The following is a 56,974-nucleotide window of genomic DNA, read 5'->3' as shown; positions in this document are numbered from 1 at the left end:
CCAGTGGTCGGTGGCGGAGAACAGTCGGGTGATGTTGGCGTGGGGCACGAGGGTGCCCTTGGGCAGGCCGGTGGAGCCGGAGGTGTAGATGACGTAGGCGAGGTGCTCGGGGGTGACGCCGCTCTCGGGGGCGGTGTCCGGTTCGGCGGCCAGGAGCGGGGCGTCGGCCTGGAGGTCGACGGCGTGCAGGCCGGGGGCGTCCCACAGGGCACGGGTGGCGGTGGTGCCGACGACGTGCTCCAGGCGGGCGTCCTGGACGATGTGGCGCAGCCGCTCGGGCGGGTTGTCGGGGTCGAGCGGCAGGTAGGCGCCGCCGGCCTTGAGGATGCCGAGCAGAGCGACGACGAGGTCGGCGGAGCGGGGCAGGCACAGTCCGACGAGGGTGTCGGGGCCCACGCCGAGGGCGCGCAGCCGGTGCGCGAGCCGGTTGGCTCGGGTGTCGAGCTCGCGGTAGGTGAGGGACGTGCCCTCGTGCACGAGGGCGACCGCCTCGGGGGTGCGGGCGGCGTGCCCGGCGAAGACCTCGTGGATGCAAGCCGGCTCGCCCGGAGCCTGTCGGAGGGCGGCGCGGGGCGGGAGCGGCGAGCCGATGCCGGCCCGCTCGTCGGCCGACAGCATCGGCAGCCGGCTGAGCGGCAGTTCGGGGCTCGCGGTGGCGGCGTCGAGGAGGCGGGCGAAGTGCCGGCCGAACTGCCGGGCGGTGGCGGCCTCGAACAGGTCGGCCCGGTACTCCAGCCGGCAGCTCAGCGCGCCGCCGGTGCGTACGACGTCGAAGGTCAGGTCGAACTTGGCGGTTCCGGCCGGTCCTTCGAGCAGCGTGACCTTCGGGCCGGGCAGGCCCTCGGTCATGCCGTCCTCGTCGTGCAGGCCGAACATGACCCGGAAGGGGGGCGCGTCCTCGCCGGTGCGTCCGGGGGCGATCCGGTCGACGACGCGTTCGAAGGGCAGGTCCTGGTGGTCCTGGGCGTCGAGCACGGTGTCCCGTACGCGCTCCAGGTGGACCCGGAAGGCGGGGTCGTCGGACAGGTCCGCGCGGATCACCAGCGTGTTGACGAACAGGCCGACGGTGTCCTGGAACTCCTTGCGGCCCCGGCCCGCCACCGGCGTTCCGACGAGCACGTCGTCGGTGCCCGTGTAGCGGCCCAGCACGATCTGGAAGGCCGCCAGCATCAGCGTGTAGGGGGTGCTGTGGGTGTCCCGGCACAGGCGCTCCATCCGGGCGAGCACCGGGGCGGGCACCTCGAAGGAGTGCAGCGCCGCCGCGCCGCGGTCCGCCCCGGCCCCGGGCCGGCCGTCCCGGGGCAGCGGCGCGTCGGGCAGTTCGCCGCCCAACTGCTGCTCCCAGTAGGCGAGCTGGCGCTGGGCGGCGGCTCCCCCGAGCCATTCCTCCTGCCACTCGGAGAAGTCGGCGTACTGGTACTCGGGGGCTTCGAGGGCCTCGGTCGGGGCCGCGGCCGGCTGCGGAGGCTCGGCAGCGTCGGGGGCGTCGCCGTACCGGGCGTACGTGCCGAGGAGCTCGCGGGCGAGGATCCCGACGGACCAGCCGTCGGCGACGATGTGGTGCAGGGCGAGCGCGAGGACGGCGCCCTCGGGGGTGTGCAGCAGGGCCACCCGGAAGAGCGGTCCGGACTCCAGGTCGAAGGGCCGGTGGTGTTCGGCGGCCATCCACTCCTCGACGTCCCGGGGTCCGTGCGCCGCGGCGGAGGACCAGGCGAGCACGGCCTCGGTGTCGATGTGCTGCCACAGCTCGCCGTCCCGCAGGACGAACCGGGTGCGCAGCGCCTCGTGCCGGTCGATCAGGCCCTGGGCGCACGTGCGGAGCGCGGCCTCGTCCACCGGCCCTTCGAGACCGTAGAAGACGGGCATGTGGTAGGTCGGCCTGCCCTCCTCCACCTGCTGGAGGAAGTACATCCGCTGCTGCGCTCCCGACGCGCGGAACGCGCTGAACGACGGCTCCGCAGGGCGTTCGGTCGGATCGTGACTGGCCAAGACAACTCCCTCGGCGCCGCACCGGTGGCTGGTACGCGGCGCATGCTCCGCTTGCTTGCCCGCTCAGCCTAGGAACGGCAGCGATTCGGGTGAAGTCGCCTGTTTCCGGTCCCCGATTCACGTGACCGCAGCTGTGGACGACCTGCGCACGTACCGGTGGAAGGCCGTGTTCTGACGCCGTTCGGGGCTCCTGGGGCGGGACACTGCTGCCGCGGACCGAACCGAGATCGCCACAGGAGGCACCATGCCCTTCATCACCGTCGGCCAGGAGAACACCACCGACATCGACCTGTACTACGAGGACCACGGCAGCGGGCAGCCCGTCCTCCTCATCCACGGCTATCCGCTGGACGGACACTCCTGGGAGAAGCAGCTGCCCGCCCTGCTGGACGCCGGCCACCGCGTCATCACCTACGACCGGCGCGGCTTCGGGCAGTCCTCCCAGCCCACCACCGGCTACGACTACGACACCTTCACCGACGACCTCCACACGCTGATGGAGACCCTCGACCTCACCGACACGATCCTCGTCGGCTTCTCGATGGGCACCGGCGAGGTCGGCCGCTACCTCGGCACCCGCGGTTCCGGACGCGTGGCCAAGGCCGCCTTCCTCGCCGGCCTGGAGCCCTACCTGCTCAAGACCGACGACAACCCCACCGGCGTCGACGGCAGCGTCTTCGAGGACATCCTCGCCGCCGTCACGAAGGACCGCTACGCCTACTTCACCGACTTCTACCAGGCCTTCTACAACCTCGACGAGAACCTCGGCACGCGCATCAGCGAGGAGACCGTCCGGGCGAGCTGGGCCACCGCCGCCGGCGCCTCCGCGTACGCCTCCCGCGCCGCCGTCCCCACCTGGACCACCGACTTCCGGGCCGACATCCCCAAGATCGACGTTCCCACCCTGATCCTCCACGGCACCGCGGACCGCATCCTCCCGATCGAGGCCACCGCGGAACCCTTCCACAAGGCCCTCCCGCACGCCGACTACGTCGCCGTCGAGGGCGCCCCGCACGGCCTCCTGTGGACCCACGCCGAAGAGGTCAACAGCGCCCTCCTCGCCTTCATCGGGAAGTAGCGCCCGGCACGGCCGTCCGCCCCGCCCCGGGCTCCGCGCACTCCGTGGCCGCCGCCGCGGAGCCCGGGGTGGCGGCCCACGGCCGAGCATGATGCAAGAAATTTGCTTTAAGCTGGCCGCATGAGCCGAAAAGCGATGGTCCGCCCGGGAGGCCGCAGCGCGCGGGTCCAGGAGGCGGTCCACACCGCCGTGCGCGAGCTCCAGGCCGAACTGGGGCGTCCGGAGCTGACGATCCCGATGGTCGCGGCGCGGGCCGGCGTCACCCCGTCGACGGTCTACCGCCGCTGGGGCGACCTACAGGAACTGCTCTCGGACGTCGCCGTCGAGCACCTGCGCCCCGACGCTCCGCCGGAGGACCACGGAGACCTGCTGGCGGACCTGCGGGGCTGGGCCGAGCAGTTCCAGGAGGAGATGGCCTCGCCCACGGGCCGCGCGTACATCCGTGACGCGCTGCTCGGGGACCCCGACGGCGACAACGCGGGGCAGTGTTCGGCCTACGCTGCGGAGCAGATCGCCATCGTGCTCGCCCGCGCCGCGGAGCGCGGCGAGGAGGCCCCGGACGTCGATACGGTGCTCGACCGGGTCGTGGCGCCGATGATGTACCGCATCCTGTTCCGCCCCACCGGGCTCACCGGTGCGTACGCGCACCGGCTCGCGGAAGAGGCCGTACGGGGCTCCGGCGCACCCCGCTGACCGGCCCGGCACGCACGCCCGCGCGGGTCAGCTGCGCGCCGGTGCGGCGGCGACGGGTTCGAGCCGGTAGCCGTCCCCCTCGGCGACCACGCGACCGGCGGTCGGCGCGGGGAAGTGCGTACCGAGCACCAGGGCTCCGGTGTCGGCGAGGCGCGCGAGCAGCGCGCGGCGGGTGACCTCGGCCTGCACGGGGTCGATGTCGACGCAGCTGCCGATCTCCGGGCGGGCCAGCTGCACGGGGTGGTGGACGGCGTCCCCGGTGACCAGGGCCGTCGCGCCCGCGCTGCTCACCTCGACGGCGATCTGCCCGGGGGTGTGCCCCGGCGCGGGCAGCAGGCGCAGCCCGCGGGCCACCTCGATCCCCCCGGCCGGTACGTCGACCAGGTCGAGCAGCCCCGCCTCCTCGACGGGCACGACGGAGTCGCGGAACATAGCGCGCCGCGCCTCGTCCATGTCGTAGGCGGCCCAGAACGCGTACTCCGCCCTCGACGTCAGGTAGCGGGCGCCCGGGAAGGTCGGTACCCATGCGCCGTCCACCTCGCGGGTGTTCCATCCCACGTGGTCGGTGTGCAGATGGGTGAGGATCACCAGGTCGACGTTCTCGGGGGTGAATCCGATGTCCGCGAGGCGTGCGAGGTAGTCGGTACGGAGCTGGTGCCACGCCGGGTTGGCCCTGGTCTTGCCGTTGCCGATCCCGGTGTCGACGAGGACCCGCAGACCGTCCACGACCAGCGCGAAGCTGTGGCTGTCGAGGTGCAGGACGCCGTCCGGGCCGGCGAAGTCGGGCCGCAGCCAGTCGTGTTCGGCGACCACGTCCGGGGTGGCGGCCGGCAGCAGCCACGGTCCGGTCGCGGGCGGCAGGGGCACCTCGTCGACGCGGTGGACCGCGATCTCCCCGACGGACCAGTGGGCGGCTCCGGACGGGTCCCGTTCGGTGAACTGTGCGGTGCGCATGCGCGTGTTCCTTCGTCCATGGAGGGCCGACCGACAACAAAAGCGATTCATTCGCTTTAAGCGACCGTAGGCCCTACCCTGAGCTAACGCAAGCCGTTAGCTTTAAGGCAGCGGTGATCGTTCCGTCGTTCCCCTCGAAGGAAGGCAGCACATGTCCGCCCCGGACCTCACTCCTCCCGAAGCCGCCCGCTGGGCCGCACGGTCAGGGCTTCCACTGGCGAAGGACCGCCATGCGGAAGTGGCGGCCACGGCCGACCACATCCACGCCGTCGTATCGCTCCTGCGGGAACTGGACTTCGGCGAGACACCGCCCTCCGCGACGTACCGTGCGGGAGGGGAGCAGCACGATGGAGCCGTATGAGCTGACCGTGGCCGAAGCGGCCGAGGCCGTGCGCAGCCGACGGGTCTCGCCGGTCGAACTGGTGGAGTCGGCGCTGGCGCGCATCGCACGGGTCGAGCCGCACCTGAACGCCTTCACCGCCGTGACGGCCGACCGTGCGCGCGACGCGGCCCGCCGGGCGGAGACCGAGATCGCCCGTGGCACGCGCCGGGGGCCCCTCCACGGGATGCCCGTCGGCCTGAAGGACCTCATCGACGTGGCGGGGACGGCGACCACGGCGAGCTCCCGGGCGCGGACGGGGCACCGGGCGGACGCCGACAGCACCGTCGCGGCGCGGCTCGCCTCGGCCGGAGCGGCCCTGGTGGGCAAGACCCACACGCACGAGTTCGCCTACGGCCTGACCACCCCTCAGACGGCCAACGCCTGGGATCCGGACCGGGTGGCCGGCGGGTCCAGCGGCGGTTCCGCCGTCGCCGTCGCGGCAGGGGCGGCCGCCTTCGCCCTGGGCACCGACACCGGTGGATCGATCCGGGTGCCCGCCGCCCTGAACGGGGTCGTCGGGCTGAAACCGACGTACGGGCTGGTGCCGCGCCACGGCGTGACCTCGCTGTCCTGGTCGCTCGACCACGTGGGCCCCCTCACCCGCACCGTGGAGGACGCCGGGCTGGTCCTGGCCGCCCTGGTCGGACACGACCCGCGCGACCCGGCGTCCGTCGCGGCTCCGGCCGAAGACCACCGGCCGGGACGAGGCACGGATCCGGCGGATCTGACGGGGCTACGGGTCGGAGTGCCGGGCAACTACTACTTCGACCGGGTGGACCCGGAGGTCGAGGCCGCCGTCCGGCGGGCGATCGGACGGCTCGAGGAGCTCGGCGCCCGGCTCGTCGACGTCGAGATCCCGATGACGCGCTACGTCCGCGCGGCCCATTGGGGCCTGATGGTGCCCGAGGCCTCCGCCTACCACGAGCGGACCCTGCGGGCGGTGCCCGACCTGTACGGGGCCGACGTGCGGGTCCTCCTGGAGGCGGGCGAGCTCATGACCGCGGGCGACTACCTGCGGGCCCAGCGCGCCCGCACGCTCATGGGGCGGGCCTGGCGGGGCATGCTGGAGGCGGTCGACCTGATCGCCGCGCCGACCGTGCCGATCACCGCCGTCGAGTCCGGCCGGACCGAGGTGACCTGGGGCGACGGCAGCGTGGAAAGCGTCGCCGACGCGTACGTACGGCTGTCGGCCCCGGCCAACCTCACCGGCGTTCCCGCGCTGAGCGTGCCCGTGGGCCTGGACTCGGCGGGCCTGCCGATCGGCATGCAGCTCATGGGGAGGCCCTTCGGAGAAGCCGCGGTGCTGCGCGCGGGACACGCCTTCGAGAAGACCGGCACCGCGCGCGGTCTGGCCCCGGAGCGGGCGGCGTAGCGGGACGGCCGAGGGTGCGCGGGAGCATCGTCGGGCGGTGAACCGGCCGTGACGGAGGCGGAGTTGAGCCAGTCCCGGCCGCTGCGGCCGGTACGTCTGGTGGGGGTGGGGGCCGCTATGTAATGTCACATCGCATGATGCTCTTACGGCGTGCGGCGTCGGCCGCTGCCCTTCTCGCCACCGTCCTTCCCCTGGCCGTCGCCTCGCCCGCGCACGCGGCCGACGGCGCCTCCGCGTGCCGCGCCTCCGCGTCCGTACCGCTGGACGCCGAACAGGCGCGGCTCTCGGACGCCCGCACCACGGCCCTCGTGGAGCGCGGCGGGTTGGGGGACTTCGTGCGGCGGTTCCCCGCCGCGCTGTGCGCGACCCGCGGCCCCGCCGAGGCCGACCGGCTGGTCACCGACTGGGGCGAGGCCCTGTGGCAGGCCTCCGTACGGCGGGCCCAGGGGCAGCGGCCCGGCGGAGACCTCGCCGCCGGGGACGACCGGCCGCTGTACTGGGCACGGCTCGGCATGACCGCCGCGCTCGCCCGCTGGCAGCCGGAGTTCACCGCCGACCGGGCCGCGCTCCGCGCCCGTTTCGAGGACGCCTGCCGGGGCCTGACGAACAACGCCTTCCGCACCGCGCCGGGCGTACGGCGCGTCTTCATCAGCGGGTTCGACCCCTTCGGGCTCGACGCCGAGATGCGCCGCGCCAACCCGTCGGGATCGGCCGCCCTCCAGCTCAACGGACGGCGCGTGACCCTCGCCGACGGCAGCCCCGCCGAGATCCGCGCCGTCGTCCTCCCCGTGCGGTACGCCGACTTCGACGCCGGCATCGTGGAGCGGGCGTTCGCCCCGCGCATGGCCGGCGGCCCCGCCTCCGCCGACGTCATCACCACCGTCAGCCAGGGCTACCCCGGCATCTTCACCCTGGAGGACTGGGCGGGCCGGGCGCGGTCCGCCGACCCGTACCCCGACAACGTGCGCGCCCTGTCCGGGGGCACCCGCGAGCACCCGGTGACCGCCCCCGGCCTCGGCCCGGGCCCGGAGTTCATCCGCACCACGCTCCCCGCGGGCGCCGTCACCGGCGCCGTGCAGAGCCCGTACCCGGTCCTCCTCAACAGCGACGTGACCGAAATCCCGGCGGGCGGCACCGCTCCCGTCGACCGGACCGACGGCCCGACCCCCGGCTCGCGGGCCGTGGCGGGCGGCGGGGGCGGCTACCTGTCCAACGAAGTGGCCTACCGCTCCAACCGGCTGCGCGCCGAACTCGCCCCGCACCTGCCCGGGGGCCATCTCCACACCCCGGTGCTCACCGGCCTGCCGGCCGACCCCCAGCAGCTGACCGGCCCCGAGTTCGAACGCAACGAGAGCGCGATCGCCGCAGAAGTCCGCGCGGTCCTCGAACACGCCGCCGCGCGGCGGTAGCGGCAGCCCCGCCTGCGGTGCGTCCTGCTGCCATGGGGCAGGATGGCAGCCCGTTCCGGATGCGCACACGCGCCCGAACGCGGCTTCACGCACGACAAACTGACAGGTGACAAGGTGACGACACACCCACGCCCCATACGACGGCCGGCAGCGCCCGTCGCCACTCCCCCGGGCCGGCGCGGCGCACCGGAGGGGGTCCGTTGAACCGGGATCTCGTCCTGCACGACTGGCTGGTCGCCGGGATCGCACTGGCGGCGGGCGCCGCGGCCGGGCTGCTGCTGCGCACCCTCCTGCGCTGGCTGGGCCGGCACGCCGAGCGGACCCGGTGGCAGGGGGACGACATCATCGTCGACGCGCTGCGCACCATCGCGCCCGGGGCCGCGCTGATCGCGGGCGCGGCCGTGGCCGCCACGACGCTACCGCTCACCGCGCGCGTCTCGGGGTTCGTGAACCAGTCGCTGACCGCGCTGCTCATCCTCATCGCCACGCTCAGCGCGGCGCGGGTCGTCGCGGGCCTCGTCCAGTCCGTGGCGGCATCGCGCACGGGGGTGGCCGCGTCGGCGTCCATCTTCGTCAACATCACGCGGATCGTGGTCCTCGTGATGGGCGTGCTCGTCGCCCTGGAGACCCTCGGCGTGTCCATCGCGCCGCTGGTCACCGCCCTCGGAGTGGGTGGTCTGGCGGTGGCCCTGGCCCTCCAGGACACCCTCGCCAACCTCTTCGCCGGCGTGCACATCCTCGCCTCGAAGACCGTGCAGCCCGGTGACTACATCCGGCTCACCAGCGGCGAGGAGGGCTACGTCGTCGACATCAACTGGCGCAACACCGTGGTCCGCAACCTGTCGAACAACCTGGTCATCATCCCCAACGGGCGCCTCGCGCGGACCAACATGACCAACTTCACCCAGCCGGAAGCGCAGTTCTCGATCCTGGTCCAGGTGGGCGTGGGCTACGAGAGCGATCTGGAGCACGTCGAGCGGGTCACCCTCGACGTGGTCGGCACGGTGATGGCGCACGTGGACGGCGCGGACCCCGCGCACGAGGGGGCCGTCCGCTTCCACACGTTCGCGGACTCCCGGATCAACTTCACGGTGATCCTGGGCGTCGGCGAGTTCAGCGACCAGTACCGGATCAAGCACGAGTTCATCAAGCGCCTGCACGAGCGGTTCCGGACCGAGGGCATCTCGATCCCCGCTCCGACGCGTACGGTCGAGCTCCACCGGGACGAACCGCGTGCGCCGTTGTCACCGCACGCACCGGTCCCGCACCAGCGCGAGTCGTCGGCGCTGCTCCCGGACGGCGGCCGGTAGGCCCGCACCGCCGTACCCCCGCGTCGGCGTCAGCCCACGGGCCCCGGGGCCCGTGGGCAAAATCCGGGTGCGGTACGTCAAGACCTCGCCAGGGCAGGTGACTGCGCCCCTCGCCGTGGGCAGGCTGCCATCGGACATCTGGCTCTGGTTGAGATCGTCACCTCCGGACGAGAGGCATCACATGCCCGGGTACCGACTCCACGACCGTGCCGCGCTGTTCGGGGCCCTGGTGGTACCCCTCCTCGTGGCGCTCGCGCTCGTCCCCTTGCGCACCTGGCTCTCCCCGACGAACGAGGCCCTGGTCCTGGTCGTCGCCGTGGTCGCGATCGCCGCCTCGGGCACCCGGGCCGCCGCGGCCGTGGCCGCGCTCTCCGCGGCCGCCTGGTTCGGCCTGCTCCTCCTCGCCCGGCCCTACGAGCACGTCGCCCTCGCCGACCGGGACGAGATCCAAACGGCCGTCCTCCTGCTGGCCGTCGGGCTGATGGTCGCGCAACTGGCCGTACGCGCCCGCAGGCTGGAGGCGGTCGCGGTCACCGGTGCCGCACACCTGTCCAGCCTCCAGGGCACGGCCCGGCTGACCGAGCGGGGCGGCTCGCCGGAGGTGGTGGTCGAATACGTCCGCCAGGAGCTCATCGGCCTGCTGGGGCTGCGCGGTTGCCGCTTCGAGTACGGGACCCTGATCGGGCACCGACCGCGGTTGGAGCACGACGGCGGCCTGTGGCTGCGCCGCGGCGGCCGGGTCACCGGGTACGCCGACTGGCCGGACGGCGAGACCGAGCTGCGGGTCGTCGGCGGCGGGCACTACTACGGCCGCTTCCTCCTCACCCCCTTTCCCGGCCACCGCCTGCCGCCCGAGGACGCCCGCGCGGTGGCGCTCGCCCTGGCCGCGCTGGCGGGCGCCGCACTGGACACGGCCGGCGTGTCCCACCGCGGCTGAGCCCCGCTCACGGAGCGCCGCGGTGGACGCGGGCCAGGATCAGGACCGTGTCGTCGGTCGGCGGCTCGGGCAGCAGGCCGGCCAGGATGCGGTCCGCCATGTCCTCCAACGGCTCGCTGCCGTCGCCCAGTTCGGCGCGCAGGGCGTCCAGGCCCACCTCGATGTCCTGCCCCCGGGCCTCGATGAGGCCGTCCGTGTAGAGGGCGAGCGTCGCGTTCTCGGGCAGTTCGATCTCGGTGGTCCGGAACGGGGCGCCGCCGACGCCCAGCGGGACCCCGAGGACCTCGTCGACGGTCTGCACCGTGCCGTCCGGCCGGAGCACCAGGGGCGGCGGGTGGCCGGCGCTGGCGATGCGGGCGCGTCCACTGCGCGGGTCGTAGACGAGGTACAGGCAGGTCGCGAGCTCGATGCCGGCCTCCTGGGCGCACATGTCGAGTTCGGTGAGCAGGTCGGCGGGCTCGCTGTCGTGGCGGGCCAGGGCCTTGGTGGTGATGCGGAGATGGCCCATGGCGGCGGCCGCGGAGACGCCGTGCCCCATCACGTCGCCCACGACGAGGACGATCCGACCGTCGGACAGGTTGATCACGTCGTACCAGTCGCCGCCGACCTCGGTGATCCGGCTGCCGGGCACGTAGCGGTGGGCGACGTCCACGTACGGGGTGACCGCCAGCGCCGTGGGCAGCAGGGCCCGCTGCAAGGTGAGGGCGATGTCCTGGACCCGGCTGTAGAGGCGGGCGTTGTCCAGGCAGATCGCGGCGCGCGAGGCGAGTTCGCTGGCCAGGCTGACGTCCTCCTCGGTGAAGGGCGGACGGGCGGCGGACCGGCCGAACATGGCGATGCCCTGGACGGTGCCCCGGGCGATGAGCGGAGCGACGAGGATGCAGGCCACCCCGCTCTCGCCCATGATCTTCGTGCGTGACTCGGTGACGACGGTGCGGGCCAGGAACTCCTCGTCCACCACGGCCGAGATGGCGCGGCCGGTGCTCAGCATGTCGTGGATGACGGAGCCCGGCGGGTACCGCACCTTCTCCACCCCGCTCACGAGTTCGACGGCGGGAGCGGGCAGGGTCGTCCCGGAGGCGATGCGGCGGGTGAACAGCGGCCGCCCCGGATCAAAGTCCTCGGTCTCGTCCATCCACTCCACGATCTCGACGACGGAACCGTCGCAGAAGTCCGGCATCGACGCGTCGACGAGCTCCTGGGCGGTGAGGTTGACGTCCAGGGTGGTCCCGATCCGGGTGGAGGCCCCGTCGAGGAGGGCCAGCCGGCGACGGCTGGCGGTGGCTTCCAAGATGGCCCGTTCCCGGTCGGTCACGTCGATCATCAGCCCGCCCACGCCGGAGCGGGTGCCGACGGCCCGGCTCAGCGGGAAGAAGCTGACGGACCGGACCTGGTCGCGGTCCGGATGCCCGCGGGGGCGCACCCCGACCAGTGTCCCCACCACGGGTGCCCCGCCCTGGGCGACGGCCCGGAGCATGCGCTCGTACTCACCGCCGTCGGACATGATCATGATGTCGTCCATGCGCCGCCCCAGGTGGGCCTCGATCGGCAGACCGTCCATGTCGGCGAGCGCCTGGTTGAGGTGGATGTACCGCAGGTCCTCGTCGATCATGACCAGGCCGATGGGGCAGGTCTCGAAGAGGGCGTCGAGGAAGGCGAGGTTGGTCTTGACCCGGTCGAGCTCGTCGCTGCGGCTCGACAGGACCATCACCACCGAGGGACCGCCGGATCCGGTGACGGAGAAGGACCGGAAGCCGCAGTCGAAGACCGTCCCGTCGCGGTGCCGGGCCGTCAACCTGCCCCGCCAGTAGCCCTGCGTACGCCCTTGCTCCGTCAGCCGGGCGCACGATGCGGACGTGCCGCTGCGGGAGGCGTCGGCGAAGAGGAGCGCGCCGGGCCGGGTGAGGACGGCGCCGGGCTCGTAGCCGAAGAGGTCACGGGCGCCGGGCCCCCAGTAGCAGACGCGGTCGTGTTCGTCGATGCCGAGGACGGCCACGGGCACGCGCTCGAGCAGCGACCCCGGCTCGGACCAGATCGGGCCGTGAGTTTCCTCGCCCCCCGGCCGGGCCGATGGCACGAGACGCCCCCTTCCGCACGCCGTTCTCTCCACATCATCGTCCGGACACGACGTACGGGCACGCCGGGCGGCGCGCGACGGCCCGGGACGAGCGCCTCGCGGGTCACTCGCCGTCGTCCGCGCGGGCCCACAGGGGCGGAAACCCGCACGAGCGAGCGAAATCCCGCGATCTGCCTAGCACGTGCCGGCCGGAAGGGCCGATTCGCCTCTTGGATGATCCACTGTAACGACACGGGGTGGGCCGGCCCGATTCCGTGCCCCGGACCAGGTGTCGCCCCGGGGCCGCTCCTGGTTCACTGGTCGTGGCCACCACCCTGCGGACCGCTTGGCGGCTCTCGCGGTCACGGAGTGACCTGGTCCAGGGGACCCCTGCGCGCCGACAGCGGTGTTCGGCGCGCGGGGCTCCGCCGGCCGCACCCGTACATCGTGGCGCTGGGACGGTCCGCGTTTCGACACCGCGGCACCTGCCGGGCCCGCCGTGCTCCAGCATGATCGATGCTCTGCGCCGGAGCGGCGGCGCACACGCCCCGCTCCGCCTTCCTTCGATCACGGGAGTCCAGCCCTATGTCCGACATCAGCGTGCGTTCCGTGCGGGACGGCGATTTCGCCCAGTGGCGCGCCCTCTACCGCGGCTACGCCGACTTCTACGGTGTGGAGCAGACCGAGGAGGCGGCCGCCACGGTCTGGTCCTGGGTGACCGACCCCGGCCACGAGGTGGGCGCCCTGGTGGCCGAGGACACGGAGGGGCGGTTGCTGGGCCTCGCCCACTACCGTCCGTTCGCGCGCCCGCTCTCCGCGACGGTGGGCTGCTTCCTCGACGACCTGTTCGTGGCACCGCAGCACCGCGGTTCGGGCGCCGCCGACCTGCTGCTCGGCGCGCTGCGCGAGCTCGCGGCCGAGCGCGGCTGGAGCGTGGTCCGCTGGATCACCGCTGATGACAACCACCGGGCGCGGTCCAAGTACGACCAGGTCGCCCAGCGGACCATGTGGGTCACGTACGACATGACCCCTTGAGCCCCGATCGGTTCGGCGCCGAGGCGCGTGGGCCCGGGCATCGCCGGTGACTTCGATCGCGGTGCCCGATCGACTCGGTGGACACGGGCCCCTGAGAGGGGGCCGGCGGGCCCGAATCCTGCGGATCGGCGCGCTGCGGTCGCGCGTGCGGCCACTTGTACGAGCTCCTTGCCGGGGCGGCCGGCGAGCTCCCCTCGCAGAGGGTTCCGTCGAGGTGTTCGACAGCGTCAGCGGACCTGGTCGGTCGAAGTTCCGTCCGGGGCGAACGCATGCTGGAAGGTGAAGGCGTGCGGGCGGAGCCGTGGTCGCAGGTCGGTCCAGAGCGAGGGTCGCGGCCAGGGAGGTGGTTTCCACCGTGCGCCCTGGCCGTACCAGGTCGGTACGGCGAACTCGGGCGTGCCCCGGTCGACGTCTGCCGCCTCCGCATGAGCGTGGCTTGCGCACGGGGCGAGGATCCGTGGGGCGTGACCGACCCGTCCCTTCACGAGTGCTCAGCCCGGAGGAACTCCCGTGCGCCCGAGGGCGATCGCCGCGGGCCGCCGCGGTCAAGGCGCCGGCGCACCGGGGCGGAACCTTGCCGTGCCGCCCTTGATGTACACCATGAAGGGCGTGACGTCCGGATGCCCTTCGGCATCCATCGAACGCAGCGCTACGCCACGGTCCAGGATTTCCTTGGTCGCCCCCATCTTTTCTGCGGGAAAGCCCTCGCTCGCGGCCTCGTTCTGGACGTCGAACAGGTGGCGGACGGACTCCCAGCCGGCCAAGGGCTCGAACCGGCACAGGATCCACGGCCAGTCTCGCGTTTCCACGGAGAGGAACCCGATGGGCGCACCGCCCATGGTCATGGTCCAGTCCGCTTCGAGTGGTTCGGGCTCGCTTCTCATCAGTTCCGGACGCCCCCCACTCGCATCAGGACGGCCACGGTCACCTGACCAGCGGTTCGGCCAGGAGGACGACCCGATCGGCCGCGACGTCGTAGCCGAGTACGGGACTGCCGTAGCCGCCCTCCGCATCCATCAGGACGGTCTTGCCCACGCATCGCCCGATCTCCCGCAAGAAGCCGCAGAACACATCGAGTCGTTCCTGCCCCTGCAACTCCCTGAGGTCGACGTCGAAGTCGATGATCTCGTCGGCGTAGAAACGGAAGATCGCCAGGACGTCGGCGACCGGCCAGACCCGCAACTCCGGGCACTCGGCGTCCACCGGCCGCGACAGTACGCTCGCCGCCCGGGGCACCGGAAGCTCCGTATCGCCTTCGGAGTACCGGCACTTCCAGCCCCTCGCCTCGACGAGATCGAGGACCGCCTGCCAATCCTCGACCGAACAACCCGGGACGCGCACGTCCGGCAGCGCCCCCATCAGGTCCGGGTCGAAGAAGCAGCTCACGTCGTCCCACAGAAGATCGGCCACACCGCCATGTTGCCCGGCGCCCGGATCCGCCGCAGCCCCTTTTGCCTCGACCAGAGGGGCGAGGGCACCCCGGTCGCCGTCGTGGGCGGCGCGCGGTCAGGCGGGCAGGTCCATCAGGAGCAGGGGGGGCGTGGTGGGTCGTGGGGATCCTCCGGCGGGTTCGAGGGTGAGGCCGATCGCGCCGGCGTCGGCGGTGTCGCCCTCGACGAGGACGGTGCCGTCCCGGTGGATGAAACCGGCCGGGCGCATGGTGCCGTCGTGGTCCAGCCACAGCTGGTAGGTCGTGCCGGCGACGGGCGCGGGCAGTCCGCCGGCGGTGAACACGGCCTTGTTGCGCATCGCCGAGGAGACGACGGTGGCGGCGGCTCCGTTGCTGGCGCGGCCGTGGGCGGTCCGGGCGTCGGGAGCGGACAGGACCGTGCTGACGTCGTCGAGGCGCTGCTCGATCTGCCCGGCCTGCTGTTCGTAGTGGCGGCTCTCCTGGTTCTGCCAGGCGGCCAGGCCCGCGAACAGGGCCGCGGCGGCCACGCTCGCGGCCACGGCGAACAGGCCGGCCTTGCGGCGCAGCGCGCCGCCCAGCGGGGCCGGGGAGAGGGGGGTGGAGCGTCGGGGCGGGAGTTGGCGCACGCCTTCGACGGCTGCCAGGGTCCGCTGCTTCATGGCGGTGGGCGGCGGCTGGGCCACGGCGGCCGCCAGCCGGGCGGCGGTGGCCTGGAACCCGGCCACTTCCAGGCGGCACTCCTCGCACCGGGCGAGGTGGTCGGTGAACGGCTCGCGTTCGCCGGCGTCCAGGGCGTTCAGTGCGTACGCGGCGGTGAGGGCGTGGCTGTCGGACCGGTGCTGGTTCATGTGGTCACCCCCATGCAGTCACGGAGCCGGACCAGCCCGTCGCGCATGCGCGTCTTGACGGTGGGAAGCGGCGTGTGGAGGACTTCGGCGACCTCGCGGTAGGTCAGGCCCTGGTAGTAGGCCAGGGTCACCGCCTGGCGCTGGAGTTCGGTGAGGCCGCGCAGGCAGCGGCGGACCTGTTCGCTGTCCAGGCGGATCTCGACCTGTTCGGCGACCTCGTCGAACGCCGTCCGGTGCTCGCGGGCGGCCTGCGCGCGTTCCCGGTCGGCGGACGCCTGGGCGGAGCGGACCCGGTCGACGGCCCGCCGGTGGGCGATGGTCGCCGCCCACGTGGTGACGCTGGCGGAGTCGGGCCGGTAGCGGGCGGCCTGCCGCCACAGGTCGATCATGACCTCCTGGGCGACCTCCTCGGACTGGGCCCGGTCCCGTACGACTTTGATCACGATCCCGAAGACCAGCGGGGCGAGGGCGTCGTACAGGACGGAGAACGCCTCCTTGTCCCCGTGGGCGACCTGCCGCATGACCTCGGGGAGGTCGGTGCGGTCGGTGGGGCCACCGGTGGGGTCGGGGCCGAAGGGGCTCGGCTGGTTCACGGGGCGGGCTCCGGCCGGGGGGACCAGACGCAGGGGAGGCCGGGGGCGTCCGGCCGGGGGCGGGGTGTCCATCGCATGGTGGTCCTTGTCCGGAGAGCAGCGGCCGGACCGCCGCACGGGGCGGTGGGGGCCACAGGTCCAGGGGATGGGTCTGATGGTTCTTCGTAGCGGAGGCACGTGCGGATGGGAGGGCGTTCACGCTCCAGGACGAGGCCCGGTTCCCTCGTTCGAGGGAACCGTCGGGTCAGCCGTCCCGCCAGGTGATCACGGCGATGACCTGCTTGCCGCGCGGTGAGCGGCTGACGAAGAGGTCCGCGCCGAGCGCCCGGACGATCTGCAGGCCGCGCCCCCGGGTGGCGTCGGTCCCGTGGCCGTCGCCCCGCTGGGGCAGGGAGAGCGAGCCGTCGCTGACGCAGATGCCCGCCCGGCCCCGGTCCAGGCTGATCGTGAGCGCGTACGGGGGAATGGCGTGCCGGACCGCGTTGGTGGCGAGCTCGGACGCGATCAGCAGGATGTCGCAGGCGGTCTCCTGTGGGCAGCGCACGGGGTGTAGGGCCAGGGTGCGCGCGGCGCTGCGGCGGGCTTCGCCGGCGGCCTGCGGCCCTGAGGGCAGGGGGTGGTGCACGGTCCTCGGCCGCGCCGGGGATGTGGTTGCGGTGTCCATGACGGTTCCTCGCTGTGCGAGCGGCCCCGGTGGCTCCGTGCCGGTCCGGGGGCCGGGAACGGACGGGGTTCCGGGGCGGTGACCCCGGAACCCCTGTGCGCCGGTCGGCGCTACGGCGCTGGGGCGCTACCACTTGTTGTGGCAGTTCCAGTGGCCGGGCACCCAGTGCTGCGAGTGGCCCTTGCCCCACCAGCCGTCGTGCCAGTTGCCGTGGTGGTCGCGGTAGCCCTCGTGCCAGGTGCCGTGATGCCACTTGGACTCCCAGTGGCCCTTCACCCAGGTGCACCGGTCATGGCGGTCCCACCGGTTGTGGCCGTCCCACCGGCCGTGGCGGTCCTTTCGGTCCCACCGGTCGTGGCGGTCTTGGCGGTCCCACCGGTCGTGCCGGTCCTGGCGGTGGTCACGATCACGGTCACGGTCGCCGGTGAGCATCGAGCTCACCGTGCCGGACGCCGGCGGGGCGGCGTTCGCGGTGCCGGAGAGGCCCAGCAGCGAGCCGCCGGCCAGCAGTCCGGCGGACGCCGTCCCGACGAGCAGGCGCCGTGTGCGCAGCGAACCGGTCATCGCACTCACCTCCTTCCCTTCATCGGACAGTCGGTTCAACGGCCCCCTCAGCCTCAGGAGCCTCACCAGGGATTCGCCACGAACGGCGCGAGGGATTGGAAAAACCTCATCTACGGATAAAACCCCGCGACATGGAGAGAGCCACCACCCACCGACGAGTAGAGCATTTGCTAGGTGAAATCATGGGATCAACCGCATCTGCGGTCCAATCCGGCTGATACATTCCGCAAGCGCAATCCGCACACCCCATCCCGTCACGGCTGTCCACGACCTGGTTCGACGCCGTGCCGAGCACCTCGGTCAGACCGAAGTCCCGAGAACCACCACGGATGCGTCGGAGGCCGTGCGGCCATGGCCGCTTCCAGCCCAGATCCACCTCCGAAGGGGAAAACCTGATGCGAAAGATGCTTCTGCGGCGCCCGGCCGCGGGAAAGGCGCTGGTCGTGAGCGCCCTGCTGGCCCTGGCCGTACCGGGAATCGCGTACGCCAACACGGTCGGCGTGACCGTGAAGACCCCGGGCGCCACCGCGGGGCCCGGATCCGCCTTCTCCGAGATATCCACCCACGCCGCCTGTAGCAGCGGCCTGATCTCCGGCGGCGGGATCAACCAGGCCATCGGCACCGGCACCTCGTCGAACGGCAACAAGATCAACGGCACCTCGCCGAGCCCCGACGGCAGCACCGAGTACACCGGCTCCACCGGCGTGGTCGGGACCGACGTGGCCCACTGGCTCGGCATCGGCGGCAGTGGCGGCGCGGTGAACGCCTCCTTCTCCAGCACGCCGTACGCCCTGTGCTTCACCAGCAACCTGATCAACCACACCCAAGTGGTCATGAACAAGGTCGCCGGACCCACCACCAGCGGGACGGTGGGCCTGGTCACCGCGAGCTGCCCGGCCAACACCCGGCTGATCGGCGGCGGCGCCCGCATCACCCCGGCGAGCGTCGGCAGCCTCAAGCCCATCGCGAGCTTCCCCACCTTCAACGACTCCGCCCACGGCTTCGGCCAGAAGGCCGCGGCCGACGGCGAGAACAACCCCGACTCCTGGACCGCGGTCGGCTGGAACGGCGGCGGCAACAGCAACAACACCACGTACGCCTACGCGATCTGCAGCGGCAACAACATCGACGTCAGCGGTGCCACCGTCAAGGTCCGCCACGGCGAGGTGAGCGGCCCGACCGCGGCGACCAGCGGCCAGACGGTCACGGTCGGCTGCACCGGCAACGACGGAAAGCTGGTCAGCGGAGGCGCCGCGATCAGCGGCGGCAACGTCACGACCACCGACTTCACCGGCCCCGGATCGGTCGGCGACCACCTCAACGGCAGCTACCCGAGCAACTCCGGCGGCACCCCGGTCAGCGACGGAACCACCACGGCCGCCTACTGGACGGCCGTCACCCACACCGGCGGGGTCAGCTCGCCCGGCACCTACTCCGATGCCTGGGCGCTGTGCGCCGACGACGGCGTCTGAGTCACCGGCAGCTGTCCGCATCTCCCCAAGTACTCTCGTTTGGAACCTCGTTGAGCATTTTCAGAGCCAAGACAGCAGTGGCGGCCGGCGTGACCGGTCTGCTGGCAGCCGTACTGGCGGCCGCACCCGCGACCGCCGACCCGGCCGGGGCGCCCTCGCCCTGCGGTACGGGCGGCACGTTCACCACCTCGCCCCCCACCTGCACCTACACGGCGGTCGGTACGGACACCTTCACCGTCCCTGAGGGCGTGAGCGCGGTCACCGTCGACGTGTTCGGAGCCGAGGGCGGCAGCGCGGCCGGCTTCGTCACCCCCAATCCCCCGAACGAGGGGGCGTCCGGCGGACTCGGCGGCGAGACCCGCGCGGGCCTCGCCGTGAGCGCGGGCCAGAACCTGCAGATCACGGTGGGCGGCGCCGGTAGCTCCGGCAGTTCGCGACGCGGCGAGTACGCCCGGCCCGGCGGCACCGGCCACGGGGCCGGCGGCGGCGGTGCGCACGGCGGGGGCGGTTCCGGCGGCGGCGCCACCGATGTGCGCACCGGTGCCTTCGGACCGACCGACCGAATCCTCGTCGCCGGCGGCGGCGGGGGCGCGGGCAACGGCGGGCCCCTGCTGCGCGGCGGCAACGGCGGCGGCCCGGCCGGTGAACCGGGCGGCCAGGGCGGCGGCCCGGAGGGATCCGGTGCCGGAGGTGGGGGCGCGACCCAGACCGCGCACGGCACCGGCAGCCGCACCTCGCCCCTCGGCGGCCCCGGCATACCCGGAGGCGACGTCGACCCCAACACCGGGCTGCCCAACCCGGGCAGCGGCGGCGCCGGCGGCAACGGCGCACGCGGCGGCAACGGCGGCGGAGGCGGCGGTGGCTACTTCGGCGGAGGCGGCGGCTCCGGCGGCGGGAACCCCGACAACCTGTACGGGGCCGGCGGCGGGGGCGGCAGCGGCTTCGCGGCTCCCGCGGCCACCGACGCCGTCCTCCTGCCGGGGGTGAACCGCGGCAACGGCAAGGCGGTCGTCTCGTTCCGGTACGGGTCCTCGCTCACGGTGGCCACGGACACGGACGCACCGCTGTTCGGGCACCCGGTGACCCTCACCGCGACCGCCGCCCCGGCGCATCCGGCCGCGGGCACGCCGGGCGGGACGGTCACCTTCTTCGACGGGACCACCGCGCTGGCGACCGTACCGCTCGACGGCGGGCAGGCCCGGCTGCGCACCGCCGCGTTGCGGCCCGGCTCCCACGCGATCACCGCGACGTACGGCGGGGACGCGCGCCACGCCCCGAGCGCGACGGCCGGGCCGGCCCCCGTCAGCGTCGGCTTCAGCCTGCCGTGCATCACGACGGCACGCGTCGGCACCCTGACGGTGGGCGCCGGCCAGGCGCTCTGCATCGCCGCGGGCGGCAGCCAGACGGGCCCGGTCAAGGTGGCTCCCGGCGGGTCCCTGGCGATCACGGACGCCCGGGTCACCGGGCCCGTGTCCGCCGAGGGCGCCCTGGCCCTCGCCTTCTGCGGCTCGCGCCTCACCGGCCCCGTCTCCGTCACGGACAGCGTCGGCTACGTCCTGGCCGGCTCGGAGGACGGGCCGACCGCCTGCGCCGGCAACACCTTCCAGGGTCCGCTGACCTTCGAAGGCAACACCGGCGGCCTCCAGGCCTCCGCCAACGCGGTCACCGGACCCGTACGGATCGACGGCAACAGCGGCGACGGACCGCTGCCCGGCGCGGACGTCCCGGCGTTCCGGGCCAACCGGGTCACCGGACCGCTGCGTTGCGGGGGCAACGCACCGGAGCTGGTGCAGACGGGCACCGTCGTCCAGGGGCCCCGGTCCGGCCAGTGCCGCCCGGCTCCGTAGCCACGACCGCTCCGTAGCCACGGCCGGCGGTGACGCACCGGCACCCGGGACGGTCGGTCCCGGGTGCCTCGCCGTTCGCGGCCGGAGCGGCACCGCCTATGCTGCGGGCGTGCCGTCGTACTCCATGGGCGTTGCCGCCCAACTGCTGCGCGTGAGTCCCGAAACCGTCCGCCGGTGGGCGGAGTCGGGCCGGCTGCCGGCCGACCGCGCTCCGGACGGTTCCCGCGCCGTCGACGGCGTGGTCCTCGCCGCCTTCGCCAAGGAACGCGCCGCCGGGACGCACCCGTTGCCGCCCGGCACCACCCTGACCTCCGTACGGAACTCCTTCGCCGGGATCGTCACCGCCGTCCGGCTCGACGAGGTGGCGGCCCGGGTGGAGATCCAGTCGGGCCCGCACCACGTGGTGTCCGTGGTGACCAGGGAGTCGGTCGAGCAGCTCGGCATCACGGTCGGCTCGACCGTCACGGCGCGGGTGAAGTCCACCGAGGTCCACGTCGCACTGCCGTAGGGCACTGGCGTAGGCCCGGCCCGGCCCTCCCCCCGGGGCGGTCATCCGCAGAGCAGCGCCGCGTACAGGTCCAACTTGTGGTCGAGGCGCGACAGGTCACGGCCCGTCAGGACCTCCACCCGCTCGATCCGGTAGTGCACCGTGTTCACGTGCAGGTGGAGCGCCTCCGCCGTGCGGGCCCAGGAGCAGTTGTTGGCCAGGAAGACCTCCAGGGTCTCGCGCAGCATCCCGTCCCCGAACGCCCCCAGGGTCCGCGTCCCGTACACCGTCCTGACCTCCGGCGGGATCCCCGCCATCAGCTCCCCGAGGGTGTTCAACTGCTCGACCCCGCGCACCGGGACCGCCTCGTCCGCCGAGGTCAGCGCGAACCGGGCCTGGCTGAGCGAGGCGCGCAGCCCCTCCGGGCCCTCGGCCCGCGTGCCGAGGCCCAGCCGGAGCTCCGATTGCGGTCCCCCGCACTGCTGGAGCATCGGCCAGACCGCGCGGAGGGCGCCGGCCGCGTCGGTCGCGGAGGCCGGGTCCTCGTGCAGCACCGCCACCGAACGCCCCACGGCGTAGGTGGCGTCCGCCAGGTGGCGCAGGCCCTCCGCCAGGGCGTCGCCCGAGGTCGCCGCCAGGACCCGGTACGCCCCTCCCACGGGCAGCCCGGCCCCCGCGAGCGCCTCCTCCAGGGCTCCGGTGTCGGCCGGGGCGGGGCCGGCGGGCGTCCCTTCCAGTACGCCGATCAGCTCCTGCCCGGCCAGCCGCTCCGCGGCGAGCCGGCGGGTCTGCCCGCCGCGGCTCTGGGCGAGCACCTCGGCGATCTCGTGGAGCACCCGCGGGGGCGCCGCGTCCGGGTCGGGCACGTGCAGCTGCCAGGCGTCGTACGGGGAGCTCTCGGTCTCGATGCGCAGCCAGACCCCGCCGCGCGCGGAGGCGGCCGACGCCTGCCGGGCGGGCAGCTCGGGGGCGGAGGGCGTACGGGCCACCGTGCGGCCGCTGGCGGTGAGCAGGTAACAGGACACCCGGCCGAGGTGCGCGCAGGCCCGGTCCAGGAGCTCGTCCGGGCCGGCCCCCGCCTCCACGAGCCGGCTCAGCTCGCCGCGCACGTTCTCGGGGAGCGCGAAGAGCCGGGTCGGGCGGCGGCTCAGGTCTCCCCACTGGCGCAGGTACACGGCTTCGGTCACGGCCCGGAAGCTGGTGCGCGCGGGGACGGCCACGAGCGGCACCCGGTGGCTGCGGCAGGCGTCGACGACCTCGTCGGGGACCCGGCCGTGGGTCTCCTCCCCGGCCAGCAGAGCCGTGGCTCCGGCGTCGGCGAGCGCGCCGACGAAGCGGTCCGCCTTGGCCACGTCGCCCTCGGCCCACCACACCAACCCGCTCAGCACGAGCTCCCCCGGCCCCAGGAAGCGGCCGGGCTCCTCCAGGTCGGTGGCGGTGACGCCGGCGACCTCCTGGCCGAGAAGGGCTTCCTCGCCCCAGAGCAGGTTGAGACCGAGGCTGTCGAGCTGGAGCAGGTCGAGGACGTGCATGGCGGGGACTCCTTGCGGCGGGCGGACGCCCACATTCGCGAGGTGAATAGAGGCTGAGCCATCGTAAATGCAAGGTGAAGCACCCGATAGGCCTCTTGGTTGATCCTCCAGGAGGGAGGGTTTCGGGCTCGTCCGATTCCGTGGCCGGGACCAGTCGTTTCACCCCCGCTCCCGTTGCTTCACTGGCTAAAACCCCCTGTCAGGCCAGAAAGGCTGGTGGCGCGAATTGGATCTCAACACGGTGCTCGACGTGCGCGACGCCCGCCGCCGCGAACCCTGGCGTCCCGGCGACGCCTGGCTCGGCGGCGGCACGTACCTCTTCTCCGAGCCCCAGCCGCACATCCGCCGCCTGGTCGACCTCTCCCGCATGGGCTGGCCGCCGCTGTCCTGGCAGCCCGACGGCTCCCTCGACATCGCCGCGACCTGCACGATCACCGAGCTCTCGCGGTTCGCCCGGACCCTGCCGACCACGGCCGCCCCGCTCTTCGAGCAGTGCTGCCGGGCCTTCCTCGCCAGCTTCAAGATCTGGAACATGGCGACGGTCGGCGGGAACCTCTGCAACGGCCTGCCCGCCGGTCCGATGGTCTCCCTCACGGCCGGCCTCGACGGCACCGTCTTCCTCCAGGGCCAGGACGGCGCCACCCGCCGGTTGCCCGTCACCGAGTTCATCCTCGGCGCCGGCGTGACGGACCTGCGCGAGGGCGAGCTGCTGCGGTCCGTGCGCCTGCCCCCGAACGCGTTGGACTCCCGTACGGCCTTCCGCCAGGCGTCCCTGTACGGACTCGGGCGCTCCGGCGCGCTGGTCATCGGCGCCCGCGACCCGGCCGACGGCTCCCTCGCCGTGACGGTCTCCGCCGCCACCACCCGCCCCTTCCGCTTCTGGTTCGCGCTGCCGCCGACGGCCGCCGAACTGCGCGGGGCGATCGACGGCGCCGTCCGGCCGGACGAGTGGTACGACGACATCCACGGGCTGCCCGAATGGCGGCGCCACATGGCCCTGCGCCTGGCCGAGGAGATCCGCCGCGAGCTCACCACCGAGGACCACCGATGACGTACGAGATCGAGATCAACGAGCGGCGTTTCGACACCGAGCCGCGGGCCGGCCAGTGCCTGCGCACCTACCTGCGCGAACGCGGCTGGTTCGGCGTGAAGAAGGGGTGCGACCAGGGCGACTGCGGGGCCTGCACGGTCCACGTCGACGGGCAGCCGGTGCACAGCTGTCTCTACCCGGCCGTCCGTGCCGACGGACGCAGCGTCACCACCGTGGAGGGCCTCGCCCGCTGCGGCGGCGAGCTCCACCCGGCGCAGCAGCAGTTCTTGGACGCCCAGGGCTTCCAGTGCGGCTTCTGCACCGCCGGTTTCCTGATGACCACCGCCGCCCTCCAGGCCGAGGAGGGCACCGCCCACGACGACGGCAAGCTCCAGGACCTCCCGCGCGCCTTCAAGGGCAACATCTGCCGCTGTACGGGCTACCGCGCCATCGAGGACGCGGTGCGCGGGGTCAAGCACACCGAGGCCCCGGAGGCCGGGCAGGCCGTGGGCAAGTCCCTGGGCGCCCCCGCGGGGCCCCTCGTCGTCACCGGCACCGCCCGCTACACCTTCGACGTCGAGGTGCCCGGGCTGCTGCACATGAAGCTGCTGCGCTCCCCGCACCCGCACGCCCGGATCGTCGACATCGACACCCGGAACGCCCTCCGGGTCCCGGGCGTGCACGCGGTCCTCACCCACCACGACTCCCCCGACCGGCTCTACTCGTCGGCCCGGCACGAGCACCCGACCGAGGACCCGATGGACACCCGCGTCCTGGACGACGTGGTCCGCTTCGTCGGCCAGCGCGTGGCGGCCGTCGTCGCCGACAGCGAGCAGGCCGCCGAGGAGGGCTGCCGTCGGGTGGTCGTCACGTACGAGGAGCTGCCGTACGTCATCGACCCGGAGGAGGCCATGCTGCCGGGCGCCCCCGTCCTCCACCCCAAGGGCCCCGAATCGGGGATCTTCCGCGCCGAGAACAACGTGTGCGGGGAGGTCCACCACACGATCGGCGACATGGAGAAGGGGTACGCGCAGGCGGACGTCGTCTACGAGGAGACCTTCCAGACCCAGCGCGTGCAGCACGCCAGCCTGGAGACCCACGGCAGCGTCGCGTACTTCGAACCCAAGGAGGAGGGCGACGGCGAGCGCATCACCGTCCGCTCCTCCACCCAAGCACCGTTCCTGACCCGGCGGGCGCTGTGCGCCCTCTACGACCTCGGTGAGGACGAGGTCCGCGTCGTCGCGGGCCGCGTGGGCGGCGGGTTCGGTGGCAAGCAGGAGATGCTCACCGAGGACATCGTGGTCCTCGCTGCCCTGAAGCTGCGCCGGCCGGTGAAACTCGAATTCACCCGGGCCGAACAGTTCTACGGTGCCACCACCCGCCACCCCTTCAAGATCACCGTCAAGATCGGCGCCAAGGCCGACGGCACGCTCACCGCGCTGCGCATCCGCGTGGTCTCCAACACCGGCGCCTACGGCAACCACGGCCCGGCGGTCATGTTCCACAGCGTGGGCGAGTCCTTCGCCGTCTACAAGGCGCCGAACAAGGAGGTGGAGGCGTACTCCGTCTACACCAACGGCGTCCCGGCCGGTGCCTTCCGCGGTTACGGCCTGGGCCAGGTCCTCTTCGCCCTCGAATCGGTGATGGACGAGCTCGCCATCCGGCTCGGCATGGACCCGCTCGAACTGCGCGAGAAGAACGTCATCGGCGCCGGCGACCCCATGGTCACCCCGATCGGCCACGAGGAGGACCTGTTCATCGCCTCGTACGGGATGACGCAGTGCATGGACGTGGTGCGCAAGGCCATCGCCGAGGACCGCAGCCACGAGGACGTCCCCGAGGGCTGGCTCACCGGCACGGGATCGGCGGTCGCCATGATCGCGACCGGCCCGCCGGGCGGCCACTTCGCCGACGCCCGGATCAGTCTGCTGCGCGACGGCACGTACGACATCGCGGTCGGCACCGCGGAGTTCGGCAACGGCACGACCACCGTCCACAAGCAGATCACGGCCGGTGCGCTGAACACGACGGTGGACCGGATCGCGGTCCGCCAGTCGGACACGGACGTCGTCCGCCACGACACCGGCGCGTTCGGCTCGGCCGGCACGGTGGTGGCGGGCAAGGCGGTGATGCTGGCGGCGAACTCGCTCGCGGAGCGCCTGCAGACCTTCGCGGCCCGGCACACGGGCGTGGCCCGGCACCTGTGCAAGCTGGGGCCCGAGTCCATCGACTGTGCGGGCCGGACCGTCGCCCTCAAGGAGCTGTACGAGGCCGCGCACGACAAGGGCAAGCTGGAGGAGATGGCCGCGGACGGCCACTGGACCGGATCCCCCCGCTCGGTCGCGTTCAACGCCCAGTGGTTCCGCCTCGCCGTCGACCCGCACACCGGCGAGATGAAGATCCTGCGCAGCGTGCACGCGGCGGACGCGGGCAAGGTCATGAACCCGATGCAGTGCCGCGGCCAGGTGGAGGGCGGTGTGGCCCAGGCACTGGGCGCGACCCTGTTCGAGACGGTACGGGTGGACGAGCGCGGCGAGGTCACCACCGCGGCGTTCCGCCGTTACCGGCTCCCGCAGTACGCGGACGTCCCGCGCACGGAGGTCCACTTCATGGAGACCTCGGACGCGATCGGCCCGCTCGGCGCCAAGTCGATGAGCGAGAGCCCCTTCAACCCGGTGGGTCCAGCCTTCGCCAACGCCCTGCGGGACGCGACCGGGGTGCGGTTCACGGAGATGCCCCTGACGAGGGACGTCGTCTGGCAGAAGATGCAAGCCGCAATGGGGTAGAACGCACTCACATGCGACTCACATGGTGAGATGCGGATGGCAGATACGTTTCCTGGGCGACGGGACGTGGGAATCGGGCTCGTATGGCCAAACTCATGCTGCACGGCGACCTCGACCGCCCGGCCCTGCTCAGCGTCGCCGACCTGCGCGCATGGGAGCAGCACCGGGCCAAGGTGGTCTTCGACTGTGCGACGAACGGCCCGCAGCACCACGTCTTCGAGGGCGTGCTGCTGCGCGACGTGGTCGCGAGCGCGGGGCCTGCCTTCGACGCCCGGCGCCGCAAGGACCGGTCGCGCTTCCTGCTGGCGGTCAGCGGCGGGGACGGCCACCACAGCGTCCTCGCCTGGGCCGAACTGGACGCCGACTTCGGGGGCACCCCGGTGCTGCTGGCCACCCGCCTGGACGGGGAGGACCTGGACGGGTCCGGGGCCCAGCTGGTGGTCCCCTCGGACCGGTGCGGGGCCCGCTACGTCAGCGCGGTCACGCACGTGTGGTTCGGCGCCCTGGCGGCGCCGGGCATCTGAGCCCCGGCCGGACGGTGCGACCGGGTCAGGCTCCGGCGAGGGAGATCTCGGTCGACTTGATCAGCGCCACGACGGAGGATCCGGGGGCCAGGCCCAGCGCCTGGACACCGTCGGCGGTGACGGCCGCGGTCAGCCCGCCCCCGTTCACGTTGACCTTCACGGCGGCCATGGCCGGGCCGACGGCGACGTCGGACACCGTGCCCGTGATCTGGTTGCGGATGGAGATGTTCTCGACCGGCCCGGTGGCCAGGGCCACTTCGGTGGCCTTGACGAGCGCCTTCACCGCGGAACCCGAGGTGAGGCCGAGGTCCTTGACGGCGTCGGCGGTGATGGCGGCGGTGATCTCCTGACCGCCGTCCAGCCGGACCTTGACCGTCGCCATGGCCTCGCCGACGGTGACGGCGGTGACGGTGCCCGCGAGCTGGTTGCGGATGCTGAGACTCATGAACGTTCGACCTCTTGCGTAGGCGCCTCGCGCGGTCCGAAGGGGCCGCACGCAACCGAACGTAGGGCCATCCGATCCGGTCCGGCCCGATCCCCCTCGCGCCCGCGCGCCAGAACCACCCGAGCGGCTGGCCCGGTGCTTCACTGGGGAACATGCCATTCGACCGCTACGGCGTGCTGGCCGGGACCCTCCAGAAGCACTTCCGCGACACCCCCGACACGGAGGGCGCCTGGTTCCACGTCAACCTCCGGGTCGACACCCCGGACGGACGGTACAAGTGCGCCGTCGACGTGGACAGCCACGACTCGCAGACCGGCGTGCAGTGGAAGGTCTTCACCGTGGACGCGGCGGCGCTCGGCCCGGTGGCCGCGATGGCGCCCGGCTTCCACGACCTCGACCGCGTGCCCCGGTCCGGAGCCCTCGACTACCTCCGCCATCCGGCCCTGCGCAGGCTCCAGGAGTGGCCCGGGTGGCTACCCGGCCCGCTGGGCGAACTCCTCGACCGGCTGCTGAAGTCCTCCCCGCCCTGGACCTCGGGCTCCAACGTCGAAGCCGCCAACGCCTTCGAGCCGATCCTCGCCGTCGGACGGCCGATCCTGGTCTTCGGCGAACCGTTCGACACCGGGCTGGGCGTCCACAACATCCACCAGAACCAGGGCGACGCTTTCGGCAGCCAGTGGTGGCCCGAGAACGGCATCTGGCAGGACGGCGCGACCATGACCCGCCGCCCCGACGGCCGTTTCGACGTGTTCCTGAACAAGTTCTCCGGCCAGAAGGACCACACGGACGCCGAGGGCCACCCGATCTGAACACGGCCGGAATCGGCTCCGGATCCGCCCCCGCCCGGGTCGACGGTGCGGGCCTCCACGGAATCGGTCCTGGTCCGCCGGGAACCCGGGGCGCCCCCCGTCCGACTACTGCGGCGTGGGAGGCGGATCCTCGCCTTCCCTCGCGGCGGAGGAGGCGTGAGATGGGCGGACTGGATGTGCGCATGCGGGACGTCGTGTGCCGGCACGGCCGGGTGGAGGCCGTCTCGGACGTCGATCTGGAGATCGCCGCCGGTGAGCGCGTGGCCCTGACCGGCACCAACGGCTCGGGCAAGACGACGCTGCTGCGCGCCGTGCTCGGTCTGCACCGTCAGACGACGGGCTCGATCACGGTCGGCGGCCGGGAGGGCCGGTCGCCCGCCGAGTGGGCCTGGCGGCGCCGGGCCTGCGCCTGGATCCCGCAGAAGCCGGCCGCCGGCCGTTTCCCCCTGCTCGGCGGCGAACTGCTGGCCGCCAGCAACGCTCCGGCGGAAGCGGCCGAGGCCGCGGAGCGGCTCGGTGTGGGTCCGCTCGTCGGGCGGCCCCTGCACACCCTCTCAGGCGGCCAGTTGCAGCGGATGTACCTCGCCCGGGCGATCGGCTGCATCGCCGCGGGAGCCGAGCTGCTCCTGGCGGACGAACCGACCGCCGCCCTCGACTTCGACGGTCAGTCGGAGGCCGCGGACGTCCTCACCTCCCTGCCGGTGACCCTCATCGTGGTAACGCACGACCGGGCGCTGGCGGACCGCTGCGACCGCGTGCTGGAGATGGCCGCGGGCCACCTGCGGGAGGTCCGGTGAACCTCGCCGTGCACCTGGCCACCGCCGACCTCGGCGAACTCCTCCAACTACTGCCCGTGCAACGGGCCGGCGTGGCGCTGCTGTTAGCCGCCATCGGCCTGCCGGTCATCGGCGTGATCATCGTCGGGCTCGACATCATGCCGGTGCGGTTCGCGATGATGCACGTCGCCCTGCTGGGCATCGCCGTCGGACTGCTCACCGGACTCGACCCCATGCTGTGCGCGCTGGTGGCCTGCGCGCTGGCCGGCGCGGGCGTGGCCCCGCTCGCCCGGACCCCGGACGGCCTGTCGGGGGCGATGGGCCTGCTCATGAGCCTGGCCATCGCGGCGGCGCTGCTCCTGCTGGCCGTCTCGGGGGTCAACGCCTCGGGGGCCTTCGCCCTGTTGTGGGGGTCGATCCTGTCGGTGGGCCCGGCCGATCTCGTCGTCCTGGGCGTGCTGGCCGTCGTCGTACCGGGCCTGTTCTGGTGGCGGCGGCGCGAGATCGGCCTGTTGTTGTACGACCGCGAGCTCGCCCAGTGTTCCGGCGTACCGGTGCGGGCGCTGACCGCCGCACTGCTGGTGCTGGTCGCCATCGCGGTCGCCGGGGCGATCAAACTGACCGGCGCGCTGCTCGTCGACGCCCTGACCCTGCTGCCCGCACTCGCCGCCCGTCGCCTGGGCAGCTCACTGAAGTCGATCACCTTCTGGGCGATCGGCATCGGCGTGGCGGTGAATCTGACGGGGTTCCTGCTGGCCCTGTGGCTGGACTGGCCGCCCGGCCCGGTCCTCGTCCTGACCGCGGGGGCACTGGTCCTCGCGGTGCATTTCATACCCGAACGGAGAATCAGCTCATGGCGCGCACCCGCGTCCGTATCCCTTCCCTCCTCGCACTGAGCGCGGCGCTCGCTCTGACCGCCGCCTGCGGCAACACCCCCTCGTCCGAGGACGCGAAGTCCCAGGACGCGAAGTCCCAGGACGGCACCCAGCCGCAGGCCAAGAAGCCGGTCGTGGTCGTGACCACCACCTGGGAGGGCGCCTTCGCCAAGGCCGCGGGCGCCGAGGACGTCAAGGTCATCGTGCCGCAGTCCGTCCACCACGCCCCGGACTACGATCCCAAGCCGTCGGACCTCGCCGCCGTGGCCAAGGCCGACTTCGTGCTCTACGCGCCCTTCGAACCGTACGCCGCGAAGATCAAGGAGGCCGCCGGCTCCAAGGCGAAGCTGGTCGAGGTGGAGCTCGACAACGATCCCGCCAAGGCGTCCGCCGAAGTCGCCCGGCTCGCCGGTCTGTTCGGTACCCCCGAGGCCGCCACCCAGTGGAAGGCCGGCTTCGACACCGAGTACACCAAGCTGAACAAGGACGTCCAGGCCGCCTGGCCGGGCGGCAAGACCCCCTCCGTCGTCAGCCAGGTCTTCACCACCTGGGCCGCGAAGCTCGTGGGCGCCACCCCGGTGGGCACCTACGGACCCGAGGCCGTGACTCCGGCGCAGCTGGCCGAGCTCGCGGCGAAGAAGCCGGAGCTGGTGCTGGACAACGCGCACATGTCCACGGGCACGGTACTGCCCGACTCCGGCGCCAAGCAGGTGAAGATCGTCAACTACCCGGGAGAGGACCTGGACCTGCTGGCGGTCTACCGCAACGCCGCGGCCGAGCTGAAGAAGGCCATGGGCGGCTCCTGAGCACGACACCGGCCCCCGCAGGGTGCGGGGGCCGCACGGTGCGGGGGCCGCAGGGTGCGGGGGCCGCAGGGTGCGGGGGCCGCAGGGTGCGGAACGCCGGGTTCGGTAGCCGTACCAACGCAGCCCCCGGCGCCCCCCGGGAACTCAGTAGGCCGTCCAGGGCACGCGGCAGGCGTGGGGGGCCGTTTCCTCGGGGCACAAGGTACTGATCACCGTCCTGCGGATCACCCGGTGCGCCCGCCGGGAACACACCAGACGGACGCGCAGCTCGACCGCTCGCCGTTCGCCACTGCTCTGCCCGGGGTGTTCCACGGCCCACTGGTGCGCGAGGAAGTCGTACGCGTCCGCGGTCGATCCCTCGCTCCCGGGGAGGGAGTGCGCGACGGTCACGCCGGTGATCCGGGTGTTGCGGGCGTTCCGGGAGCGCACGGCGTCCTCGACGAGGCCTTCGACCCACGCCAGCCCCCCTTCGTCCGCGTACAGGCCGAAGGTCAGTGTGCGCGTCCTCATCGCGTCAGGCCCTCGTGGTGTTCGGCGTCGCCCTTGGCGAAGACCGTGGTGAACCATGAGTACACGGGGGCGAGCGTCGGCGACGCGGGCCAGCCGTTGACCACGGCGAGGAGCCGCCAGTAGCGCTCGGCGTGGGGGTCGCCGGTCGTCCGCAAGCGGGCGAGGAGCCAGCGGCGCAGATCGCCCTCGTCGGCGCACTCGAAGGCGTGGGCGTAGAGGCCGCCCAGTGAGTCGGACAGGAACACGCCGCCCGCCGAGGCCGGCACGAGGCCGGCGGACACGGCCTCGGCCATCCGTTCGCGCATCGCCCGGTTCAGGGCGTCGTGCAGCGTGCCGACGCCCTGCCGGGCGGGCTCTTCGGCCTGCTCCTCGGCCATGCGGCGCAGCGCGGCACGGAAGTCCTCGTTCTGGCAGAGTTCGGCGAGTTCCACCCAGGCCTCGACCTGTTCGGGGGTGGGATCGTCGGGGAGCTCGGGCGTGACGGATCGCATCAGGGCCTCGAACTCAGGATTGGAATGGGGGACTTCAAAGGCGTCGTCGACGAATCCGGTGACGAGCCGGCGTCGTTCGACCTGGGAGAGCGTGGCGAGTCGGTGCATGAGGTCCATCTCCAGGGGGGTGGGGCCGCGCCTGGCGACCGCGCGGAGCACGGCCCGGCGCAGGCGCAGGGTACGGATCTGCACGTCCAGGGCGTTGGCGTGCGCTGCTGCGACGTCCGGCAGGGACACCTCCCGGTCCAGGACCCGGCGGACGGTCGCGAGGTCGAGCCCGAGATCGCGCAGCGTGCGGACGAGGTCCAGGCGGGCGAGCGCGTCGGGGCCGTAGCGGCGGTAGCCCGCCGGACTGCGATCGGTCGGCGGGACGATGCCCTGGTCGGAATAGAACCGGATGGTCTTCACGGTGAGGCCGGTCCGGCGGGATAGGTCTCCGATGGAATGGAGCGTGTCGCTGTCCATGCCCCCAGCTTGGTGTCTCCCCCCACGGGAGACTCAACCGGGGCCCGGGGCTGCTCACATGGGTGCGGGAAGGGGTCCCGGCGGCGAGCCTCCGGCCGCCGCCGGGACCCGGACGTCATCCCGCCTGGGCGAGCGGTGCAGGAACCGCGACGGTCGCCGCGAGGCGCTCGCGCAGGGCGGCGCGGTCCGGTTTGCCGGCCGCCGTCAGGGGCAGTTCGGCGATCAGGAGCAGCCGCTCGGGGTGCTTGCTCCGCTCCAGCCCGCGCCGCGTGAGGTGTTCACCGAGGGAGGCGAGGGTGAGGGGCTGTCCTGCGCGCGGCACCACGCAGGCCGCCAGCCGCTCCCCCATCAGCGGGTCCGGCACGCCGATGCAGGCCACGTCCCGGACCTGGGGGTGGGCGGTGAGTTCGCGTTCCACCTCCGCCGGGCTGATGTTGGCGCCGCCGCGGATGACGATGTCCTTGAGGCGGCCGACGACGTGCAGGACGCTGTCGGAGTCGAGGTACCCGAGGTCACCGGTGCGGACCCAGCCGTCGGGCGTACGGTAGCGGGCGTCCAGGTCGGGCGCGCCCACGTAGCACAGCGGGGTCATCGGGCCGCGCGAGATGATCTCGCCGACGGCGCCGTCGGGCAGCGGTTCGTGCGTGTCGGGGTCGGCGATGCGGATCTCGGCGACCCGGGGGTCGGGATGGCCGGCGACGACCCCGGACCCGTCGATGGGCGGCACCGTGTTGCCGAGCCCCGTGTGGCAGTTGACCCCGTCGGCGGAGCCGTAGAGGTTCACCACGGGACAGCCGAAGGCCCGGGCCGCGGCGGCGGCTGTGGTCTCGTCGAGCGGCGCCCCGCCGAGGACCAGTGCGGTGGGCGCGGGCAGCGCCTCGTCCGTCCCGTCGAGGCGTTCGAGCATCATGCGGACCATGGTGGGCACGCCGAGGACGTGCGTCGGCCGGTGTTCGCGCACCGCCGCGATCGCCGCTTCCGGGCTGAAGTGGTCGAGCAGGACGAGGGTGCCGCCGTGCCGGGCGAGGGTGACGGCGGTGCCGTTGGACCCGAAGGCGGACGCCAGCGGTACGAGGAAGAGGCAGCTCGGCGGGGTGCGGTCCGGGATGAGGGAGGCGAGGAAGTTCCCGCGTCCGCCGGCCAGCGCGTTGTGCGAGTACGCGATCATCTTCGGCTCGGCCTCGGAGCCGGAGGACACGAGGATGCGTGCGGCGCTGTCGGGATCGGGCCGGGCCGGGACGAATCCGCTGGGGTCCGACCGCAGCAGCCCCGAAAGCTGAATCGTTCCTTCAGGCGCGGTTCCGGGGCCGGCGGCAATCACGTGGCGCAGGGCCGGAAGGGCCCGGGCGAGCGTGCTCAGATCCGCCGCGTGCCGGAAGTCCCGGTGCTCGGTGGCCGCGATGACGGCGACGGCCTCGGCGCGGCGCAGCAGGCACTCCGCTTCGAGGACGCCCCGGCCCACCGGGAAGGGGAGGGCGACCGCGCCGAGTGCGGCGAGCGCGAGGTCGGCGATGACGGCGGAGCGGTTGTTGGGGAGTTGCACGCCGACCACGTCGCCGGGGCCGATCCCCAGCTCCCGCAGGCCGGTGGCCAGACATCGGACCTTGCGGTCCAGCGCGGTGTAGCAGAGCTTTCCCTTGGCGTCGATGACGGCCGTGCGGTGCAGGTCGGCGATCTGGCGTGCCCGGAAGAGGCTGTAGAGGTCGAGGTCGGGGCAGGTCCCGTCGACCACCCAGGACCGGCGGAGTTCGGCGGGCAGCAGGTCGTGCAGAACGAGCCTGTCGGCGGTCATACGAAGCTCCAGGGGTCGGGGACTGCGGGGGCGCCGTGCGCGTCGCGGCTGATCGAGCCGGAAAAGCGCGGATCGTGGTGCAGGTCGGACAGTTCGGTGGTGACCGCGGTCGCGGTCAACCCGTGCTCGTGCAGCCGGGCCAGGGCCTCGGTCGTGGACAGGCCGCTCAGGTCGTGGGTGGCCACGGCGCCGGCGTCGGCGTCGACGGGCGCGAGCCAGCCGTCCGCCGTCTGCCGCGGGAGCCGGAATCCGGCCGGTCGACGGGGGTTCTCCCCGCGGGCCGCCCGGCGCAGGGCGGGGGCGGTCAGCGTGTCGGCCGCGCCGAGCAGGGAGGAGTCCACGCGTACGCCGTGGCCGCTGCGCTCGCGCAGCAGCAGCCCGGCGAGGACGGCCTCGGCGCCGAGCAGTCCGCCGAGCACGTCGAGCAGGGTCATCAGCGAGGGCGCCGGGGCCTCGCCCTCGGGGCGGACGGCCTCGCCGACGCCCGTGCGGGCCTGGACCATGAAGTCGGTGCCCATGGGGGCGTCCTCGATCCGGTCGGCCCAGCCGCTGGTGTACGCGTAGACGAGCGCGGGATTGACCCGTGCGAGGTCCTCGGAGTCGAGGCCGAGCTCGGCGGCCTTGCCCGGCGCCCAGTTGTGCAGGAAGACGTCGGCCCCGGCCGCCAGTTCGCGCAGCCGTCGACGGTCGGCCTCCTGCTTGATGTCGATCTCCACGGCCCGCTTGCCCCGGTTGAGGGCGAGCCAGCGCGCCGAGATCCCGGAACAGGCCGGGGGCATGCCGCGCAGCGGGTCGCCGCCAGGCGGTTCGATCCGGATCACGTCGGCGCCGAGGAGCCCGAGCAGATGCGCCGCGAGCGGTGCCTGGATGCGGCGGCCCGCCTCCAGCACGGTCAGCCCGGCCAGGGGCCCGCCGGAGTGTGCCGCGCCGGGCAGCCGGGCCGACCTGGCGGTGAGACGTCCGGTGACCGACCGTGTCAGGGACCAGGGGGTGGCGCCGTCGTGTTGGGCAGCCCGTTCCGCTGCCCGTTCCGCGAGCGGGTGCAGGGCGCACACCTCGGTGCCGGATGCGGCTGCGACCCGACGGATCCGCTCCCAGGTGTGGGACCGGGCCGTGAGGTGGAGGGCCGCCGGGAAGGGGGCGCAGGCGGTGGCGTAGCGGAACTGGAAGGGTCGCCAGCCAGTCCGCAGGGCTTCCGCCGGGGCCTCCAAGGCCTTCCAGAAGGCCGCCCAGGCGCCCGGATCGAGCGTCTCCAGTTCGAAGAGGATGCCGTCGGCGGAGGTGAACGGAGGTCCTCCGGGCGCGAGTTCGGCGGCCTCGCCCTCGTCGGCCCCGGCGGCGGCCAGGTACTGGGAGACCGCGAGCAGGCCCGCCCGGTCCGCGCTGGTGGTGACCGCGCGGGCGGCGCCGCCGCGGGCCTGGCCCACGAGGGCCGCGAGCAGCCCCTGTACGGCCAGGACTCCGGTGGCGGTGGCCGCGTAGTCGACGGCGAGGCCGCGCGGGCTGCCGTCGCGCCGGCCGTGTACGGCCATGATGCCGGTGGCGGCCTGCACCGTGGCCTCGTCGACGAGCCCGCTCAGGGGATCCGCCCAGGTGGCGCTCGCGTGCACCGGGTCGAACCCGCCGCCGGTGAGCGTGGTGCCCCCGGTACTGGTGGCGGCGCCCGTGGACGCGTCCCCCTCTACGGGGCGGTCCGTCCGTGCGCCGAGCAGCCGCAGGTGGTCGGCGATGACGCTCGCGATCTGCGGGGGCCCCGAGGTGTCGAAGCGCAGTGTGTCGAGCGGCCGGACCGTCTGCGTGGTTGCTGGTGACGCCATGCCTCTCCTCTCCTGGCGCGGCGGTGGCCGGCGCCCGGGTCTTACCGAATCTGGGGAACTCGGGAGCGTCCGCACCCGACCAGTTCCACGGACAGTGAGTCGGTCGGCCGTTCCCGCGAGTTCCCGGGAATGAGGAGGAAAGAAGTGACGGATCCAGGCACGGACCACACCTCGGGTGCGCAACAGGCCGTGGGGACCGATGAGTTGAGGGAGCGGATCGACCGGTTCGTCCGCACCCGGGTGATCCCGCGGGAGGCGGTGCTGGACGCGGGCGGGTCCGCTGCGGCCGATGCGCTGGCCGAACTGCGCGGCCGGGCGCAGGAGGAGGGCCTGTGGGCGCTGCCGCTCCCGGAGGAACTGGGCGGCGGCGGACTGGGCTTCCGGGCGTACGCCGCACTGGCCGAGGCGGAGGGGGCCAGTGACCACGGTCCGGCCGCGCTGGGATCGGCCCCGCTGCTCGACGTGACGATGCTGGCGCGGCACGGGGGGACCGCGGTCCGCGAGGCGTACCTGAAGCCGCTGGTCGCCGGGGAGGTGCGGACCTGTTACGCCATGACCGAGCCGGACGTCCCCGGCACCGACCCCTTCGGGACCGGCACCCGGGCCGAGCGCGGGCCGGACGGGAGCTGGCTCGTCACCGGCCGCAAGTGGTTCACCTCCGGCGCCGCGGGCGCCGACCTGGTGACGGTCATGGCCCGCACCGGCGGGAGCGCCGGTGACCGCGAGGGGCTGTCGTTGCTGCTCGTACCCACCGCGTCGGCCGGTTTCCGCGTCGTACGCGAACTTCCCGTGCTCGGTGTCGGCGGCCAGTACGAGATCGAGCTCGACCGGGTCCGGGTCCCGGCCGACCACCTCCTCGGGGAGCCCGGGGACGCGCTCGCCATCGCGGGTGAGCGGCTGCAGCTCGGTCGCACCCTGCGCTGCCTGCGCTGGCTCGGCCAAGCCCGGCGCGCCTTCGACCTCATGTGCGAGCGGGCCGCCACGCGCAGCGGGTCCCGTGGGCCCCTCGCCGACCAACAACTGATCCAGGGTCACGTCTTCGACGCCCTGCTCGCCCTGCGCACCACCCGCCCCCTGGTGCACGAGGCGGTGGCGCTGATCGACGCCGGACGGGACGCCCGTACGGAGGTGGGGCTCGCCAAGGTCGCCGCCGCGCGCATGCTCCAGCAGGTCGCGGACTCCGCCATCCAGGTCCACGGCGCCGCCGGGCTCGGACCGGACACCCCCCTGCCCGCGCTCCTGCGCACGGGCCGGGCCGCCCGCATCCTCGACGGGCCGGACGAGCTGCACATCACCTCCGTGGCCCGCCGGGTCTTGCGCGGCTACGCGGCTGACGGCGGCAGGGAGTCGTCCTGAGCCGTCGATTTCGGATCTCGTCGGGCGTCGGGGGCCCGGCAAGATACGAAAGGGGCGGCCTAGATGCGGGTGATGTCGATGACCCCGTCCAGGGCGGCGAGGCCGAGCGCCAGGAAGAAGTCGCCCCAGATCAGCTCGTGCCGGACGGCCAGGTCCTTCCCGGCGTCGTAGCAGCCGTCGAGCAGCATCCCGGGCGGGCGCCCGGAGTTCGGGCCGGTGAGGTGGTGCTCCGCGAGGTGGTGGAGGATCGCCTCGGCCCGGTGCGCGTACGCGGCCGCCCGGGGGCCGGGCACCCGGGCGAGTTTCAGCAGGGCGACGGCGGTGATCGCGGCGGCCGAGGTGTCGAGCGGCCCGTCCGGCCGGGCGGCGTCGGCCGCCGGGACCGGGCCGTCCCTTTCGGATCTTGCCGGGCCCGCGACGCCCGGCACCGCGCCTGATCCCCCAGACTCCGTCCGGGGGGACCCCCAGGTTGTCGGGGATCCGCCCTCCGCCGCCAGGAGTTCGGCCGCCCCGGCGAGCCGGGCGGCCGGGCCGGGCGTCGCCGGGTCCGGGCGCAGCAGGGCGTCGGCCACGGCCAGGAGCAGCCAGGCCCGGCCCCGGCTCCAGCCCGGCGGCGGGTCCGCGCAGGGCTGCCAGCCAGCGACCGCGTCGTAGTGCAGGGCGGGCCGTAGCGAGAGGTCCCGGCCACGGCCCGCGCCGAGGCAGAGATCGAGGTGGCGGTGCAGGTGGGCGGCCGCCGCGGCGGCGCCCTCGGGTCCGGCTCCGGCCAGCAGGGGTACGGTCCCCGGCACCCCATCCACGCGAGCGAGCAGTCGGGGTCCGCCGAGCGCGTCCCCCCAGGGCACGAGCCCGAGTTCGCGGTCGTGGGCCGCCAGCACTGCCCGGGCGGCGCGGTCCCGCAGCTCGGCGGCCGCGGCGTCGTCCCCGGCCGGAGCGGTCCCGTACCAGAGGATCAGGCCGCGGGTGGCGGTGTCGGCCCCCACCCACGGTTCGAGCCGGGCCGTGCACGCGGCGGCGGCGCGCCGGTCGGCCGCGGCGCCGGTGTACCGTGCCCGCAGCCAGAGCAGCCCGGCCCAGAACCCGCCGGTCCACGAGCCGCGGCCGGTGGTCGTCCACCGCCCGTCGGCCGGGTCGGCGTACAGCGGGAAGCGGGGGCCCACCGCCTCGGCGGTCACCGCCACGCGTTCCATGACGGCCGCGAGGGCCGGGACCGGCCCGGCTCCGCCCGCGCTCATGCCGCGCCCTGCCGGCGGTCCCGTACGGCCCACAGGAACGCGACGGCCGCCGCCGCCGCGAACTCCGCCGCGACCAGCAGCCAGCCCGGCCCGTACCGTCCGCTCTGCGCGAGCAGGCCGAACAGGGGCGGGCCCGCCGCGAATCCGCCGAAGAACCCGGCCGCGACCAGCGCCGAGTCCTGTCCGGCGCGGCCGGCGGCGGCCCGCTGCATGACCAGCACCATCGAGACGGCGTTGCCGGAGACGGCGAAGACTCCGACGGCGATCGCCCCGATCCACACCAGCGGGCCCGCCACCAGGGCGGCCGCCAGCAGGACCGCCGCGCCGAGCGCCCCGCAGGCCAGCCATCCCGGGAGCCATTCGGCCCGCCCGGGGCTGGCCGCCTTCGACCAGCCGACCCGGCCCGCGATCCCCGCCACGCCCAGTACGGCGACCAGGGCGGCCGCCGCCGTCGGGCCCATGTCCAGTCGCTGGGCGCCGAAGAGCGCGAGGTAGGTGTTGACCGAGGCGATCCCGGCGCCGAGGAACAGCGAGAAGACCGCCAGCCAGGCCACCATCCCCCGCGGCACGAGAGCCGTACGCGGCCCTGCGGGCGGCGCGGCGGGGTCGGCGGGCAGGACCCGCAGGGCCCACAGCCCGGCGAGCAGGGCGGCGCCGGCGCCGGTCCAGACCGCGCCCCGCCAGCCGATGCCGCCCGCGAGCAGGGCGAGCGGCAGTCCGGCCGCGAAGGCGCCGAGCTGGACCCCGGACTGCTTGAGTCCGGTCACCGCGCCCCGCCGGGCGGGCGGAACGGCGCGCAGCACGGCCTTGTTGGTGGCCGGGTTGGCCAGCGCCTGGGGTACGCCGCCCAGTGCGACGGCGGCGAGCAGCAGACCGGCGCCGGGCGCGGCGCCGATCAGGGCGAGGGCCGTCGCGGAGACCAGCAGCAGGACCACCAGTGAGCGGCGCGGACCGATCCGGTCCACGATCCGGCCGCCCGCCGGGGACAGCACGGCGGCGGTCCCGAAGCCGATCGTGGTCGTCAGTCCCAACACGGCCGGGGACACGCCGAGTTCGCTGACCAGGCGCGGGCCCAGCGCCCCGAGGAGGAACAGTTGGAGCATCGAGAACGCCATGGCGCTGGTGAGCAGCGCGGTCAACTGCCGCCCCGCCGCACCGTCCTTCTCCGCCGGCGATGCCGTCGCCGTCCCCTCCGCCGTCACGAAGTCTCCCTTCCCAGGACGTTGAACTCTTCGACCGAGCGGGTAGGCAGTCGGATGGAGCGGCGGGCAGGTTCCCTGCCTCTGCTGTGCCTTGCACCACACGAGGCGTGCCGCCCGGTCATGACGGGCCGGGACGCGGGAACTTGTCCGGAAGTGCGCACCCTGATGTGCGGCTCGGGAGGCCGGTGCAAGGATGAGCCCTCGATGAACCCGGTCCGCTGTTTCCGCGCCCTCCGGGCTGCGATGTTCGCAGCCCTCTGTGTGCTGCTCGCGGCGACCGGACACCTGATCATGTCGGGTGCGGCCGTGCCGTGGTGGGCCCTGTCCGTCGCCTTCCCGGGCACGGCGGCGACGGCTTGGGCCCTCGCGGGACGTGAGCGCGGGCTGCTCGCCGTGACGACGGCGGCCGTCGCCGTCCAGGCGGTGCTCCACACCGGATTCTCCCTGGCCCAGTCCCTCGTCGGGCCGGCCGCGCCGACCGGATCAGGGCAGATGTCGGTGATGTCCCTAATATCTCCGATGCCTCCGATGTCGCAGCCGACCGGCGGCGGGGGGCCGCACGCCCCGGCCCACCTGCACCACGCCGTGCACGGGACGGCGGACGTCGCGTCCGCCGTGACCGGTGCGGCCGGTGCGACCGGCGGGTCGCTGCCGGGTGGTGTGCACGAGGCGGCCGCCATGTCTCCGTTCGGCATGCTGGCCGCGCACCTGTTGGCCGCCGTGGTGTGCGGGCTGTGGCTCGCCCACGGCGAGCGCGCCGTCTTCCGCGTGGTGCGCGCCGTCGCCGCGCGCTTTTGGACTCCGCTGCGGCTGCTGCTCCGTACGGCGGTGCCGGCACACCTGCCGCCGGTCCGGATCCGCCGCCGGCGCCACCACCGCGCGCCGCGCCGGCTCTTCCTCGTCCACGCCATCACCTCACGGGGTCCGCCGGCGGGAACCGCTGTCCTCTGACAGCTGGTTCCCCGAGCCGCGCCCGCGACCGCTCTCGCACCCGTACTCCGCGCCTCGGGCCCCGGCCGTGCCTTCCGGCCGGCCGCACCCCTCACCGGCCCCGCCGCTCGCGGCGCCGGACTCCCCTTGCCCGTAAGGACCTTGTGGCGATGACTGCTGCCCTGACGACCCCTTCCTGTACCACCGGCGACCGGCCGGCCCGGCGCACCCCCGACTCCGACGCGGCGGTGACCCGGCTGGCGCTGGACGCCCGCGACGGGGATCCCGTGAAGACCGACCGGTTCGTGCGCGCGCTCCACCGCGACGTCTGGCGCTACGTGGCCTACCTCAGTGCCGACACCCAGGCGGCGGACGACCTCACCCAGGACGTCTTCCTCCGTGCGCTGGCGAGCCTGCACCGGTTCGAGGGCCGTTCCTCCGCGCGCACGTGGCTGCTGTCCATAGCCCGCCGCACGGTCGTGGACAGCCTGCGCCACGCGGCTGCCCGGCCCAGACTCTCGGACCGCTGCGACTGGCAGGCGGCCGCCGAGCAGACCCAGCCGTACGACGTACCGGGCTTCGAGGACGGCATCGCCCTGGCGGAACTGCTCGCCGTGATCCCGGCCGAGCGCCGGGAGGCCCTGGTCCTGACCCAGTTGCTGGGCCTGTCCTACGCCGAGGCGGCCACGGCCGTCGGCTGCCCGATCGGTACGGTGCGCTCCCGCGTCGCCCGCGCCCGTACCTCCCTGATCGCGCTCCTGACGGACACCCACACGGCCGATCCGGCGCCGGAGCCGCAGGCACCGGCGCCGGCGCCGCGGCCCGACCGGGCCCCGGAGCGGATGCTGGCGGCGGCCGCGGCGCTCGCCTGATCCTGCGGACGGGCCGACGGGAGGGCTGCGGGCGGCACGTACGCCCGCAGCCCTCCCGGGGATCCCAGCCAGCTGGAGCACCGTTCCTCGGGGGGGGGCATCCCGGTGCCCTGCCGCGCTTGCCCCAGGCCGTTCAGGGCGTTGAGGACCCGCTCGGTGTACCGCATCGCATGGGGCGAGGCCATCGGCCGGATGAGGGCAGCCAAGGCTCGTGCCGGCCAAGCCGGTCCATCCGGGCGAGACGGCGTCCCAGAGCGAGGACGGCGGAGACGGCCCTTTGCCCGTGCCCAGCACGGGCACCGACCGAACCAGGTCAGGACCCGGTCAGGACCTCGGAGCCGGCGGGCCCGGTGCCGCGGGAGAGGGCCTCGTAGACCGCGGGAGAAACGAGCCAGGACTGCGGGATCAGTGCCACGGTCCTGGCTCGGGTTGAGGTCTTTCGGAGGCTCCGTGCTGGAACGTACCTATGAGGCAGCTGCCCTCATTGCGGGCAGGAAAGCGGCGCGAGGCCTGCACTGGTGAACACGTAGCTGACTGATCGTTTGTCTGGTCCGGTATAGGAGACGACGACGGCGGTCCCGTGGCTGTTGGTTCCGCCGTACTGCGGTGTCATCTGCGTGTAGGCGCGTCCGCGCAGGTCGGCGGCCCAGGTCGCGGTGGAATCGGTCCAGGTGATCACATCTCCGGCGACATGGACCCAGTCGATGGGCGCCCCCTCGACCACCATGACCGGCGCCGGCCATCCGGCCCGCCAGGCGTACAGGTTCTTGTTGCCCACTCCGGTCCACGCCCAGGTGGTTCCGTCGCTCGCCGAGGCCGGTGAGCCGTCAGCGGCGGCCAGCGCCGCGGGGAGGCTGCCCGGCGTGCCCTGCGCGGTGACCGCAGTGAGCTTCGTCGGGGTGTCGATGGCGAAGGCCTCTGGCCAGACCAGTGTGTCTCCGGCGAAGAAAGAGGGCGCCATGCGCCCGGTGTGCACGATCTTGTCGGTCGCCGAGGCGAGGTCGTAGAGATGGACCTGTCGCTGGACGTCGGTGAGCTTCTGGTCCTTGGTCCCGTCGCTGACTCCCTGGACCCAGGTCGCCTTGCCGTCGTTGACCCACGGGTACATGAACGGTCCGGGCACCGGGTTTCCATCGGGCCCGACTTGGGTCTTGGCGATGCTCTTGGGGGCTCCGCCGGCCCGCGAGTCCCAGGCGAACAGCTCCCACTTGGAGCCGACATCGTTCGAGGCAACGACGTCGAAGACGAGCCAACGGCCGTCGAAGTCAGCCAGGCCGAGGCCACCCTGGCCGGAGTTGGCGACGGTGTAGATCGTGGTGCGCTCGCGACCCTGGTCACGCAACCAGACCAAGGTCACACGGCCATCGCGCCGGCTGGCGGCGATCACCGAGGAGCCGTCGGGCGCCACGGCCATCGGGTCCAAAGACTCGTCCTGCGCCGCCTGGAGCATGCCTGCGGTCTGGGCCTGCTTCCAGGCGGCTGGGGTGTCCACCTTGCAGAACGGCTTGTCGGAACCGTCCTGGGGCACGGAAACGGGCGGCTGGGAGGGTGCTGCGCTGCTCGGGGTAGGAGACCCTGCTGTCGCCTCGGAAGTGCGTGGCGCTGACGAGCACCCGAAGGTGCCCGCCAGCACCACGCCTACCGCTGCGATCAGCAGTCTCCTACCAGTGGTAGCCACGGCCGCCCATGATCGTCACGAGGGGGCTGTTGGGCATTCCGCTCCGTGCGGGCACGCTGGACCACACGGTGGTCGCCGAGTCCAGGTAGGCCGCCCAGTCCCCGTCGTAGCCCTGTAACGGGAACCAGTGGTAGATCGTCGAGCTGTTGTTGGGGTGGCCGACGAGGTGCGGGCCGTTGTAGACCTCCATCGAGTTGCCGACCGTGGAGGCGCCGGCGTTCGGTCTGTGGGCCGCCATGGACGCGTCCTTCGACCTGATTTCGGCGGCGGGGGCGTCCCTGCCGCCCCAACCGTCCTTGGACCTGTCGTTCCGGTCGTCGTTGGCGGCCTTGGCCGCACCGACCTCCTGCGCGGACAAGGTACCGCCCCCAGTCGAGGGCGGGGAGTCGGCCGAGGCGGCCTGCGGGGTGATGAGCCCGGCGCATACGAATGCGGCCAGCACTGCTGCCGCGGTGGCCTTCGCTGCAATTTCCATGATGCCCTTCGGATGGTTGGCGGGCTGTGGGGATCGGCGTGCTGAGAGGCGGCGCCGCGCCGGCCCCGCCGAAGTGCGGAAGGAATGGTCCTACTGGCGGCAATCGCAGTGGGCAGGTTCTCTACCGACCCAGATGGATGCAGACAATGACGGAATATTGGGCCAATCCATCACTCGTCCACAGGAATGAGAGAGCGGCGCCCGGGATTCCGAGCGGACCAAGGCACCCTTCCGGCGGAAGCGCAGATCCTGACACACCGAACCCGTTGCGGGGGATTTGGGGTTGACCAATAGACTCCAGCCACAACTGGCCGGACTGTCCAAAAATGATGACTACCGACGCCCTCGGCCACCCCCGCTCCGCCACCTCGCCAGAGGGGAAGCCGACCTTCCACGGTTACCGCCCGCAATCGGCTCCGAATGAAGCCGTCCAGTAGGCATCACGGCACACCCGTTTCCACGGGAACGGCGCCCTACTTGCCGCTACTTGCCGCTGCTCAGCAGCAACCCTTCGGACCCCCCGGCCTCGGATCACTACTCCAGTTCCTTGAGTACATGGCCTCATCTGGAGGGGCTGGTGAGGTATGCCGGCCGTCGCCAGCGGATCTCCACACCGTTTCCGACGTCGGAGTCAACGAGCCGCTTTGAAGGTCATAGACATGACCGAAAGATGTAGGGCGACCCGGCGGGCGCTGTCCAAGGTGTCCCAGTTCAAAGGGTCACGTCCGGCGACGGGCAGCGGGGTCGCGCTCAGCGACGTGTCGGGCGACCGAGTCGACGCCGGGGCGGGCGTACCGCTCCGAGGAGCGGACGGAGGCGTGGCGGGAGCGGGCCAGCAGCATGGGGTGGAGGTGCCGCACTCGGCGTCGTGGGTGAGCGCGGAGTGCCTCGGTCGGTGCAGCGTCCAGCCGTCCAGGTCCTCGATGTTCTGGGGTGAGGCGAGGAGGTTGGCCAGCAGCCGGGGAGGCCGCGAGCGGTCTGGCCTTCGACCACCTCGTGGACACCTCTGACGCCTGGTCCGGGTCCCGTACCCGGGCCGGCGCGCACGCGGGCACGGCCGGACGGCACCCGGGCATGACGGGGCACGGCGGCGCCACCCGGGCGAATGTCCGGGCGCGCCGCAAGATATCAGCCTTCCGCAGGGTCGCCAGGATGTTTATCCGATGGTGATGTCCTACGGCTTCGACGCCGCGCCCGGCACTAGCGTCCCGTGACACCCCGGGAATGCGGGTGCGCTCCGCACTGCATGTGCGGCCCCTCCTGCCCCGCCACCCCCTCCCGGCCCTTGGAGCGAGGAGGCACAGTGCCGTCAATGCGGCGGAGATCCATCAGCAGCTTGTCGTTGGCCACGCGATACACGATCGGAAGCGGCCTGGTCATCACCGCCCTTGCGCTCACCTTGATCGCGCTTCTCATACCCGTGGACAGTTTCGGTAGCCGACCCGCGGCCGCCGTGGCGGCGGGTCCTGCGGGTCCGGCGGGCGCCGACGACGACGGCGGCGGAACATTGAGCACGGCCTTCGGGCCACTGACCGCCGCGGACCGTGACTTCATCCGCAAGGTCCGGCTCGCCGGGCTCTGGGAGCTGCCCGCGGGCCGCCAGGCCCAGCAGCGCGGCTCCCGGCCCGCGATCAAGACGGCCGGGCAGCACCTCATCGACGGCCACACCGAACTGGACCGGCAGGTCATCCAGGTCGGCCAGGCCCTCGGTGTCGATCTGCCCAACCAGCCCTCCGCACAGCAGCAGGACTGGCTGGGCCAGATGAACCGTGCACGCGGCGAGGAATACGAACGACTGTTCACTCAACTGCTGCGCGCAGCCCACGGAAAGGTGTTCGCCCTGGTGGCCCAGATCCGGGGACAGACCAAGAACTCAATGGTCCGGGCCCTCGCCACATCCGCCAACACCACTGTTCTGGACCACATCACGGTCCTCGAAGACACCGGACTCGTCGACTTCGACGCCCTTTCCAACAATGTCCAACCGACGAAGTGAAGTGATCGCATGAGTAAAAAGGGCCACAAACGCTCACGCTTGTCGAACAAGGTCCTTGGCGTGATATCCGCGCTCGTACTCGGCGGTGGCGGCGTCGCCGTCGTCGCCGGGAACGCGTCCGCCGGCCAGGACAAGGCGGGGCAGACGTCCACCATCGATTGCCCCGACGTGGGTGAGAAGCTCACCGCGGTCCCCGAACAGGCCAAGCCCGAGGTCGACGCGAACCTCGCGAAGCTGGACGACCAGGTCGCCGACGCCTACAAGCAGCTCGCTGCCGGACAGGCGAAGAACGACGCCGCCCTCCTCGGCGACCTGAAGCAGAAGCGGGACAAGACCATCGCGGGCGTGGCCGACGCGATCGGCAAGGCCGGCCAACGCCCCAACGAGATCCAGGGTTTGGCCGCGTGCACGATGAAGCAGGCGGCCGCCGCGGATGACGGAGCGGCAGCGGCCGCGAGCAAGGGCGAACAGGGCGCGGCCGCCCAGGCCGCCGCGCAGAAGGGCGGCCCGGCGAAGAACGACTTCGTCAACATCACCAAGATCAAGCCGAACGTGAAGAATCCCGCGCAGGCCGGAAACGCCTCGAAGGGCTCCTTCACCTCGCAGTGCGGCCGCAACGAGAACGGCCACTTCAACCCCGACAACGTGATCGTCGCCCCCGGCGTCTCCAACGGCGCCCACCACATGCACGACTACGTGGGCAACCTGACCACCGACGCCTTCTCCACGAACAACAGCCTCGCAGCGTCCGGCACCACCTGCGGCAACGGGGACCAGTCCACGTACTACTGGCCCGTGCTGCGCCTCCGCGACGGCAAGGTGGAGAAGGACGCCAAGGCGCCCGGCGGCGGCCAGGACGGCAACGTCGGCACGATCCTCAAGCCGAAGCAGGTGTCGCTCACCTTCAAGGGCAGTCCGGTGGGCAAGGTCACGGCGATGCCCCGCTTCATGCGCGTCATCACCGGTGACGCCAAGGCCTTCACCAACGGCAACGGCAACGCCAACGCCTCCTGGAGCTGCACGGGATTCGAGAACCGTCAGCTGAAGGACAAGTACCCGGTCTGCCCGAAGGGCAGTGACGTGGTGCGCACCTTCAACTTCCAGAGCTGCTTTGACGGCAAGAACGTCGACAGCGCCAACCACCGCACGCACGTGGCCTTCGCGGACAAGAACGGCCGCTGCCCGAACGGCTTCAAGGCCATGCCGCAGCTGGTGATGCGCCTCACCTACGGGGTGGCACCGGGTGCCCGGTTCGCCGTGGACAGCTTCCCCGAGCAGCTCCACAAGCCGGCGACCGACCACGGCGACTTCATCAACGTGATGTCCAACGGCCTGATGAACAAGGCCGTCAACTGCATCAACAACGGGCAGAACTGCCGCTGACCCCCGCAGCGGGGGCTCCCCCCTCCACTCCCGGGCCGGACGCACCTCCTCTCCCCCAACCCCGGTGTCCGGCCCGGGACAGGTGTTGGTCCGAAGCCGACTTCGGGCCAACACCGCTCGTATATGTACGTCGCCGCCGCCGAGTCCCGGCGGCGGCGTACTGCGTTGTACGGGCGGCGCGGTGCACCGGCCGGCCCGGTGTCACACCGCAGGACACGGGCCCGGCCCGCCCTGCGGCCGTAGCGCAGGACAGCCCGGTGCCGGGCCGGCGGGCCGGCCCGGCACCCCGCCGAACTGCACCGCACTGCAGGACACGGCCCGGCCCGGCCCGGTGGTACGTACGCCGCACGAAAGCCCGGGCAGCTGGTGCACCGCTGGACGCACACCCCCACCCGATGAGCCCCACCCGACGAGCGCCGCCCGACGAGCGCCGCCCGACGTCACCATCACGACGACGTACGCAGGACGAGCTACGCACGAAACAGCCCGGCCCGGCCCCGTGAATACGGGACCGGGCCGGGCTGTTTCGGGTCTAGAGGCCGTTCACGCGGGCCATCCGACCGACGACCATGGGGGTGAAGTCTGCTTGGATCACGCGGGCGGCCCTGCGGCCGACCCGGGAGTGCTGACGCCGGACCTGGGCCATCAGTCGGCGGCTGCGCAGGGCCATCTCCAGTTCGAAGCGGGTACGGGGGTCCCGCAGGCCGGTCCCGAAGAGCTTCTCGAGCTGACGCATGCGGTACCGCACCGTCTGCGGGTGCACGCTCAGGGCCTTGGCGGCCTCGGGGGCCCCGCCGCCCTCCAGCCAGGCGAGCAGCGTCACCTCCAGCCGCTCGCTCTGGCGGGGGGTCAGGTCGGCCAGCGGGCGCAGCCACCGGGCGGCCAGCGCGTGGGCCAGGGGCTCGTCCTGAAGGAGCAACAGGGTCGAGAGGTGGTCGTCGACGAAGACGGGCCGGACCTCCAGGCCGGGGCGGGCGGGTGTCAGCGCGGCCAGGCGCAGCGCCCAGCGCAGCGAGGAGGCCGTGTCACGGAGCGGGACGGCGTGGCCCACGGCCGCGAACCGGCCGCGCAGCAGGTTTTCCAGCGGGGCGCGGTTGTCCGGCTCGGTGCTGGGGACGAGCAGGCACGGACGGCCCGCGAACATGCCGACGAGGGAGTGGTCCAGTACAGCCGCGAGTTGCTGGGTCTCGCCGGGGGTGGCTGGCACGATGGCCCGTACGGCGAGCGGGAGGGGCCAGCCGGCCGCCTCCGCGAGCTCGCTGAGGGACATGTCGGATGCGTCCCTGTCATCGGTGAGGGTCTTGAAGAGGTCGTGCCGCGCCCGGTCCATCCCGCGGACGCCTTCGTGCCGGGACTCGTGCCGGCTCGTGTGCCGGGCCTCGCGCAGTCCTTCGTTGCGTACTTCGCGGAGGCCTTCGCGACGGCCCTCGTTGCGCACCTCGTTGCGTACTTCTCGGAGGCCTTCGCGACGGCCCTCGTGCGTGACCTCGCACTCGGCCCGGGCCGCGGTCCCGACCCCGATCCGGTGCTCGATCCCGTGCTCGACCTTGCGGTCGAACTGGCTCTCGACCTCGATCTGGTTCTCGATCTCGTCCTCGCTCTCGACCTGTTCATCGTGCTCGTCCGGTGCTTGTTCCCGGTGCTGATCCTGGTAGCCGAGGACGGTGAGGAGAGCCTCTTCCACCCGCTGCCGGAACAACTCGTCATCGATGGCATCGTTGTCATCGATAAGTGCGGAAAATTCCGGAATTCCATGCAGAAGCTCCTCCACTATCTCGGCGGCCAGCGCAGGGAGTTCCCTGCGCAGGACGCGCGTCCACTCGCCACGCGGGCGGGACCAGATGCGGTTCAGAAGTTCACACATCGTTTTCCTCGTTCGTGCCGGGGTGAGGCTTGTCCAGGGAAGAGCGACAAACCCGCCGAGGTTGCTCCCCACGTCAACATCCTTGTCTGACGCGAGAGTTGCGGCCCTCGTACTCCCTCCTAGAGAGGTCCGACCACTTACGGTCCTGCGACTTTGCCGTTTTTTTGCCGTCGAGGACGCGTAGGTGGCGGGCGGCGCGGTGGCCTGTCGCAACCCCCGCTGGAGGGGAATCTTCCGGTGTTGTTCGATGCGCCGGAGACGCGGTGCGAGAAATTATCACGTTTCGATAAAACCTGTGGAGCTGCTGTGCAGCTCCACGATGCTGCTGCACTCCGGCCCCAAGTTCCCTCGGCCGGCGCGGAGTTTCACAGCGCTGCCGGGTACGACGACAACGACCCCCGGGTACCGAGCGCCAGGTGGAGTGCTCGGATGCCCAGGCGCACAGGAGACCTGGATGCCCCTGCCCCAGCCTCAAATGCCCAGTTCACACAGGGCCCGCCGCAAGAGCCGCCATGCCTCGGCTGCGGCTGCGGCCGCCGGACGGAGGGCCGTCCGGCGGCCCTCCCTCCTTCCCAAGGAAGGCAGGCTGAGCCCCGGCGTGCTCTGCGCCGTCGGCGCGGCCATCGTGCTCGTCATCGTGGCTGCTCGCGCGGGCGCCTTCAGCCAGCTATTTGCCTTCCTCGATTTCGGAGCGGGCGTGCTCTCGCTCGTCTCGCTCACCGCCACCGTCCTGTGGGGACTGGCCGCGACCGACCGGGCCGTCCTCGGTTCAGGACACCGGCTGCTCGCCCAGGGCGCGCACCGCGGCCTCGCCGTGTCAGGGCTCCTCTTCCTCGCCCTGCACATCTGGATCAAGGTCGCGGGACAGCGGACGACCGCGACTTCCGCGGCCGTGCCGTTCACGGATGCGACCCGGCCCGTTCTGGTCGGGCTCGGCAGTCTGGCCGGATACCTCTTCATTGCGGTGGCCATCTCCGGCGCGGTGCGCAGCGTGTTCAACACCAGGAGCGGCTCGGCGTGGTGGCGGGTCCTGCACTTCGGCGCCTATCCGGCCTGGGGCGCCTCACTGGTGCACGGCCTGAAGTCGGGCCGCGCGGCCGCCCCCTGGGTCACGTCCGCGTACGCGCTGGCCCTGCTCGGCATCGTGGGTGTGCTCGTGTTCCGGGTCAGGAGCCGGATGCGCGAAGCGGCCGTCTTCGTGCCGCCCACCCCCCAGCCCGTGGCGGAGGCGCCCGTCCAGGGCGGCGTGCCCCGACAGAGGCGCGGCTCGCGTCCTGCAGCGGCAGCCGTGACCGCGAACCAGGCCCAGCCGCCCCGGCCCGAGCGACCGGCCCTCAATGACCGACCGCCCCTGAGCAACGAACCCCCGCGCACCGCCGTTTACGCGCCGAGCCGCGCCCGCGCAGCCGCGGACGCCGAGACGCTCATCAGCCGGGACCAGTGGCTGTGAGCGGTGAGCCGCGCCCCAGCCTCGGCTGCGTGGGCGCTCCCCGGCTGCTGGCCGGGCTCGACCAGGCCGCGCGGCTCGACCGCGTGGCCCATCTGACGACACACGGCCAAATGCCCCGCTACCGGCCGGAGGAACTCGTCGACCTCGCCGAGAACATCGACCTCCGCGGGCGCGGCGGCGCGGGCTTCCCGTTCGCCAAGAAACTGCGCTCCGTGATGCGGTCGGCCCGCGCCGGGGACGGACAGACCGCCGTCGTCGTCAACGGCAGTGAGGGCGAGCCGAGTTGCCTCAAGGACACCGCGCTGCTGCTGCACACCCCCCATCTGGTGCTCGACGGGGCCCTGCTGGCCGCCGCCGCGCTGAACTCCGAGGACGTCGTGGTGGGCGTCACCCGAAGGGACGTGGAGCAGTCACTGCGGGAGGCCGTCGCGGAACGCGGCCCGGCAGGACGCCGGGTGCAGATCAAGCTGCTCCCCGAACGCTTCGTGACCGGCGAGAGCACGGCGCACGTGAACGGCCTCAACGGCGGGCCGACGCTGCCCTCCGGCCAGAAGGTGCGCACCAGCGACCGGGGCCTGAACGGCGTGCCCACCCTGTTCTCCAACACCGAGACGTTCGCCCAGCTGGCCGTCGCCGCCCGGCTCGGCGCGCTGGACTTCCGTGCGACCGGCCTGCCCAGCGAGCCGGGCACCATCATGCTGACGGTCGCGGGCAACACGGTCGTCGAGACGCCGAGCGGGGCCGCGCTCTCCTACATCCTGGAACTGTGCGGCACCGATCCGGGCCAGGGCGTCCTGGTCGGCGGCTTTCACGGCAAATGGCTCACTCCGGCGAACGCACGTGCGGCCGAGATATCACGCGAGTCCCTCGACCGGCTCGGCGCGCGGCTGGGGGCGGGGGCGGTGATGCCGCTGCCCATGGACACCTGCCCGGCCGGCGAAGTGGCACGCGTGACCCGTTGGCTGGCCAAGGAGTCGGCCGGCCAGTGCGGGCCCTGCGTACGCGGGCTGCCCGCCATCGCCGACGTACTGGACGAAGCCATCCGGGGCGGGGGCAAACCCGCCCTGGAGATGCTGGAGCTCCGGATGAAGGCGGTGCTCAAACGCGGCGCGTGCAGCCATCCGGACGGCACCTCGAACTTCGTCGCCTCGGCGCTCAAGACCTTCCCGGACGAGTTCCGCGACCACGCGCTCGGCAGCGGCTGCGGTAGACGGGTGCTGGGCGCCCTTCCGCTGTTCGAAGACGACGAGAGCCCGGAGCGGCTCCTGGTCGACTGGACCCTCTGCAGGGGCCACGGGCTGTGCGTGGACGTCCTGCCCGACGTGGTCCGCCTGGACCTGGACGGCTTCCCCGCGGAGGCGTCCATGGCCGTACCCCGCGCGCAGCGGCAGAAGGCGCTGCGCGCGGTGCGGCGCTGCCCGGCCCTCGCGCTGCGCATCCAGGACTGAACCAATGCCCCGGGTTCAATGTTGGCGCGATCTGACAAATTCCCCGGGATATTCGCTTCCACCGCTCCCGGCCCCGTATCAATTACCGGGGGCAAGGAAACGCGGAACCGAACCTGAAGGAGAGATCGTGAAGATAAAGCGTCGTGAGATATTCGCCGGGTCAGCGGTCGCGGTACTGATGATGACAACCGCTGCATGCGGAAGCTCCGACAATTACGGGGGGAAGGCACCTGCGGTCCAGCCGGTGGGTGACAGCAAACAGGTCGGAGCCGGAGCCGGCTCCGGTTACGGCGACCCCTACGGAAGCGGTTCGGGAGCGGCCCCGGCGGGTGCGGCCGGCAAGACCGGCTCGGCCGGACAGCTGAAGGTGAACGAGATCGCGGGCCTGGGCCCCGGGGTCACCGACAGCGAGGGCTTCACGCTCTACCGGTTCGACAAGGACACCCCGAAGCCGCCCAAGTCCAACTGCGAGGGGGACTGCGCCGCGGCCTGGCCCGCGGTGTCCGCCGACGACGCCTCGGTCAGCGCGGGAATCGACGCGGCGCTCCTCGGCTCCGTCGCCCGGGCCGACGGCACCAAGCAGCTCACGCTCGCCGGGTGGCCCGTGTACCGCTACTCCAAGGACGCCAAGGCGGGCGACGCGTTCGGCGAGGGGGTCGGCGGCACCTGGCACGTACTGGGCCCGGGCGGAAAGCCGGCCGGCGCCAGCAAGGGCGAGGGGGCCGGGGCGGAGAAGGAAGAGAAGGAAGAGAAGAAGGAAGAGAAGCCGGCCGCCGCGGCGAAGGGCGGCGAGCTCACCGCCGTACAGAACCCCCAGCTCGGAACCCTCGTCGAGGACGGGGAGGGCAAGACGCTCTACCGGTTCGACAAGGACAGCGCCTGGCCGATGAAGATCGGCTGCGTGGACGCCTGCACGGACACCTGGAAGCCGGCCAAGCCGGTCGACAAGGACAAGGTAAACGGAATCGCCCCTGAATTGATTGGAAAGGTGAAGCGGCCCGACGGTAGCGAGCAATTGACGATCGACTGCTGGCCTGTTTACACCTTCACCGGTGACAAGGAACCGGGCGACACCACCGGGCACAACAACAAGGGCCTCTGGTTCGCCATCACCGACAAGGGCAAGAAAGCGAAGGTCGTCGGCTAGCCCCTGTCGGCCACCCGCCGATCCGCCCCTGGAACGCGTGGTGCCCGGGTACCTCCCCGCCCGGGCGCCACGGACCCTCCCCGATCAGCCAGAGAGGTCACCATGCCGTCCACCGACTGCCGCACCCGCCGGATCCGGCGGATCCGCACGTCGCTCACGGCCGTCGCGGCGGTGTGCGTCACCGCGCTGCTGTGCGGGGGTTGTTCCTCGAAGGCGGCGGCCCAGCACACCTCGGCCGAGGCCCCGGCGACCGCGGCGGCGGCACCCGGGACCTCCCTCGAACAGATCGCCACGGCTATCGGCTGTACCGCCGAAGTGAACGTGGAGGTCGCGGAGTTGCGCCAAGGCGGGTGCCAGGCCGGTCAAGTCGTCTACCGCATGGTCACCTTCACCGCTGAGCAGGGACTTCGCTCCTGGCTGACCGAGGCCCAGATGTACGGCGGCCTCTACCTGGTCGGCGACCGATGGGTCGTCACCGCGCCGACCGAGGAAGCCCTGACCACTTTGCGCGGACGTCTCGGCGGCTCCCTGGAGACCGGTGACACGCACGGTGGCGCACACGGCGCGACGCCCGGCGCCTCGCCTGACGCGGCGCCCGGCGGGACGACCGGTGCTACACCCGGTGCGCAGCCCGGCGAAACACACGAAGGCGGACACGACGGCGGCCAGGGCGGCGGCCGCTGAGGCCGCTCCCGAACCGCGCACACGTCGGCCCCCGGTACACGACCAACCGGGGGCCGACTTCGGCGTGTCGGCCACGTGTCCTGTTGTCGGCTCGTTCGTGAGGAGCACACGGCACGACACTTCGGGGTGATTCGGCCGGGCGCCGGCTACAACAAGGTGGAGGCGTAAGAGACTTCACCGAAAGGATCGGCTCAGTGCGCCTGAAACGCTTCGCACCGCTGCTCGCCGCCGCCGGACTCGTCGCGACCACCGTTCCCCTGCTGTCCGCGACCCAGGCCTCCGCCGCCCCGGCCGCGGACCACCTTCGACAGAAACCCGCCTGGCACCGCTGCAGCCCCGAGCAGCCGGCCTCGTACGAATGCGCGACGCTCAAGGTCCCGCTCGACTACCGGCGTCCCGACGGGCGCACGATCGACCTCGCCATATCCCGGGTGAAGAGCGAGAACCCGGCCAAGCGGCACGGCGCCATGCTGCTGAACCCCGGTGGCCCGGGCGGTACGGGCCTCGACCTGCCGCTGCTGCTGGGCGAGGCGATGCCGAAGGACGTACGGGAGCGCTACGACCTCATCGGCTTCGACCCGCGCGGGGTGGGCGCCAGCAGCCCGATCACCTGCGGACTGACCGACACCGAGCAGGACTTCAACCGCGCCTACCGTCCGGAGACCTTCGGCTCCGACGTGACCTGGGCGCGCACCGTCGCCGACAAGTGCCGCGAGAAGGCCGGTTCGGTGCTTCCGTACATCACCACCCGCAACACGGCCCGGGACATGGACACGATCCGTGCGGCCCTCGGCGAGCGCAAGCTCTCCTACCTGGGCTACTCGTACGGGACCTACCTCGGCGCGGTGTACTCGCAGATGTTCCCGGACCGCACGGACCGCTTCGTGCTCGACAGCGGCGTGGACCCACAGCGGATCTGGCGCGGCATGATCCAGGTCTGGGCCACCGAGGCCGAGCCCGCCTTCGCGCGGTGGACGCAGTGGGCGGCGCAGCGGTCGGCGGAGTACGGGCTGGGCGACACCCCGAAGGCCGTGTCCGACACGTTTTGGGGACTGGTGGCGCGCGCCGACAAGGAGCCGTTCGAGTTCGAGGGCACGAAGGTCAACGGGGACATGATCCGCTCCTCGCGCGGGGTGTTCTTCTACCCGGCGCAGGCCACCCCGATGGTCGTGGCCCTGAAGGCCGCGGCCGAGGGCAAGCCGCTGCCCCGGGGCACGACCGCGACGGACCTCAAGCGGATGCTGGCCGGCGGCGCGGCGGCCGAGCCCGCCTCGGACAACGGCACCGCCGTGTTTTGGGCCGTGGCGTGCGGGGACACCGGCAGCTGGCCCCGCTACACCGAGCAGTACGAGCGGGACGCGGCGAGGGACAAGGCCAGGTACCCGCTGTACGGGGACTTCGCGTCCAACATCATGCCGTGCGCCTTCTGGGACCGGCCGGTCGAGGCGGCCACGCCGATGCACAAGAAGGCCAACGTGCTGACGGTGCAGAACGAGTGGGACTCCCAGACCCCGCTGGTGAGCGGCCAGGGCCTGCACAAGGCCCTCAAGGGCTCGCGGATGGTGCTGGCGGCGGGCGGTGAGGGCCACGGCGTGTACCTCTCCGACCCGACTTCCTGCGCCAACGACCTGGTGAACGCCTACCTGGTCACGGGCGAGCTGCCCGCCCAGGACGTGACGTGCCAGAACCCGCCGGCCGCTGCCGAGCGGCGCGGATCGGTGGCGCCCGCGAAGCCGCTGCCGTTCCCGTCCGCCCCCGGACGGTTCTGACACCGCCCGGAGCACCGCGCATCGACCTGCGGAACCTGACCGGGGCCTCGGCCCGGGGCGGGTTCCGCAGCCGGTTTCCCCTTCCCCGTCACCAGCCGATGGCCTAGGCGGGGAGGAACGCCTCCGCGGCCGCCTTGATGCGGCGGCCGAAGTCGGGGGCGTCCTTGCGGGCCGCGCCGGCCGCGAAGCCGACGAGCAGCTTGCCGAGGCCGTGGCCTTCGAGGGTGTTGAAGATGCGGACGCGGGTGCGGTCGCCGGGCAGGGATTCGAGGTCGTAGCCGCCCTCCGCCGTGATGAGGTTGCGGCTCTGCTCCGTCCAGCGGATCAGGTGCGGCGGTTCCAGACCGACGATGCGGAACTCGCGGTCGGTCTTCATCCCGGCGTCCTTGACCGTGCTCCGGAAGACCGTGTCGAGGGCCGTGGGGCCGTCCGGTGTCTTGGTGATCTCCTGGACGCGCGGGCTGAACTCGGGGTCGTGCCGCCCGTCGGCAAGATAGGCGAACACCGCCTCCACCGGTCGGTCGATCTCGACACTCGCCTCGAACTGTCCGGACATGTGGGCTCCTCGGTACGGCTACCTGTGGTCCACGATCGCAGACGGGCACGTTACGCGCGCGCCGACGGCCCCGCGGCCGGCTCCTGGTCCGGGGTGGCGGGCCCGGCCACGGCCGCGCCCGCGCGGCTGCCGCGCAGCGGGGTCAGCAGCCCGCCGCCGAGGATCAGCAGGCACAGCGCACCGCCCGCCAGGCTGACCGCAGGGACCCCGTGACGGGCGGCCAACAGGGTGAGCACGGCCGCGCCCACCGGGCCCGAGGCGTTGTGCACGGTCCAGAAGGCGGACGTGACCCGGCCGAGCAGGTGGTCCGGGGTCACCTCCTGACGCAGGGTCATGCTGCAGATGCCGCCCAGGGTCATCCCGAACATGACGACGGCGGCCAGCGCGGCGATCACCGGCACGCTGCGGCTGACGCCCGTCACCGTCACCCCGACGGCGATCATCCCGACCGAGGCGAGCCAGCAGGTGCCGAAGCCGAAGTACCGGCGCAGTCGCCCCGCGCTCAGGGCCGCGGCGACGGACCCGGCCCCACTGACGGCGATCACGTAGCCGAGGGTGGCCGCGTCCTGGCCGAGGTCGTGCTGGACCCGGTAGATCAGCAGGTCGGTGGCGCCCATGGTGACGAAGGTCAGCAGGGTGAGCCCTACGGTGAGCGGGCGCAGCAGCGGGTGGCTCCACAGGAAGCGGAAGCCGACCACGAACATCTCGCGGAACATCCCGGCCCCGGAATCGGTCTCCGACGTGCCCCGGGCCCGGTCCGCGCCGTCCCCGGCCGGGCGCGCGGTGAACCTGACCCACCCCAGGCTCGCGGCGGACACCAGGAAGGTCGCCCCGTCCAGGGCCAGTGCCCAGTCCGCGCCCGCTCCGGCCGTCAGGAAGCCGGCCACCACCGGCCCGAGCAGGCTCCCGAGGGCGAAGGTGCCCATCAGCCGTCCGTTGGCGGCCGTGAGGTCCTGCGTGCGCACCAGGTTGGGGATGGCCGTCACGTACGCGACGTCGAAGAGCGTCCTCAGTACGGCGGCGAGTGCGGTCAGCACGTACAACAGCCAGATCTGCGGCCCGGCGACCCACCAGACGAGCGGTACCGCGCCGAACAGCACGGCCCGCACCAGATCACAGACGATCATGAGCCTGCGGCGGTCCACGCGGTCCACCACGTACCCGGCGAAG

The 56,974-nt window shown here is 72.7% G+C and carries 50 protein-coding genes (2 of these 50 running past the window's edge); 28 read left to right on the top strand and 22 right to left on the bottom strand.

Annotated elements, in window-relative coordinates:
- Positions 1-1,989, bottom strand: the beginning of a protein-coding gene (locus OG594_RS37645) for a non-ribosomal peptide synthetase (RefSeq protein WP_266606895.1). Its footprint begins 5,355 nt before the window's first position; 1,989 of the gene's 7,344 nt are visible here — the first part of the coding sequence; its start codon is at positions 1,987-1,989; its stop codon lies off the left edge, out of view.
- Between the two features lie 244 nt (positions 1,990-2,233).
- Here OG594_RS37645 and OG594_RS37640 point away from each other — a divergent pair, with 244 nt between their 5' ends.
- Positions 2,234-3,067 carry an alpha/beta fold hydrolase gene (locus OG594_RS37640; RefSeq protein WP_266606894.1) on the top strand — a complete coding sequence of 278 codons (834 nt, stop codon included), beginning with the start codon at positions 2,234-2,236 and terminating at the stop codon, positions 3,065-3,067.
- Positions 3,068-3,187: 120 nt separating this feature from the next.
- Positions 3,188-3,760 carry a TetR/AcrR family transcriptional regulator gene (locus OG594_RS37635; RefSeq protein ID WP_266606893.1) on the top strand — a complete coding sequence of 191 codons (573 nt, stop codon included), beginning with the start codon at positions 3,188-3,190 and terminating at the stop codon, positions 3,758-3,760.
- A 27-nt stretch (positions 3,761-3,787) separates the two neighbouring features.
- Here the strand turns inward: OG594_RS37635 and OG594_RS37630 are convergent, their stop codons facing one another.
- Positions 3,788-4,714, bottom strand: a complete 927-nt coding sequence (locus tag OG594_RS37630; protein WP_266606892.1) for an MBL fold metallo-hydrolase — start codon at positions 4,712-4,714, stop codon at positions 3,788-3,790.
- 151 nt (positions 4,715-4,865) lie between these two features.
- On the opposite strand from OG594_RS37630, the gene OG594_RS37625 reads away from it, so the two are divergent.
- From OG594_RS37625 to OG594_RS37605, 5 genes are all read left to right on the top strand, one after another.
- Complete coding sequence (locus OG594_RS37625; RefSeq protein WP_266606891.1) at positions 4,866-5,075, top strand: hypothetical protein; 210 nt, start codon at positions 4,866-4,868, stop codon at positions 5,073-5,075.
- Positions 5,062-6,468, top strand: coding sequence for an amidase (locus OG594_RS37620; RefSeq protein WP_266606890.1), 1,407 nt, complete (start codon positions 5,062-5,064; stop codon positions 6,466-6,468). Before OG594_RS37625 ends, OG594_RS37620 begins: the two co-directional genes overlap by 14 nt.
- A gap of 134 nt (positions 6,469-6,602) precedes the next feature.
- Positions 6,603-7,877, top strand: a complete 1,275-nt coding sequence (locus OG594_RS37615; RefSeq protein WP_266606889.1) for a pyroglutamyl peptidase — start codon at positions 6,603-6,605, stop codon at positions 7,875-7,877.
- Positions 7,878-8,077: 200 nt separating this feature from the next.
- A complete protein-coding gene (locus tag OG594_RS37610) occupies positions 8,078-9,187 on the top strand; it encodes a mechanosensitive ion channel family protein (protein WP_266606888.1) in 1,110 nt (369 codons plus the stop codon).
- 181 nt (positions 9,188-9,368) lie between these two features.
- On the top strand, positions 9,369-10,124 hold the full coding sequence (locus tag OG594_RS37605) for a DUF4118 domain-containing protein (RefSeq protein ID WP_266606887.1): 756 nt from the start codon (positions 9,369-9,371) through the stop codon (positions 10,122-10,124).
- A gap of 7 nt (positions 10,125-10,131) precedes the next feature.
- On the opposite strand, the gene OG594_RS37600 is transcribed toward OG594_RS37605, so the two are convergent.
- The gene (locus tag OG594_RS37600) at positions 10,132-12,201 is read right to left on the bottom strand and encodes a SpoIIE family protein phosphatase (protein ID WP_266606886.1); all 2,070 of its coding nucleotides are present in this window, start codon (positions 12,199-12,201) and stop codon (positions 10,132-10,134) included.
- 564 nt (positions 12,202-12,765) lie between these two features.
- Between OG594_RS37600 and OG594_RS37595 the strand changes: the two genes are divergently transcribed.
- Positions 12,766-13,215: a GNAT family N-acetyltransferase gene (locus OG594_RS37595; RefSeq protein ID WP_266606885.1), complete on the top strand. Its 450-nt coding sequence runs from the start codon at positions 12,766-12,768 to the stop codon at positions 13,213-13,215.
- Positions 13,216-13,760: 545 nt separating this feature from the next.
- Here the strand turns inward: OG594_RS37595 and OG594_RS37590 are convergent.
- The 6 genes from OG594_RS37590 to OG594_RS37565 all read right to left on the bottom strand — a co-directional run bounded on the left by OG594_RS37590 (position 13,761) and on the right by OG594_RS37565 (position 17,295).
- Positions 13,761-14,060 (bottom strand): hypothetical protein, encoded by a 300-nt coding sequence (locus OG594_RS37590; RefSeq protein WP_266606884.1) that lies wholly within the window; start codon positions 14,058-14,060, stop codon positions 13,761-13,763.
- A 79-nt stretch (positions 14,061-14,139) separates the two neighbouring features.
- Positions 14,140-14,625: a hypothetical protein gene (locus OG594_RS37585; RefSeq protein WP_266606883.1), complete on the bottom strand. Its 486-nt coding sequence runs from the start codon at positions 14,623-14,625 to the stop codon at positions 14,140-14,142.
- A gap of 96 nt (positions 14,626-14,721) precedes the next feature.
- Positions 14,722-15,474, bottom strand: coding sequence for an anti-sigma factor (locus OG594_RS37580; RefSeq protein WP_266606882.1), 753 nt, complete (start codon positions 15,472-15,474; stop codon positions 14,722-14,724).
- Positions 15,471-16,067 carry an ECF RNA polymerase sigma factor SigK gene (gene sigK, locus OG594_RS37575; protein WP_266606881.1) on the bottom strand — a complete coding sequence of 199 codons (597 nt, stop codon included), beginning with the start codon at positions 16,065-16,067 and terminating at the stop codon, positions 15,471-15,473. The genes OG594_RS37580 and sigK overlap by 4 nt, the downstream gene beginning before the upstream one ends.
- 244 nt (positions 16,068-16,311) lie before the next feature.
- Positions 16,312-16,731 carry an ATP-binding protein gene (locus tag OG594_RS37570; protein ID WP_266606880.1) on the bottom strand — a complete coding sequence of 140 codons (420 nt, stop codon included), beginning with the start codon at positions 16,729-16,731 and terminating at the stop codon, positions 16,312-16,314.
- A gap of 126 nt (positions 16,732-16,857) precedes the next feature.
- Complete coding sequence (locus tag OG594_RS37565) at positions 16,858-17,295, bottom strand: hypothetical protein (RefSeq protein WP_266606879.1); 438 nt, start codon at positions 17,293-17,295, stop codon at positions 16,858-16,860.
- A gap of 395 nt (positions 17,296-17,690) precedes the next feature.
- Between OG594_RS37565 and OG594_RS37560 the strand changes: the two genes are divergently transcribed.
- The 3 genes from OG594_RS37560 to OG594_RS37550 all read left to right on the top strand — a co-directional run bounded on the left by OG594_RS37560 (position 17,691) and on the right by OG594_RS37550 (position 21,122).
- Positions 17,691-18,767 carry a hypothetical protein gene (locus OG594_RS37560; RefSeq protein WP_266606878.1) on the top strand — a complete coding sequence of 359 codons (1,077 nt, stop codon included), beginning with the start codon at positions 17,691-17,693 and terminating at the stop codon, positions 18,765-18,767.
- A 50-nt stretch (positions 18,768-18,817) separates the two neighbouring features.
- Positions 18,818-20,614, top strand: a complete 1,797-nt coding sequence (locus OG594_RS37555) for an Ig-like domain-containing protein (RefSeq protein WP_266606877.1) — start codon at positions 18,818-18,820, stop codon at positions 20,612-20,614.
- Between the two features lie 109 nt (positions 20,615-20,723).
- Positions 20,724-21,122, top strand: a complete 399-nt coding sequence (locus OG594_RS37550; protein WP_266606876.1) for a molybdopterin-binding protein — start codon at positions 20,724-20,726, stop codon at positions 21,120-21,122.
- A 41-nt stretch (positions 21,123-21,163) separates the two neighbouring features.
- Here OG594_RS37550 and OG594_RS37545 read toward each other — a convergent pair whose 3' ends face one another.
- Complete coding sequence (locus tag OG594_RS37545) at positions 21,164-22,633, bottom strand: helix-turn-helix domain-containing protein (protein ID WP_266606875.1); 1,470 nt, start codon at positions 22,631-22,633, stop codon at positions 21,164-21,166.
- 226 nt (positions 22,634-22,859) lie between these two features.
- Between OG594_RS37545 and OG594_RS37540 the strand changes: the two genes are divergently transcribed.
- The 3 genes from OG594_RS37540 (at position 22,860) to OG594_RS37530 (ending at position 26,973) form a co-directional block, all read left to right on the top strand.
- Complete coding sequence (locus OG594_RS37540) at positions 22,860-23,684, top strand: xanthine dehydrogenase family protein subunit M (RefSeq protein ID WP_266606874.1); 825 nt, start codon at positions 22,860-22,862, stop codon at positions 23,682-23,684.
- Positions 23,681-26,449: a molybdopterin-dependent oxidoreductase gene (locus OG594_RS37535; protein WP_266606873.1), complete on the top strand. Its 2,769-nt coding sequence runs from the start codon at positions 23,681-23,683 to the stop codon at positions 26,447-26,449. The genes OG594_RS37540 and OG594_RS37535 overlap by 4 nt, the downstream gene beginning before the upstream one ends.
- Positions 26,450-26,532: 83 nt before the next feature.
- Positions 26,533-26,973 (top strand): molybdopterin-dependent oxidoreductase, encoded by a 441-nt coding sequence (locus tag OG594_RS37530; RefSeq protein ID WP_266606872.1) that lies wholly within the window; start codon positions 26,533-26,535, stop codon positions 26,971-26,973.
- A gap of 25 nt (positions 26,974-26,998) precedes the next feature.
- Here the strand turns inward: OG594_RS37530 and OG594_RS37525 are convergent, their stop codons facing one another.
- The gene (locus tag OG594_RS37525; RefSeq protein WP_266606871.1) at positions 26,999-27,418 is read right to left on the bottom strand and encodes a molybdopterin-binding protein; all 420 of its coding nucleotides are present in this window, start codon (positions 27,416-27,418) and stop codon (positions 26,999-27,001) included.
- 152 nt (positions 27,419-27,570) lie between these two features.
- Between OG594_RS37525 and OG594_RS37520 the strand changes: the two genes are divergently transcribed.
- The 4 genes from OG594_RS37520 (at position 27,571) to OG594_RS37505 (ending at position 30,684) form a co-directional block, all read left to right on the top strand.
- On the top strand, positions 27,571-28,227 hold the full coding sequence (locus tag OG594_RS37520; protein ID WP_266606870.1) for a DUF2278 family protein: 657 nt from the start codon (positions 27,571-27,573) through the stop codon (positions 28,225-28,227).
- Positions 28,228-28,388: 161 nt separating this feature from the next.
- Entirely contained in the window at positions 28,389-29,024 is a 636-nt protein-coding gene (locus OG594_RS37515; protein WP_266606869.1) for an ATP-binding cassette domain-containing protein, read from the top strand.
- A complete protein-coding gene (locus OG594_RS37510; RefSeq protein WP_266606868.1) occupies positions 29,021-29,899 on the top strand; it encodes a metal ABC transporter permease in 879 nt (292 codons plus the stop codon). Before OG594_RS37515 ends, OG594_RS37510 begins: the two co-directional genes overlap by 4 nt.
- The gene (locus tag OG594_RS37505) at positions 29,857-30,684 is read left to right on the top strand and encodes a metal ABC transporter solute-binding protein, Zn/Mn family (RefSeq protein WP_266606867.1); all 828 of its coding nucleotides are present in this window, start codon (positions 29,857-29,859) and stop codon (positions 30,682-30,684) included. The genes OG594_RS37510 and OG594_RS37505 overlap by 43 nt, the downstream gene beginning before the upstream one ends.
- Positions 30,685-30,828: 144 nt before the next feature.
- On the opposite strand, the gene OG594_RS37500 is transcribed toward OG594_RS37505, so the two are convergent.
- The 4 genes from OG594_RS37500 to OG594_RS37485 form a co-directional block, all read right to left on the bottom strand.
- Positions 30,829-31,194 (bottom strand): hypothetical protein, encoded by a 366-nt coding sequence (locus tag OG594_RS37500; RefSeq protein ID WP_266606866.1) that lies wholly within the window; start codon positions 31,192-31,194, stop codon positions 30,829-30,831.
- The gene (locus OG594_RS37495) at positions 31,191-32,150 is read right to left on the bottom strand and encodes a MerR family transcriptional regulator (protein ID WP_266606865.1); all 960 of its coding nucleotides are present in this window, start codon (positions 32,148-32,150) and stop codon (positions 31,191-31,193) included. The genes OG594_RS37500 and OG594_RS37495 overlap by 4 nt, the downstream gene beginning before the upstream one ends.
- A 115-nt stretch (positions 32,151-32,265) precedes the next feature.
- Positions 32,266-33,942 (bottom strand): class I adenylate-forming enzyme family protein, encoded by a 1,677-nt coding sequence (locus OG594_RS37490; protein ID WP_266606864.1) that lies wholly within the window; start codon positions 33,940-33,942, stop codon positions 32,266-32,268.
- Entirely contained in the window at positions 33,939-35,759 is a 1,821-nt protein-coding gene (locus tag OG594_RS37485; protein WP_266606863.1) for a CoA transferase, read from the bottom strand. Before OG594_RS37485 ends, OG594_RS37490 begins: the two co-directional genes overlap by 4 nt.
- 144 nt (positions 35,760-35,903) lie before the next feature.
- On the opposite strand from OG594_RS37485, the gene OG594_RS37480 reads away from it, so the two are divergent.
- The gene (locus OG594_RS37480) at positions 35,904-37,115 is read left to right on the top strand and encodes an acyl-CoA dehydrogenase family protein (RefSeq protein ID WP_266606862.1); all 1,212 of its coding nucleotides are present in this window, start codon (positions 35,904-35,906) and stop codon (positions 37,113-37,115) included.
- A gap of 59 nt (positions 37,116-37,174) precedes the next feature.
- On the opposite strand, the gene OG594_RS37475 is transcribed toward OG594_RS37480, so the two are convergent.
- Together OG594_RS37475 and OG594_RS37470 are read right to left on the bottom strand one after the other, a co-directional pair.
- A complete protein-coding gene (locus OG594_RS37475) occupies positions 37,175-38,350 on the bottom strand; it encodes a sugar ABC transporter permease (RefSeq protein WP_266606861.1) in 1,176 nt (391 codons plus the stop codon).
- Positions 38,347-39,552, bottom strand: coding sequence for an MFS transporter (locus OG594_RS37470; protein ID WP_266606860.1), 1,206 nt, complete (start codon positions 39,550-39,552; stop codon positions 38,347-38,349). The genes OG594_RS37475 and OG594_RS37470 overlap by 4 nt, the downstream gene beginning before the upstream one ends.
- A gap of 204 nt (positions 39,553-39,756) precedes the next feature.
- Between OG594_RS37470 and OG594_RS37465 the strand changes: the two genes are divergently transcribed.
- Both OG594_RS37465 and OG594_RS37460 read left to right on the top strand, forming a co-directional pair.
- Complete coding sequence (locus tag OG594_RS37465; RefSeq protein WP_266606859.1) at positions 39,757-40,503, top strand: hypothetical protein; 747 nt, start codon at positions 39,757-39,759, stop codon at positions 40,501-40,503.
- A 149-nt stretch (positions 40,504-40,652) separates the two neighbouring features.
- Positions 40,653-41,354 (top strand): sigma-70 family RNA polymerase sigma factor, encoded by a 702-nt coding sequence (locus tag OG594_RS37460; protein WP_266606858.1) that lies wholly within the window; start codon positions 40,653-40,655, stop codon positions 41,352-41,354.
- Between the two features lie 481 nt (positions 41,355-41,835).
- On the opposite strand, the gene OG594_RS37455 is transcribed toward OG594_RS37460, so the two are convergent.
- The gene (locus OG594_RS37455; protein WP_266606857.1) at positions 41,836-42,882 is read right to left on the bottom strand and encodes a hypothetical protein; all 1,047 of its coding nucleotides are present in this window, start codon (positions 42,880-42,882) and stop codon (positions 41,836-41,838) included.
- A gap of 133 nt (positions 42,883-43,015) precedes the next feature.
- Positions 43,016-43,507, bottom strand: coding sequence for a hypothetical protein (locus OG594_RS37450; protein WP_266606856.1), 492 nt, complete (start codon positions 43,505-43,507; stop codon positions 43,016-43,018).
- A 1,342-nt stretch (positions 43,508-44,849) separates the two neighbouring features.
- Here OG594_RS37450 and OG594_RS37445 point away from each other — a divergent pair.
- Entirely contained in the window at positions 44,850-45,503 is a 654-nt protein-coding gene (locus tag OG594_RS37445) for a DUF4142 domain-containing protein (protein WP_323185419.1), read from the top strand.
- Between the two features lie 9 nt (positions 45,504-45,512).
- Positions 45,513-46,886, top strand: coding sequence for a DUF1996 domain-containing protein (locus OG594_RS37440; protein WP_266606854.1), 1,374 nt, complete (start codon positions 45,513-45,515; stop codon positions 46,884-46,886).
- Positions 46,887-47,418: 532 nt separating this feature from the next.
- Here the strand turns inward: OG594_RS37440 and OG594_RS37435 are convergent.
- Positions 47,419-48,750 carry a CdaR family transcriptional regulator gene (locus OG594_RS37435; RefSeq protein WP_266606853.1) on the bottom strand — a complete coding sequence of 444 codons (1,332 nt, stop codon included), beginning with the start codon at positions 48,748-48,750 and terminating at the stop codon, positions 47,419-47,421.
- A 454-nt stretch (positions 48,751-49,204) separates the two neighbouring features.
- On the opposite strand from OG594_RS37435, the gene OG594_RS37430 reads away from it, so the two are divergent.
- The 5 genes from OG594_RS37430 to OG594_RS37410 all read left to right on the top strand — a co-directional run bounded on the left by OG594_RS37430 (position 49,205) and on the right by OG594_RS37410 (position 55,248).
- Positions 49,205-50,200: a hypothetical protein gene (locus OG594_RS37430; protein WP_266606852.1), complete on the top strand. Its 996-nt coding sequence runs from the start codon at positions 49,205-49,207 to the stop codon at positions 50,198-50,200.
- Between the two features lie 29 nt (positions 50,201-50,229).
- Complete coding sequence (locus OG594_RS37425) at positions 50,230-51,648, top strand: NADH-quinone oxidoreductase subunit NuoF family protein (RefSeq protein ID WP_266606851.1); 1,419 nt, start codon at positions 50,230-50,232, stop codon at positions 51,646-51,648.
- 127 nt (positions 51,649-51,775) lie between these two features.
- Complete coding sequence (locus tag OG594_RS37420) at positions 51,776-52,795, top strand: SCO0930 family lipoprotein (RefSeq protein ID WP_266606850.1); 1,020 nt, start codon at positions 51,776-51,778, stop codon at positions 52,793-52,795.
- A 102-nt stretch (positions 52,796-52,897) separates the two neighbouring features.
- Positions 52,898-53,479: a hypothetical protein gene (locus OG594_RS37415; protein WP_266606849.1), complete on the top strand. Its 582-nt coding sequence runs from the start codon at positions 52,898-52,900 to the stop codon at positions 53,477-53,479.
- A 194-nt stretch (positions 53,480-53,673) separates the two neighbouring features.
- The gene (locus tag OG594_RS37410; protein WP_266606848.1) at positions 53,674-55,248 is read left to right on the top strand and encodes an alpha/beta hydrolase; all 1,575 of its coding nucleotides are present in this window, start codon (positions 53,674-53,676) and stop codon (positions 55,246-55,248) included.
- A gap of 103 nt (positions 55,249-55,351) precedes the next feature.
- On the opposite strand, the gene OG594_RS37405 is transcribed toward OG594_RS37410, so the two are convergent.
- Positions 55,352-55,804, bottom strand: a complete 453-nt coding sequence (locus tag OG594_RS37405; RefSeq protein WP_266606847.1) for an SRPBCC family protein — start codon at positions 55,802-55,804, stop codon at positions 55,352-55,354.
- A gap of 50 nt (positions 55,805-55,854) precedes the next feature.
- Positions 55,855-56,974, bottom strand: partial view of an MFS transporter gene (locus OG594_RS37400; protein ID WP_266608765.1) — the 3' portion only. The gene runs 173 nt beyond the window's last position; the window shows 1,120 of its 1,293 coding nt (coding positions 174-1,293); the start codon falls outside the window, past its right edge; it ends in the stop codon at positions 55,855-55,857.

The organism is Streptomyces sp. NBC_01214 (assembly GCF_026340975.1).
Lineage (GTDB): Bacteria > Actinomycetota > Actinomycetes > Streptomycetales > Streptomycetaceae > Streptomyces.
Note: the sequence above shows the minus strand (reverse complement) of the source record. Positions and strands in the feature narration are given on the sequence as shown.

Excerpts from the sequence above, each read along its gene's own strand:
- OG594_RS37640 (WP_266606894.1), top strand. The coding sequence starts at position 2,234 with ATGCCCTTCATCACCGTCGGCCAGGAGAACACCACCGACATCGACCTG.
- OG594_RS37635 (WP_266606893.1), top strand. The coding sequence starts at position 3,188 with ATGAGCCGAAAAGCGATGGTCCGCCCGGGAGGCCGCAGCGCGCGGGTC.
- OG594_RS37630 (WP_266606892.1), bottom strand. The coding sequence starts at position 4,714 with ATGCGCACCGCACAGTTCACCGAACGGGACCCGTCCGGAGCCGCCCAC.
- OG594_RS37625 (WP_266606891.1), top strand. The coding sequence starts at position 4,866 with ATGTCCGCCCCGGACCTCACTCCTCCCGAAGCCGCCCGCTGGGCCGCA.
- OG594_RS37620 (WP_266606890.1), top strand. The coding sequence starts at position 5,062 with ATGGAGCCGTATGAGCTGACCGTGGCCGAAGCGGCCGAGGCCGTGCGC.
- OG594_RS37615 (WP_266606889.1), top strand. The coding sequence starts at position 6,603 with ATGATGCTCTTACGGCGTGCGGCGTCGGCCGCTGCCCTTCTCGCCACC.
- OG594_RS37605 (WP_266606887.1), top strand. The coding sequence starts at position 9,369 with ATGCCCGGGTACCGACTCCACGACCGTGCCGCGCTGTTCGGGGCCCTG.
- OG594_RS37595 (WP_266606885.1), top strand. The coding sequence starts at position 12,766 with ATGTCCGACATCAGCGTGCGTTCCGTGCGGGACGGCGATTTCGCCCAG.
- OG594_RS37590 (WP_266606884.1), bottom strand. The coding sequence starts at position 14,060 with ATGACCATGGGCGGTGCGCCCATCGGGTTCCTCTCCGTGGAAACGCGA.
- OG594_RS37580 (WP_266606882.1), bottom strand. The coding sequence starts at position 15,474 with ATGAACCAGCACCGGTCCGACAGCCACGCCCTCACCGCCGCGTACGCA.
- OG594_RS37570 (WP_266606880.1), bottom strand. The coding sequence starts at position 16,731 with ATGGACACCGCAACCACATCCCCGGCGCGGCCGAGGACCGTGCACCAC.
- OG594_RS37565 (WP_266606879.1), bottom strand. The coding sequence starts at position 17,295 with ATGACCGGTTCGCTGCGCACACGGCGCCTGCTCGTCGGGACGGCGTCC.
- OG594_RS37560 (WP_266606878.1), top strand. The coding sequence starts at position 17,691 with ATGCGAAAGATGCTTCTGCGGCGCCCGGCCGCGGGAAAGGCGCTGGTC.
- OG594_RS37545 (WP_266606875.1), bottom strand. The coding sequence starts at position 22,633 with ATGCACGTCCTCGACCTGCTCCAGCTCGACAGCCTCGGTCTCAACCTG.
- OG594_RS37535 (WP_266606873.1), top strand. The coding sequence starts at position 23,681 with ATGACGTACGAGATCGAGATCAACGAGCGGCGTTTCGACACCGAGCCG.
- OG594_RS37530 (WP_266606872.1), top strand. The coding sequence starts at position 26,533 with ATGGCCAAACTCATGCTGCACGGCGACCTCGACCGCCCGGCCCTGCTC.
- OG594_RS37525 (WP_266606871.1), bottom strand. The coding sequence starts at position 27,418 with ATGAGTCTCAGCATCCGCAACCAGCTCGCGGGCACCGTCACCGCCGTC.
- OG594_RS37520 (WP_266606870.1), top strand. The coding sequence starts at position 27,571 with ATGCCATTCGACCGCTACGGCGTGCTGGCCGGGACCCTCCAGAAGCAC.
- OG594_RS37515 (WP_266606869.1), top strand. The coding sequence starts at position 28,389 with ATGGGCGGACTGGATGTGCGCATGCGGGACGTCGTGTGCCGGCACGGC.
- OG594_RS37505 (WP_266606867.1), top strand. The coding sequence starts at position 29,857 with ATGGCGCGCACCCGCGTCCGTATCCCTTCCCTCCTCGCACTGAGCGCG.
- OG594_RS37500 (WP_266606866.1), bottom strand. The coding sequence starts at position 31,194 with ATGAGGACGCGCACACTGACCTTCGGCCTGTACGCGGACGAAGGGGGG.
- OG594_RS37495 (WP_266606865.1), bottom strand. The coding sequence starts at position 32,150 with ATGGACAGCGACACGCTCCATTCCATCGGAGACCTATCCCGCCGGACC.
- OG594_RS37490 (WP_266606864.1), bottom strand. The coding sequence starts at position 33,942 with ATGACCGCCGACAGGCTCGTTCTGCACGACCTGCTGCCCGCCGAACTC.
- OG594_RS37485 (WP_266606863.1), bottom strand. The coding sequence starts at position 35,759 with ATGGCGTCACCAGCAACCACGCAGACGGTCCGGCCGCTCGACACACTG.
- OG594_RS37475 (WP_266606861.1), bottom strand. The coding sequence starts at position 38,350 with ATGAGCGCGGGCGGAGCCGGGCCGGTCCCGGCCCTCGCGGCCGTCATG.
- OG594_RS37465 (WP_266606859.1), top strand. The coding sequence starts at position 39,757 with ATGAACCCGGTCCGCTGTTTCCGCGCCCTCCGGGCTGCGATGTTCGCA.
- OG594_RS37460 (WP_266606858.1), top strand. The coding sequence starts at position 40,653 with ATGACTGCTGCCCTGACGACCCCTTCCTGTACCACCGGCGACCGGCCG.
- OG594_RS37450 (WP_266606856.1), bottom strand. The coding sequence starts at position 43,507 with ATGGAAATTGCAGCGAAGGCCACCGCGGCAGCAGTGCTGGCCGCATTC.
- OG594_RS37440 (WP_266606854.1), top strand. The coding sequence starts at position 45,513 with ATGAGTAAAAAGGGCCACAAACGCTCACGCTTGTCGAACAAGGTCCTT.
- OG594_RS37435 (WP_266606853.1), bottom strand. The coding sequence starts at position 48,750 with ATGTGTGAACTTCTGAACCGCATCTGGTCCCGCCCGCGTGGCGAGTGG.
- OG594_RS37430 (WP_266606852.1), top strand. The coding sequence starts at position 49,205 with ATGCCCCTGCCCCAGCCTCAAATGCCCAGTTCACACAGGGCCCGCCGC.
- OG594_RS37415 (WP_266606849.1), top strand. The coding sequence starts at position 52,898 with ATGCCGTCCACCGACTGCCGCACCCGCCGGATCCGGCGGATCCGCACG.
- OG594_RS37405 (WP_266606847.1), bottom strand. The coding sequence starts at position 55,804 with ATGTCCGGACAGTTCGAGGCGAGTGTCGAGATCGACCGACCGGTGGAG.